The sequence below is a fragment of the Streptomyces odontotermitis genome, from assembly GCF_050510915.1.
GTDB lineage: Bacteria > Actinomycetota > Actinomycetes > Streptomycetales > Streptomycetaceae > Streptomyces.
Map to the genome: position 1 here is coordinate 1 of NZ_JBNJLS010000003.1, position 55,906 is coordinate 55,906.

Annotated in this window: 54 protein-coding genes and 3 pseudogenes (1 of these 57 cut by a window edge); 23 read left to right on the plus strand and 34 right to left on the minus strand. The window is 70.2% G+C overall.

Annotated elements, in window-relative coordinates; all coding sequences use genetic code 11:
• A pseudogene (locus ACQB60_RS10695) lies at positions 1–495 on the plus strand (hypothetical protein); the annotation flags it as partial.
• 61 nt (positions 496–556) lie between these two features.
• On the opposite strand, the gene ACQB60_RS10700 reads toward ACQB60_RS10695, so the two are convergent.
• The 11 genes from ACQB60_RS10700 to ACQB60_RS10750 form a co-directional block, all read right to left on the minus strand.
• On the minus strand, positions 557–1,228 hold the full coding sequence (locus ACQB60_RS10700; RefSeq protein WP_384850880.1) for a response regulator: 672 nt from the start codon (positions 1,226–1,228) through the stop codon (positions 557–559).
• Positions 1,225–2,520 carry a sensor histidine kinase gene (locus tag ACQB60_RS10705; RefSeq protein WP_496925672.1) on the minus strand — a complete coding sequence of 432 codons (1,296 nt, stop codon included), beginning with the start codon at positions 2,518–2,520 and terminating at the stop codon, positions 1,225–1,227. Before ACQB60_RS10705 ends, ACQB60_RS10700 begins: the two co-directional genes overlap by 4 nt.
• 52 nt (positions 2,521–2,572) lie before the next feature.
• Positions 2,573–3,379, minus strand: a complete 807-nt coding sequence (locus ACQB60_RS10710; RefSeq protein WP_496925673.1) for an ABC transporter permease — start codon at positions 3,377–3,379, stop codon at positions 2,573–2,575.
• Complete coding sequence (locus tag ACQB60_RS10715; RefSeq protein WP_496925674.1) at positions 3,376–4,317, minus strand: ATP-binding cassette domain-containing protein; 942 nt, start codon at positions 4,315–4,317, stop codon at positions 3,376–3,378. Before ACQB60_RS10715 ends, ACQB60_RS10710 begins: the two co-directional genes overlap by 4 nt.
• A gap of 214 nt (positions 4,318–4,531) precedes the next feature.
• Positions 4,532–6,166 (minus strand): P-loop NTPase family protein, encoded by a 1,635-nt coding sequence (locus ACQB60_RS10720; protein WP_496925675.1) that lies wholly within the window; start codon positions 6,164–6,166, stop codon positions 4,532–4,534.
• Between the two features lie 15 nt (positions 6,167–6,181).
• Positions 6,182–7,609 (minus strand): ATP-binding protein, encoded by a 1,428-nt coding sequence (locus tag ACQB60_RS10725; protein WP_496925676.1) that lies wholly within the window; start codon positions 7,607–7,609, stop codon positions 6,182–6,184.
• A gap of 13 nt (positions 7,610–7,622) precedes the next feature.
• Entirely contained in the window at positions 7,623–9,182 is a 1,560-nt protein-coding gene (locus ACQB60_RS10730; RefSeq protein ID WP_496925677.1) for an SCO6880 family protein, read from the minus strand.
• Complete coding sequence (locus ACQB60_RS10735) at positions 9,179–10,546, minus strand: hypothetical protein (RefSeq protein WP_496925678.1); 1,368 nt, start codon at positions 10,544–10,546, stop codon at positions 9,179–9,181. The genes ACQB60_RS10730 and ACQB60_RS10735 overlap by 4 nt, the downstream gene beginning before the upstream one ends.
• Entirely contained in the window at positions 10,536–11,369 is an 834-nt protein-coding gene (locus ACQB60_RS10740; protein ID WP_496925679.1) for a DUF8175 domain-containg protein, read from the minus strand. Before ACQB60_RS10740 ends, ACQB60_RS10735 begins: the two co-directional genes overlap by 11 nt.
• Before the next feature lie 156 nt (positions 11,370–11,525).
• Complete coding sequence (locus ACQB60_RS10745) at positions 11,526–11,834, minus strand: DUF8827 family protein (RefSeq protein WP_018527881.1); 309 nt, start codon at positions 11,832–11,834, stop codon at positions 11,526–11,528.
• A gap of 246 nt (positions 11,835–12,080) precedes the next feature.
• Complete coding sequence (locus ACQB60_RS10750; RefSeq protein WP_496925680.1) at positions 12,081–13,691, minus strand: hypothetical protein; 1,611 nt, start codon at positions 13,689–13,691, stop codon at positions 12,081–12,083.
• 369 nt (positions 13,692–14,060) lie between these two features.
• Between ACQB60_RS10750 and ACQB60_RS10755 the strand changes: the two genes are divergently transcribed.
• Positions 14,061–14,792 carry a TetR-like C-terminal domain-containing protein gene (locus tag ACQB60_RS10755; protein WP_496925681.1) on the plus strand — a complete coding sequence of 244 codons (732 nt, stop codon included), beginning with the start codon at positions 14,061–14,063 and terminating at the stop codon, positions 14,790–14,792.
• A gap of 7 nt (positions 14,793–14,799) precedes the next feature.
• Here ACQB60_RS10755 and ACQB60_RS10760 read toward each other — a convergent pair whose 3' ends face one another.
• The 3 genes and pseudogenes from ACQB60_RS10760 to ACQB60_RS10770 form a co-directional block, all read right to left on the minus strand.
• A complete protein-coding gene (locus ACQB60_RS10760) occupies positions 14,800–15,021 on the minus strand; it encodes a DUF397 domain-containing protein (RefSeq protein WP_496926157.1) in 222 nt (73 codons plus the stop codon).
• Positions 15,016–15,294, minus strand: a pseudogene (locus ACQB60_RS10765) (DUF397 domain-containing protein); the annotation flags it as partial. The pseudogene ACQB60_RS10765 and the gene ACQB60_RS10760, both read right to left, overlap by 6 nt.
• Positions 15,182–16,027 carry a helix-turn-helix domain-containing protein gene (locus tag ACQB60_RS10770; RefSeq protein WP_496925682.1) on the minus strand — a complete coding sequence of 282 codons (846 nt, stop codon included), beginning with the start codon at positions 16,025–16,027 and terminating at the stop codon, positions 15,182–15,184. The gene ACQB60_RS10770 and the pseudogene ACQB60_RS10765, both read right to left, overlap by 113 nt.
• 195 nt (positions 16,028–16,222) lie before the next feature.
• Between ACQB60_RS10770 and ACQB60_RS10775 the strand changes: the two genes are divergently transcribed.
• The 3 genes from ACQB60_RS10775 to ACQB60_RS10785 all read left to right on the plus strand — a co-directional run bounded on the left by ACQB60_RS10775 (position 16,223) and on the right by ACQB60_RS10785 (position 18,289).
• Entirely contained in the window at positions 16,223–16,678 is a 456-nt protein-coding gene (locus tag ACQB60_RS10775; RefSeq protein ID WP_496925683.1) for an ATP-binding protein, read from the plus strand.
• A gap of 40 nt (positions 16,679–16,718) precedes the next feature.
• Positions 16,719–17,099, plus strand: a complete 381-nt coding sequence (locus ACQB60_RS10780) for a Uma2 family endonuclease (protein WP_496926158.1) — start codon at positions 16,719–16,721, stop codon at positions 17,097–17,099.
• A gap of 74 nt (positions 17,100–17,173) precedes the next feature.
• Entirely contained in the window at positions 17,174–18,289 is a 1,116-nt protein-coding gene (locus ACQB60_RS10785) for a hypothetical protein (protein WP_496925684.1), read from the plus strand.
• Between the two features lie 161 nt (positions 18,290–18,450).
• On the opposite strand, the gene ACQB60_RS10790 is transcribed toward ACQB60_RS10785, so the two are convergent.
• Positions 18,451–19,059: a GNAT family N-acetyltransferase gene (locus tag ACQB60_RS10790; protein ID WP_496925685.1), complete on the minus strand. Its 609-nt coding sequence runs from the start codon at positions 19,057–19,059 to the stop codon at positions 18,451–18,453.
• A 279-nt stretch (positions 19,060–19,338) separates the two neighbouring features.
• Here ACQB60_RS10790 and ACQB60_RS10795 point away from each other — a divergent pair, with 279 nt between their 5' ends.
• The 3 genes from ACQB60_RS10795 to ACQB60_RS10805 all read left to right on the plus strand — a co-directional run bounded on the left by ACQB60_RS10795 (position 19,339) and on the right by ACQB60_RS10805 (position 24,524).
• Positions 19,339–22,470 carry an AfsR/SARP family transcriptional regulator gene (locus tag ACQB60_RS10795; protein ID WP_496925686.1) on the plus strand — a complete coding sequence of 1,044 codons (3,132 nt, stop codon included), beginning with the start codon at positions 19,339–19,341 and terminating at the stop codon, positions 22,468–22,470.
• Between the two features lie 57 nt (positions 22,471–22,527).
• Complete coding sequence (locus tag ACQB60_RS10800; RefSeq protein ID WP_496925687.1) at positions 22,528–23,544, plus strand: C40 family peptidase; 1,017 nt, start codon at positions 22,528–22,530, stop codon at positions 23,542–23,544.
• 266 nt (positions 23,545–23,810) lie between these two features.
• On the plus strand, positions 23,811–24,524 hold the full coding sequence (locus ACQB60_RS10805) for a phosphatase PAP2 family protein (protein WP_496925688.1): 714 nt from the start codon (positions 23,811–23,813) through the stop codon (positions 24,522–24,524).
• 14 nt (positions 24,525–24,538) lie between these two features.
• On the opposite strand, the gene ACQB60_RS10810 is transcribed toward ACQB60_RS10805, so the two are convergent.
• The 3 genes from ACQB60_RS10810 to ACQB60_RS10820 all read right to left on the minus strand — a co-directional run bounded on the left by ACQB60_RS10810 (position 24,539) and on the right by ACQB60_RS10820 (position 26,785).
• Entirely contained in the window at positions 24,539–24,745 is a 207-nt protein-coding gene (locus tag ACQB60_RS10810; protein WP_496925689.1) for a hypothetical protein, read from the minus strand.
• 206 nt (positions 24,746–24,951) lie between these two features.
• Complete coding sequence (locus tag ACQB60_RS10815) at positions 24,952–26,547, minus strand: FAD-binding oxidoreductase (RefSeq protein ID WP_496925690.1); 1,596 nt, start codon at positions 26,545–26,547, stop codon at positions 24,952–24,954.
• An 85-nt stretch (positions 26,548–26,632) separates the two neighbouring features.
• The gene (locus tag ACQB60_RS10820) at positions 26,633–26,785 is read right to left on the minus strand and encodes a hypothetical protein (RefSeq protein ID WP_496925691.1); all 153 of its coding nucleotides are present in this window, start codon (positions 26,783–26,785) and stop codon (positions 26,633–26,635) included.
• 160 nt (positions 26,786–26,945) lie between these two features.
• Here ACQB60_RS10820 and ACQB60_RS10825 point away from each other — a divergent pair, with 160 nt between their 5' ends.
• Both ACQB60_RS10825 and ACQB60_RS10830 read left to right on the plus strand, forming a co-directional pair.
• Positions 26,946–27,833 (plus strand): SCO4651 family lipoprotein, encoded by an 888-nt coding sequence (locus ACQB60_RS10825; RefSeq protein WP_496925692.1) that lies wholly within the window; start codon positions 26,946–26,948, stop codon positions 27,831–27,833.
• A gap of 170 nt (positions 27,834–28,003) precedes the next feature.
• Entirely contained in the window at positions 28,004–28,201 is a 198-nt protein-coding gene (locus ACQB60_RS10830) for a hypothetical protein (RefSeq protein WP_496925693.1), read from the plus strand.
• Between the two features lie 19 nt (positions 28,202–28,220).
• Here ACQB60_RS10830 and ACQB60_RS10835 read toward each other — a convergent pair whose 3' ends face one another.
• Positions 28,221–28,586, minus strand: coding sequence for a metal-sensitive transcriptional regulator (locus ACQB60_RS10835; RefSeq protein WP_496925694.1), 366 nt, complete (start codon positions 28,584–28,586; stop codon positions 28,221–28,223).
• Positions 28,587–28,783: 197 nt separating this feature from the next.
• On the opposite strand from ACQB60_RS10835, the gene ACQB60_RS10840 reads away from it, so the two are divergent.
• Together ACQB60_RS10840 and ACQB60_RS10845 are read left to right on the plus strand one after the other, a co-directional pair.
• Positions 28,784–29,404 carry a DUF47 domain-containing protein gene (locus ACQB60_RS10840; protein ID WP_384849125.1) on the plus strand — a complete coding sequence of 207 codons (621 nt, stop codon included), beginning with the start codon at positions 28,784–28,786 and terminating at the stop codon, positions 29,402–29,404.
• A 7-nt stretch (positions 29,405–29,411) separates the two neighbouring features.
• The gene (locus tag ACQB60_RS10845) at positions 29,412–30,410 is read left to right on the plus strand and encodes an inorganic phosphate transporter (protein WP_496925695.1); all 999 of its coding nucleotides are present in this window, start codon (positions 29,412–29,414) and stop codon (positions 30,408–30,410) included.
• 122 nt (positions 30,411–30,532) lie between these two features.
• Here ACQB60_RS10845 and pstB read toward each other — a convergent pair whose 3' ends face one another.
• The 5 genes and pseudogenes from pstB to ACQB60_RS10870 all read right to left on the minus strand — a co-directional run.
• A complete protein-coding gene (gene pstB, locus ACQB60_RS10850) occupies positions 30,533–31,309 on the minus strand; it encodes a phosphate ABC transporter ATP-binding protein PstB (RefSeq protein ID WP_496925696.1) in 777 nt (258 codons plus the stop codon).
• A gap of 43 nt (positions 31,310–31,352) precedes the next feature.
• Complete coding sequence (pstA, locus tag ACQB60_RS10855) at positions 31,353–32,444, minus strand: phosphate ABC transporter permease PstA (RefSeq protein ID WP_496925697.1); 1,092 nt, start codon at positions 32,442–32,444, stop codon at positions 31,353–31,355.
• Positions 32,441–33,448, minus strand: a complete 1,008-nt coding sequence (pstC, locus tag ACQB60_RS10860) for a phosphate ABC transporter permease subunit PstC (RefSeq protein WP_496925698.1) — start codon at positions 33,446–33,448, stop codon at positions 32,441–32,443. Before pstC ends, pstA begins: the two co-directional genes overlap by 4 nt.
• Before the next feature lie 110 nt (positions 33,449–33,558).
• Positions 33,559–34,689 carry a phosphate ABC transporter substrate-binding protein PstS gene (gene pstS, locus ACQB60_RS10865; protein WP_496925699.1) on the minus strand — a complete coding sequence of 377 codons (1,131 nt, stop codon included), beginning with the start codon at positions 34,687–34,689 and terminating at the stop codon, positions 33,559–33,561.
• Between the two features lie 259 nt (positions 34,690–34,948).
• A pseudogene (locus tag ACQB60_RS10870) lies at positions 34,949–35,266 on the minus strand (NUDIX hydrolase); the annotation flags it as partial.
• Between the two features lie 34 nt (positions 35,267–35,300).
• Here ACQB60_RS10870 and ACQB60_RS10875 point away from each other — a divergent pair.
• From ACQB60_RS10875 to ACQB60_RS10910, 8 genes are all read left to right on the plus strand, one after another.
• Positions 35,301–37,049, plus strand: a complete 1,749-nt coding sequence (locus ACQB60_RS10875; protein WP_496925700.1) for a recombinase family protein — start codon at positions 35,301–35,303, stop codon at positions 37,047–37,049.
• Between the two features lie 61 nt (positions 37,050–37,110).
• On the plus strand, positions 37,111–37,638 hold the full coding sequence (locus tag ACQB60_RS10880) for a UDP binding domain-containing protein (RefSeq protein WP_496925701.1): 528 nt from the start codon (positions 37,111–37,113) through the stop codon (positions 37,636–37,638).
• Between the two features lie 419 nt (positions 37,639–38,057).
• The gene (locus tag ACQB60_RS10885; protein ID WP_496925702.1) at positions 38,058–38,801 is read left to right on the plus strand and encodes an amidase domain-containing protein; all 744 of its coding nucleotides are present in this window, start codon (positions 38,058–38,060) and stop codon (positions 38,799–38,801) included.
• Between the two features lie 143 nt (positions 38,802–38,944).
• Complete coding sequence (locus ACQB60_RS10890) at positions 38,945–39,364, plus strand: hypothetical protein (protein ID WP_496925703.1); 420 nt, start codon at positions 38,945–38,947, stop codon at positions 39,362–39,364.
• 132 nt (positions 39,365–39,496) lie between these two features.
• A complete protein-coding gene (locus ACQB60_RS10895) occupies positions 39,497–40,000 on the plus strand; it encodes a hypothetical protein (RefSeq protein ID WP_496925704.1) in 504 nt (167 codons plus the stop codon).
• Positions 40,001–40,004: 4 nt separating this feature from the next.
• Positions 40,005–40,850, plus strand: a complete 846-nt coding sequence (locus tag ACQB60_RS10900; protein ID WP_496925705.1) for a permuted SH3 domain-containing protein — start codon at positions 40,005–40,007, stop codon at positions 40,848–40,850.
• Positions 40,847–41,524, plus strand: a complete 678-nt coding sequence (locus tag ACQB60_RS10905) for an ABC transporter ATP-binding protein (protein WP_496925706.1) — start codon at positions 40,847–40,849, stop codon at positions 41,522–41,524. Before ACQB60_RS10900 ends, ACQB60_RS10905 begins: the two co-directional genes overlap by 4 nt.
• Positions 41,521–42,720 carry an ABC transporter permease gene (locus tag ACQB60_RS10910; RefSeq protein WP_496925707.1) on the plus strand — a complete coding sequence of 400 codons (1,200 nt, stop codon included), beginning with the start codon at positions 41,521–41,523 and terminating at the stop codon, positions 42,718–42,720. The genes ACQB60_RS10905 and ACQB60_RS10910 overlap by 4 nt, the downstream gene beginning before the upstream one ends.
• A gap of 153 nt (positions 42,721–42,873) precedes the next feature.
• Here ACQB60_RS10910 and ACQB60_RS10915 read toward each other — a convergent pair whose 3' ends face one another.
• From ACQB60_RS10915 to ACQB60_RS10950, 8 genes are all read right to left on the minus strand, one after another.
• Positions 42,874–43,686, minus strand: a complete 813-nt coding sequence (locus tag ACQB60_RS10915) for an alpha/beta fold hydrolase (RefSeq protein WP_496925708.1) — start codon at positions 43,684–43,686, stop codon at positions 42,874–42,876.
• A gap of 294 nt (positions 43,687–43,980) precedes the next feature.
• Positions 43,981–44,406, minus strand: a complete 426-nt coding sequence (locus tag ACQB60_RS10920; RefSeq protein WP_496925709.1) for an NUDIX hydrolase — start codon at positions 44,404–44,406, stop codon at positions 43,981–43,983.
• Complete coding sequence (locus tag ACQB60_RS10925; RefSeq protein ID WP_496925710.1) at positions 44,399–44,587, minus strand: hypothetical protein; 189 nt, start codon at positions 44,585–44,587, stop codon at positions 44,399–44,401. Before ACQB60_RS10925 ends, ACQB60_RS10920 begins: the two co-directional genes overlap by 8 nt.
• Positions 44,584–45,816: a CHAD domain-containing protein gene (locus ACQB60_RS10930; protein WP_496925711.1), complete on the minus strand. Its 1,233-nt coding sequence runs from the start codon at positions 45,814–45,816 to the stop codon at positions 44,584–44,586. The genes ACQB60_RS10925 and ACQB60_RS10930 overlap by 4 nt, the downstream gene beginning before the upstream one ends.
• The gene (locus tag ACQB60_RS10935; protein ID WP_496925712.1) at positions 45,797–48,046 is read right to left on the minus strand and encodes an RNA degradosome polyphosphate kinase; all 2,250 of its coding nucleotides are present in this window, start codon (positions 48,044–48,046) and stop codon (positions 45,797–45,799) included. The genes ACQB60_RS10930 and ACQB60_RS10935 overlap by 20 nt, the downstream gene beginning before the upstream one ends.
• Before the next feature lie 246 nt (positions 48,047–48,292).
• On the minus strand, positions 48,293–49,261 hold the full coding sequence (locus ACQB60_RS10940) for an ABC-2 membrane transporter-related protein (RefSeq protein WP_496925713.1): 969 nt from the start codon (positions 49,259–49,261) through the stop codon (positions 48,293–48,295).
• Entirely contained in the window at positions 49,258–50,190 is a 933-nt protein-coding gene (locus ACQB60_RS10945; RefSeq protein ID WP_496925714.1) for an ABC transporter ATP-binding protein, read from the minus strand. Before ACQB60_RS10945 ends, ACQB60_RS10940 begins: the two co-directional genes overlap by 4 nt.
• 32 nt (positions 50,191–50,222) lie before the next feature.
• Positions 50,223–50,660 carry a GntR family transcriptional regulator gene (locus ACQB60_RS10950; RefSeq protein WP_496925715.1) on the minus strand — a complete coding sequence of 146 codons (438 nt, stop codon included), beginning with the start codon at positions 50,658–50,660 and terminating at the stop codon, positions 50,223–50,225.
• Between the two features lie 221 nt (positions 50,661–50,881).
• Between ACQB60_RS10950 and ACQB60_RS10955 the strand changes: the two genes are divergently transcribed.
• Positions 50,882–51,226 (plus strand): LppU/SCO3897 family protein, encoded by a 345-nt coding sequence (locus tag ACQB60_RS10955; RefSeq protein ID WP_496925716.1) that lies wholly within the window; start codon positions 50,882–50,884, stop codon positions 51,224–51,226.
• Positions 51,227–51,306: 80 nt separating this feature from the next.
• On the opposite strand, the gene mshD is transcribed toward ACQB60_RS10955, so the two are convergent.
• Positions 51,307–52,272, minus strand: a complete 966-nt coding sequence (mshD, locus tag ACQB60_RS10960) for a mycothiol synthase (RefSeq protein ID WP_496925717.1) — start codon at positions 52,270–52,272, stop codon at positions 51,307–51,309.
• Between the two features lie 234 nt (positions 52,273–52,506).
• Here mshD and ACQB60_RS10965 point away from each other — a divergent pair, with 234 nt between their 5' ends.
• Both ACQB60_RS10965 and ACQB60_RS10970 read left to right on the plus strand, forming a co-directional pair.
• Complete coding sequence (locus ACQB60_RS10965) at positions 52,507–54,351, plus strand: bifunctional metallophosphatase/5'-nucleotidase (protein ID WP_496925718.1); 1,845 nt, start codon at positions 52,507–52,509, stop codon at positions 54,349–54,351.
• A gap of 68 nt (positions 54,352–54,419) precedes the next feature.
• Positions 54,420–55,664 (plus strand): LmeA family phospholipid-binding protein, encoded by a 1,245-nt coding sequence (locus tag ACQB60_RS10970; protein WP_496925719.1) that lies wholly within the window; start codon positions 54,420–54,422, stop codon positions 55,662–55,664.
• Positions 55,665–55,719: 55 nt separating this feature from the next.
• On the opposite strand, the gene ACQB60_RS10975 is transcribed toward ACQB60_RS10970, so the two are convergent.
• Positions 55,720–55,906: the final stretch of a sensor histidine kinase gene (locus tag ACQB60_RS10975; protein ID WP_496925720.1), read on the minus strand. Its footprint extends 1,238 nt past the window's final position; only the last 187 of its 1,425 coding nucleotides appear in the window; its start codon lies beyond the right edge, outside the window; the stop codon is at positions 55,720–55,722.

Here is a 55,906-nt window from a genome sequence, read left to right on the forward strand (position 1 = left end):
GAGGCCGTTTATGGAATGGATCGGGCATCAGGGAGAATGATCCTTCTTTCACGATGTACCAGGAGATCCATGCATAAGCGTCATCCCTTGCTCGTTCTCGGACTCATGGCTGCCTTCACTCTCGGCACGTCGGCCTGCGGTCCTTCCGATGACAAGCCTTCGAGCGCCTCGGGGGAATCGGCGCGGACGTCTGCGTCCGACCGTGCCGCTCCGTCAGCCAGTGCCTCTGCCAGCGCAGCCAAAGGGCCTGGGCTCAAGGGGGCGCAGCCCGCGTTCTTCCTCAAGACCATTCGCGACAACTATCCGGATCTGGATCGCATCGGTGATGAGGAGCTCGTCGCCCATGGGGATGCGCTCTGCACTGTCCGGGGAGCAGCCATCGGGGACCAGTTCAAGAAGACAGTGCGGGAACTCGGCATCAGCAAGAAGCAGGCATCGCGCATCACCGGTGTCGCGCATGGGCTCTGCTATCCAGGCAACAACACCACGTCGTAGGTGATGTAGGTGATGTAGGCGATGTAGGCGGTCGGGGGCGACGGCGCGGTGGCCGGTGGTGTCAGGACGGCTTCACCAATTTCGTGTCGTACGCCAGGATCACCGCCTGTACCCGGTCCCGTGCCCCCGTCTTCGCCAGGATGCGGCCCACGTGCGTCTTCACCGTCGACTCCGCGAGATGGAGTCGCGCGGAGATCTCCGCGTTCGTCCAGCCCTGGCCGATGACCGTCAGGATCTCTCGTTCGCGGTCCGTCAGGGAGGCGATGCGGGGGTCGTGGACAGGGTTTCCGGGGGAGCCGGGGGCGTCGGGGAGCTGGTCCACGTAGGCGTCGAGGAGGCGGCGGGTCAGGCTGGGGGCCACCACCGCGTCGCCGGTGGCGACCGCGCGGATGCCGGAGAGGAGCTCCTCCGGCTGGGCGTCCTTGACGAGGAAGCCGGAAGCGCCGGCGCGCAGACCCGCGTACGCGTACTCGTCGAGGTCGAACGTCGTCAGGATCAGGACGCGGGTGCGGTCGCCCGCCGCGACGATGCGGCGCGTGGCCTCGATGCCGTCGAGGCCGGGCATGCGGATGTCCATGAGGGCGACGTCCGGGCGGAGCTCGGAGGTGAGGCGGACCGCCTCCGCGCCGTTGCCCGCCTCCCCGACGATCGTCATGTCGTCCTGGCTCTCCAGGAGCATCCGGAAGCCGAAGCGCTGCATGGGCTGGTCGTCGACGATGAGCACCGTGGTCACTGTGTTCCGCTGTCCTTTGCGAGAGGGGAGAAGGACGGGAGGTGGAGGTGGACTCGCCAGCCGCCCGTGGTGCCGGGGGCCGGGCCCGCCTCAAGTGTGCCGTCGTACAGGGCGGTTCGCTCGCGCATGCCCGTAAGACCGCGGCCCGGGGCCGAAGACGCCGAAGACGCCGAAGACGGTGTCCCGCCGGTGCCTGTGTCCGTGACCGTGGCCGTGACGCCGTCCGGGGTGGCGGAGATGTCGACCGTCGCTGTCGCCCCGGGGCCGCCGTGCTTGAGGGTGTTGGTGAGGGCCTCCTGCACCACGCGGTAGACCGTGAGCTGGCTGCCCGGGGGGAGGGCGTCGGGGTGGCCCTTGACCGTGCTGCGGACGGGGAGGCCCGCGGCCCGTACGCCGTCGAGGAGTTGGGCCAGGTCGGTGAGGGCCGGCTGCGGGGTGAGGTCGGCGGGGGCCGCGGCGGTCGCGGGGGTGTCGTCGCGGAGGACGTCGAGGAGGCGGCGGAGTTCGCCGAGGGCCTGGCGGCTGGTGGAGCCGATCGCTTCGAGGGCCTGGGCGGCGCGCTCGGGTGACTTCTTGGCCGCGTACGAGCCGCCGTCCGCGAGGCCCGTGATGACGGAGAGGTTGTGGCCGATGATGTCGTGCATCTCGCGGGCGATGCGGGCGCGTTCGGCGGCCGCGGAGAGCTGGGCCTGCTGGTCGCGCTCGACCTCCAGCTGGCGGGCCCGCTCGACCAGGGCCTGTGTGTAGTCCTGGCGGGAGCGGACGGCGATGCCCGCGAGGGCGACCAGGGCGAAGGACCAGATCTGCGGGACGATCAGCTGGTCCCAACTGCCCTTCGGATAGCGGACGATGCTGGCCGCCATCGGCAGCGTCGTCATCGCGGCCGCCCAGCCCAGGGTCTTCAGGGGCAGCCGCAGCGCGATGTTGAAGACGACGACGAACTGGATCAGGGCCGACTGCAGCCAGGCGCCCGTCCAGTTGCTGACCACGTTCGCCGCGGTCATCACCGCGAGGGCCACGAGCGGGTGGCGGCGGCGCCACAGCACCGGCACGGACAGGCCCACGCTCATCAGGAAGACCAGCCACCCCGCCACGTGGTCATTGGCCGCGGTGGTGCGCCAGCCGCCGGACGCGTCGGTGAGCGACGCGATCACGAAGACCACCGTCACCAGCACGTCCCAGGGCAGCGGGTGGCGCCTGTCGTAGGCGCGCACCCGCTGGGTGAGGCGCTGCAGGTACTGGGTGAGGGGGTGCGGCTCGGTGGCCGCCCCCTGCTCCCTTGTCTCGGTCACGGTCTCATCCTCGTACAGCGAGGACCCGGCCTCGTAGAGCAAGAGCTTTCTCTCAGACGTCGCGGCGCTTCAGGAGCAGCGCCGCCGCCGTGAGGATCGCCGCCGCCCAGACGGTGAGGGCGAGCAGGGCGGTGCCGGGGGCGACGGTGTTCTCCACCCGGGCCACGGAGCCGAGGGCGCTGGACGCCTGGGCGGGGAAGTACCGCAGGGACTTCTCCACGGCGTCGAAGGGCAGCATGCCCAGCACCCCGGGCAGGACAAGGACCGCGCCCACGAACGCGCCGATCGCGCCCGGCACCGAGCGCAGCATCGCGCCGAGGGACAGGGCGATGACGCTGAGCAGGGTGATGCCCGCGGCGCTGCTCGCGAGGGCGCCCAGGACGCCGGAGTCGCCGAGGGAGAGCGCCTTGTCGGTGTCGCCGAGCCAGATCTGGGCGACGAGGAACGTGACGACGTTCGTGACGAGGGCGAGGGTGAAGGCGATGGCGGTGAACATCGCGGCCTTCGACCACAGGACGGGGAGGCGGCGCGGGACCGCGGTCATGGTGGCGCGCACCAGGCCCGTCGAGTACTCGCCCGCCGTGACGAGGATGCCGAGGAAGGCGATGCAGACCTGGGAGAGCTGGGTGCCGAAGAGGGTGAAGACGACGGTGTCGATCTCGGCGTCGTCGCCGTCGTAGGTGGCGCCCATGATGATGCCGACACCGAGGACGAAGGCGCTCGCCAGGGCCAGGGTGATCCAGGTGGAGCGCAGGGACCACAGCTTGTGCCACTCGGAGCGCAGGACGCGGGCGTGCGTCACCTTGTAGGGGTGCGCGGTGGTGGGAGCGGTGGCGGTGGCGGTGACGGTGGCGTTCATGCGGGGACTCCCGTAGGGGTGGTGCCCCGAGGGGCGGTGGTGGCCTGGTACTCGACGGCGTCGTGGGTGAGGTCCATGAACGCCTGCTCCAACGACACGGTGTGCGGGGTGAGTTCGAAGAGGGGGAGGGCGTGGGCGGCGGCGGTGCGGCCGATGTGCTCGGCGTCCGTGCCGCGCACCTCGAGGACGCCGGGGCTGTCGCTGGTGATCTCGACGCCGGGGCCCGCGAGCAGCTCGCCGAGGAGGCCCGCCTCGGGGGTGACGACCTTGACGGAGCCGGTGCCGGACTGCCGTACGAACTCGTCGACCGTCGTGTCCGCGAGCAGCCGGCCGCGGCCGATGATGACGAGGTGGTCGGCGGTGAGGGCCATCTCGCTCATCAGATGGGAGGAGACGAGAACCGTACGGCCTTGTGCGGCAAGGGACTTGAGGAGGTTGCGGATCCACAGGACGCCCTCGGGGTCGAGGCCGTTGACCGGCTCGTCGAGGATGATCGTGGCCGGGTCGGCGAGGAGGGCGGCGGCGATGCCGAGGCGCTGGCCCATGCCGAGCGAGAAGCCCTTGACGCGCTTGGCGGCGACCTCGCGGATGCCCGCCAGGTCGAGGACGGCCTCGACGCGGGAGCGCGGGATGCCGTGGGTGTGGGCGAGGGCCATGAGGTGGTGGAAGGCCGAGCGGCCGGGGTGGACGGAGCGTGCCTCCAGGAGGGCGCCCACCTCCTGGAGGGGAGCGGGGTGGGCGGCGTAGGCGCGGCCGCCGATGGTGGCCCGGCCGCGGGTGGGGGCGTCGAGGCCGAGGAGCATGCGCATCGTCGTCGACTTGCCCGCGCCGTTGGGGCCGAGGAAGCCGGTGACGGCGCCGGGGCGGACCTCGAAGGAGAGGTCGTCGACGACGGTCTTGGCGCCGTAGCGTTTGGTGAGTCCGTGTGCCCGAATCATGGTGTCGATCGTGCCCGGCGTGCGGGCCGGGTCCGTCGGACCGGGGGTGGGACGTGGGCGGTGGGCGTAGTACCGGGGTACGACGGAGGGGGTGGCCCTTGTCAGGGTGCCCCCTGGGTCGTACGGGGTGCTCAGGGGCTGGGCCCTTACGGGCGCGGTGCCTGCCGGCACTCGGCCCTGCGGTGGCGTCGGTGGTGCCCAGGTGCCCAGGTGCCTAGGTTCCTACGGGGAGTTCGGCGTCCGGCCAGCGGGTGCGGCCCTGTTCCTGGGAGCGGAGCAGGGCCAGGGTCGCCAGGCCCCGGTCCGCTCCGCCGGTGAGCAGCTCCGGCAGCTGGGGCAGGGGGGCCACCGCCGCGACGTCGTCCAGGACGAGCGTCATTGGTGGGTCGAGCCGACCGGAGGATGACCGTTCGGCCATGCGCCGGCCGTGCTCGACCACGCTTGAGGTGAGCGCCGTCAGCAGGGGCATCGCACCGGGCCCCAGACGGGACTTGGGGTCCTCGATGGCCTCACCCACCACAAAAAGCGTGCCCCCTTCATTGATGAAGGAATCCAGGGCAAGCGCATCAGTTCGGTTTGGTGTGCATGCTTCACGGATGTTCACGGTGAAGAGCGCGGAGAAGGAGCGGGCGATCAACTCCTGTGCCATGTCGCGGCGTTCGGGATAGGCGGTGAGGGCCGCCTCCAGTTCGCCCGCGGCTCCGGAGGACGCCTTGGGGTGCGTACGGAGGATGCGTACGGCTTCTTGGACCTGGGTGCCCTGGGCCCAGCGGTGCACGTGCTTCATCGGCTTGCCGTCGACGGCGGCGGCGTGCAGGAAGCTGCGCAGGAGCGTTTCCGCCGTGTCGGCGAGCGCGGAGTCCAGCTTGGCGGTGGGCCGGGTCGGGGCGAGCAGGGCGGTGGCCCGCCGGGTCGCCGTGTCCTTGTCCTCGCAGCCCGCGGTGGGGCTCCAGTGGAGGCGGGCCGGGGTGTCGCAGAGGTGGGCGGGGTCGTAGAGCAGGACGGGGCCGAGCTTGGCCCGCGCGTCCTTGCTCTCCTCCCACAGGGTGGGGTCGGAGGTGACCACGAGGGTGGCGCCCTCGGAGTCCTGGATGGCTTGCACCGCGTGGGGGCGGCGGGTGTTCGGGTCACCCAGGACCAAGGGCGTACGGGGGGTGGGAACTGGCTTTGCCAGGGGGACCGTTGTGGGTGGGGCACTCTGCTCCTCGCCTCCGGCGCGGGCTGGTTCCTCCTCGCCTCCGGCGCGGGCTGGTTCCTCCTCGCCTCCGGCGCGGGCAGTTTCCTCCGCCCCTCCGGGGCGGTTCTCCCAACCGCCCACCCTTGCTTGCTCCTCCGGAGCACGCTGCTCCGCGCCTCCGGCGCGTGGGCTCACCTGCTCCTCCCGCCGCGCCCTCCGCACCGCCCTCCACCTCGTCACCGTCCCCATCACGAACACTGTCAGGACCAGCAGCACCATCACCTGGCCGATGAACAGGCCCCAGAACAAGCCGTATCCGGACAGCTCGGCCTTCGGGGTCTGTGGCCAGGCGCCGGGGATGTCGTGGGGGGCGCCGATCAGGGAGCGCATGGCCAGGGGGGTGTGCGCGAAGGTGACGTTCGTCGGCCAGGAGCCCTTGGCGAAGAGGCCCGCGAGGCCCGTCGCCGACCAGGTGAGCAGGGCCATGCCGAGGACGAAGCCGAGGAAGCCCACCAACAGGCCGTCGGGGATGCCCCGTTGGGGGGAGACGCGACGGCCGTCGCGCCGCTCCTCGTAGCGCTCCCCTTGCCCGTACTGGTTGCCTTGTCCGTACTGGTTGCCTTGTCCGTACCGGTTGCCTTGTCCGTACCGGTTGTCGCGGCCGTCACGCATCGGGCGTCCCACCTGTCACGCCACCGTCGACTCGGACGACGAGGGACCGTTCATCTGCCGCTCCATATAGGCCGCACGCTCCTCCGCCTCCAGTTCGGCCGCGCGCAGCGGGTCGTCGTCGGCGAGACCGGTGAGGTCGGAGGACGACTCCGTCATGGCGCGGTCGGTGAAGACCAGGGGGCGTTCCGTCTCGGTGATCAGGTGTTTCACTACCTGGACGTTGCCGTTCACGTCCCAGACGGCGATGCCGGGCGTGAGGGTCGGGATGATCTCGACCGCCCAGCGGGGCAGTCCGAGCACCCGGCCCGTCGCTCTCGCCTCGTCCGCCTTCTGGGCGTAGATCGTGCGGGTCGACGCCATTTTCAGGATCGCCGCCGCTTCCTTTGCCGCCGCTCCGTCCACCACGTCCGACAGGTGGTGGACCACCGCCACGAAGGAGAGGCCGAGCCGGCGGCCGAACTTCAGCAGGCGCTGGAACAGCTGGGCCACGAAGGGGGAGTTGATGATGTGCCATGCCTCCTCGACCAGGAAGATGCGCTTCTTCCGGTCGGGGCGGATCCAGGTGTGCTCCAGCCAGACGCCGACGATCGCCATCAGGATCGGCATGGCGATCGAGTTCCGGTCGATGTGGGAGAGGTCGAAGACGATCAGGGGCGCGTCGAGGTCGATGCCGACGGTGGTCGGGCCGTCGAACATGCCGCGCAGGTCGCCGTCGACCAGGCGGTCCAGGACGAGGGCCACGTCGAGGCCCCAGGCCCGTACGTCTTCTATGGCGACGTTCATCGCCTCGGCCGACTCCGGTTCGGGGTGGCGGAGTTGCTCGACGATGTCGGTGAGGACGGGCTGGCGCTCCACGATCGTCTCGTTGACGTAGGCGTGCGCGACCTTGAGGGCGAAGCCGGAGCGCTCGTCCAGGCCGTGGCCCATCGCGACCTCGATGATCGTGCGGAGCAGCGCCAGCTGGCCCGTCGTCGTGATCGCGGGGTCGAGGGGGTTGAGGCGGATGCCGTGGTCGAGCGCGGCCGTCGGGTCGAGGCGAATGGGAGTTATGCCCAGCTCCTGGGCGATGAGGTTCCACTCGCCGACGCCGTCCTCGCCCTGTGCGTCGAGGACCACGACCTGGCGGTCCTTGAACCTCAACTGGCGCAGTACGTACGTCTTTTCCAGGGCCGACTTGCCGTTGCCGGACTCGCCGAGCACCAGCCAGTGGGGTGCCGGGAGCTGCTGCCCGTACAGCTGGAAGGGGTCGTAGATGTAGCCCTTGCCGGAGTAGACCTCGCGGCCGATGATCACGCCGGAGTCGCCGAGGCCCGGTGCGGCCGTCGGCAGGTAGACGGCCTGGGCCTGGCCGGTGGACGTGCGGACGGGAAGTCGGGTCGTCTCGACCTTCCCGAACAGGAAGGAGGTGAAGGCATCGGTGAGGACGGACAGCGGATCCCGCATCTGAGCTCAGCCTCTACCTTCGGATGCCGGTGGCGAACGGGAGCGTGTTCACGAAGGCCCGGTGGTGCTCGCGGTCGCACCACTCCAGCTTCAGATACGACTTCCCGGCGGAGGCGCGGATGGTGCGCTTGTCGCGGGCGAGTGCCTCCGGGGAGCGGGAGGAGACGGTGATGTAGCCGACGAGGTTCACCCCGGCCGCGCCGCTCGCGAGGTCCTCGCCGCGCTGGTCGAGGCGGGTGTGCGAGGCGACGTCGCGGGGGTCGACGGTGCGGTTCATCTTCGCGGCGCGGGACGCCTCCGCCTCGTCGTTGGTCTTCTCGGTGAGCATCCGCTCGATGGCGACCTCGGTGGGTTCGAGGTCCATGGTGACGGCGACGGTGCGGATGACGTCCGGGGTGTGGACGAGGAGCGGGGCGAGGAAGTTGACCCCGACCGGTGTCATCGGCCACTCCTTCACCCAGGCCGTGGCGTGGCACCAGGGGTCGCGCGTGGAGGACTCGCGGGTCTTGGCCTGGAGGTAGGTGGGCTCCATCGCGTCGAGCTCGGCGGGCCAGGCATTACGTTTCGTCATCGCCTGGATGTGGTCGATGGGGTGGTCCGGGTCGTACATGGAGTGCACGAGGGAGGCGAGGCGTCCCTGCCCGAGGGGCTGGCGCACGCGGATGTCGGCCTCCTGCAACCGCGAGCAGATGTCGGTGAGTTCACGCGCCATGACGATGGCGAGCCCCGCGTCCCGGTCCAGCTTCCTGCCCCCGTGGGGACGGGCCGCGCGGGCCATCGCGTGGGCCTCGGCGGCCAGGTCGCGGGAGTAGTGCATGCAGGCCACGAGGTAGGCGCGGTGCTGCTCGCTGCTCGTCGACACCATGGACTGGAGCTGGTCGTAGGACTCCTGGAGCCAGGGCAGGGCACGGTCGTCGCCGCGTACGGTGACGTCCTTGGCGTGTGCGTCCGGGTCGGCGGGCAGGGTGCGCGCGAGCATCTGGAGGCGCGTCACGAAGCCGTCGCCGTTGGCGACGTGCTTCAGGAGCGTCCCGAAGCGGTCGACGAGGGCTTCCTGGTCCTCGGAGTCCCGCAGCCCGACGCCCGGCCCCTCGATCTCGATGGCGGCGGTGACGGTGCGCCGGTCCGCGTGGAGGAGGACGGCGATCTCGTCGGGACCGAAGGGCGCCGCGAGCCAGCTGATGCGGCCGATTCCGGGGGGCGGTCCGACCTCGATCTCCCGCCCGTCGAACCGGACACCGGCCTCGGGGGCGGCGGACCGGTAGGCGGTCCCGCGCCGCAGGCTCCGCTTGTAACTGCGGTTGATCTCGAACCACTTGTAGAACGTCCGGTGCTTGTACGGGACGTACACCGCCGCGATCGCGAGCATGGGGAAGCCCATGAGCAGCACGATGCGCAGGGACAGGACGGGGACGAGGAGTCCGCACATCATGCCGAGGAAGGCCCCGCCGATGATGAGTGCGATCTCGCCGGTCTCGCGGTTGCGGCCGACGATCGCGTTCGGCCGTGCTCGGCCGATGAGATATGTGCGGCGGGGCGTGACCGGTGGGGACACGTGGGACTGGGTCGTCAACGCCCTTCACCTCCCGTGCGGTTGGTTCTGCTGTTGCCGGTGGGACGGGTGCTGCGGTTGCCCGCGTGCGGGGTGTTGGTCGCGCTGCGGGGCTGGGGTGCGGCGGAGGGGACAGATCCGCCGCCGTTCGAGGAGCCTCCGGAGGGGCGGCTGCTGTGGGCGGCGACGCCGCCGGTGGCGGGGTTGGCGGGCTTGCTGAGGTTGAAGCCGCCCCCGCCCCCGCCTCCGCCGTCGCCGCCGCGGCCGCTGTGGGCCTTGATGCCCTGGGACACGAGGGAGGCCGGGGAGCTGATGACGGCGGCGGCGCGGTTCTCGGCGCCGCGCGAGAGGCGGTTGTTGCGCACGCTGGCCATCTCGTCGCCGAAGCCCGGCACGAACCGGTAGATCATGGCGCTGGCGAAGATGGCCAGGACGATGATGGCGAGGCCCGAGACGACGGCGGACAGCGAGTCGGCCTTGCCGTCCGGGCCGTCGGAGAGGGCGCCCGCGAGGCCGAGGACGATGACGATGACGGGCTTCACGAGGATGACCGCGATCATGATCCCGGCCCATCGGCGCACGTGCCCCCAGAGGTTCTTGTCGACCATCCCCGAGTACACGACGGTGCCGAGCAGCGCGCCCACGTAGAGGAGGGCGGCGCGGATGAAGAGTTCGAGGCCGAGGATGCCGGCGGCGAGGATCGAGACGAGGGAGACGACGATCAGCATGATCGGCCCGCCCCCGATGTCGTTCCCCTTGTTGAGCGCCTCGGAGAACGTCCCGAAGAACTGGTCGGTCTGGTCGCCGGTGGACTTCGTGAGCACTTCGGTGACGCCGTCGGTCGCCGAGACGAGGGTGTACAGGACGAGGGGCGTGAACGCGGAGGCGAGCACGGTCAGCCAGAGGAACCCGACGGCCTCGGAGAGCGCGGTGGTGAGCGGGACGCCGCGGACGGCGCGCTTGGCGACGGCGAGCAGCCACAGGAGGAGGGTCAGGATCGTGGAGGCCGCGAAGACGACGGCGTACTGCTGCAGGAACTTGGGGTTGGTGAAGTCGACGTTCGCCGTGTCCTTCACGGCGGAGGACAGCTTGTCGACGGTCCAGGAGGCGGCGTTGGCGCAGCCCTTGGCGAGGGAGGAGAGGGGGTCGATGGTGGAGTTGTCGAGGGGGCCATCGGTGGGGTACTTGCCAGTATTTCCCCCGCTACCGCCGCTGTTGCCCCCTTCGCAGTACTTCTTGGCGGGGCCCGTCATGAGGTCGCACGGATCGTCTGACGGCTTTGGATCCGGTGCGGCGAAAGCACGCGAAGCCAGCACTACGGCAGTCGTTTGAACAGCGGCGACTACACCCGTCAGCCTGAGCACGAACCGTGGGTTACCTGGCATACGTGAACCCTCCGTACTCTTCCACTGCCTTGCTGATGTCATCGGAGGCTGATGCAGGCTCATCTCCCGGGACCGGCGTTGGACCGGTCTTCTGCGCGGCTGACTCGATCTTCCAGTCACCGTTGGTCCAGCGCAGCTCGAACGTCCAGGTCTGCCACGTCGAACTGACGGGGTTCGTCGACCGCTGTCCGGACATGCCGAGAAGAGCCATGTACCAGACCGAGACCTTGGCGTTGTCCTTGCTATGGCTCTGCACCTTGGTACCCACCGGGATGGTGCGCGATACGAAGGTGTTGCCCTGCGGAGCCTCGCCGTTGGCGTCAAGGCCGAGCTTCTTGAGGAACTTGGAGGAGTACAGGTCGTTCATGGGGCCACGCAACCTGCTCGCGGCGGTGGGGGTGTAGATGGAGCCGACGATGCCGTGCCGACTCTCTGCCTTGAACATTCCGGTCCCGCCGAGCGCAACGGCGTAGTTCGACGCCGCACTCTGCGCCCCCTGCTCATCATGCGCAAACCCCGAAGGAATCCCCGAGCTCTTCCCCCCCACCGGCTTCGTCCCGCTCGCCGCCGTCGGGGCCGAGCCCGGCTTCTTGCCCTCTGCGTCACCGCCTCCGGATGACCCTCCGTCATCCCCTTGGTTGGCGAAGGCGATTGCCGCGATGAGGAGGACCACCACGCCCACCACCGTGACCAGGCTGCGGGACGACGAGCGGCGCGGGGGTCTGCGTGGGGTGCCGTAGACGTCGGAGTCGCCCTCGGGGAGGCGGGTGCGGGTCTCGCCCGAGCCGCCGTAACCGCCGCCCTGATCCTCGCCGAGACTCATGCCGCGTACGCCCCCTCAATCTCTCGTCGAACCGCCGTGTACGCCACGTTCGACGGTAGCCATGCTGATTCCCGCGTGGGCGGGGTGTGGTGACTCGGCATCAGGGACATCCGGGACATCGGGGAGTTGCAACCTCGGAGGGGGACGGGGAGGGGGCTAGACGGCCATCCCGTACACGATCGTGAAGAGCGTGCCGAGCGAGCCGATGATGAAGACTCCTGTCAGGCCCGCGATGATCAGGCCCTTGCCCTGCTCCGCGCTGAACGTGTCGCGCAGCGCCGTCGCGCCGATGCGCTGCTTCGCGGCGCCCCAGATCGCGATTCCGAGGCAGAGGAGAATGGCCACGGCCATCACCACCTCGATCATCACGCGTGCCTCGTTGCCCAGGCTCCCGAAGGGGCCCCAGTCCGGCGCGATTCCACCGATGATGGTGGTGATGTCGCCCTTCTCGGCTGCCAAAAGCATGTGTAACTCACCGCCCCTAGTGGGTAGTTCCGTGCCCTCTGCGTCACTCTGCGCACCTTGTCTACCGCAGAGCAGAGGTCAGCTCATTCTCGCTGACAATTGCCCTTGTGCAGCGCGACTTGACGTCATTCGTTGGCTGACTTCGGGCGCGAGGCGCAGGACGGTATACGAAGGAACGTATGGTCACTCTGTGTATCACGCGTGATGACGCCGGGCAATGAGCGTCCGGCGTGGTGACCGTGCAGGTCACAGCGGTGAGGCGGGGACGTCGGTCACGACGTAGGTGCAGTCGGTGTAGCGGTAGCCGGGTTCGACCTCGGTGCCGTCGGCGTGGTCGGCGATCGCGCCGAAGGGGCCCGCGCCGCGTTTGTGGAGGAAGTGGTAGTCGCCCGGGGGCAGGTGGAGGGTGGTGGTGGGGTAGGTGTGGCCGGTTCCCGCCCTGCATGCCTTGTGGCTGCCCTCGGCGCTGCTGGCGTAGGTGTGGCAGCCGGTGCAGGCGGGGAGCCGGAGGCGGCCGGTGACGGGGCCGGTGTAGAGGATCTCGACCGGGCTCGGGCCGTCGTTCTTGATGGTGAAGTCGACGCGGGGGCCGCCCGGGGGGTGTGCCGGCGGGAGCCTGCGGCCCGCCTGGGGGCGCTTGGCGGCGATCTCGGCGGCGATGGCGATGTCCTGGGCGCGGGCGGCCCTCCGGTCGTGGGGGTGTGCGGCCGTGAAGGAGCGGAGCGTCCGGGTGGCCCGCTCGAACCTGCCGTCCTTGAACTCGTCGATCCCGCAGGCGTAGTGGCCCTCGCGCGCCGCGTCGGCGGCGGTGCGGGCGAGGCGGCGCGCGGTGCGGGTGGGCAGGCCGCGGGCGGTGGCGCGCAGGGCGCGGAGCTCGTCGGTGGCGCGGCAGGGCTCGGCGCCGTCGAGGGCGGCGGTGCGGCGGGCGATGGCGGTACGGAGGGTGGGCTCGACCCGCGCGGCCTGGCTGGAGTGCGGGAAGGTGCGCATGAGTTGGCCGAGGTAGTTGTCGCTGGTGCCGTTCTCGTTGGTGCCGGTGCCCAGGGCGTCGGTCCCGCACGCGTAGAGGGAGGTGGCGAGGCGCTCGTCGGGCCAGCGGGCGAGGGCGCGCAGGCGGTGCCGGTCCATGGTGCGGGGGAGGGGGAGCGTGCGCAGGTGCTTCAGGGGCTCGATGGCGTCGCAGTACCGCTTCTCGGCGTACGGGGCGGCGACGGCCCTGTAGTACGCGGCGAGGCGGTCGGGGACGCGGTGGGCGGCGCGGGAGCCGGGGTGCCGGTCGGCGAGGTCGAGGTAAAGGGCCAGCGCCTGGCCGTACTTGCTCGCTTCCGGGCCGTCGAAGGGCCGCCCCTCGGCGGAGGCGAGGAGCCGGTCGGCCCGGTCGAGCCGGTCGAGAAGCATCCGCTCGACGGCCTCGTCCTGCGCGGCCCGGTAGGCGAGGGCGGCGCCGGTGGGGACGGCCAGCAGGGCGAGGCCGAGGGGGAGGGACAGGGCGAGGGGCAGGGCGAGGGGCAGGGCGAGAGGGCGGCTGTGCCCCGCCGGGCGGGGCGTGTGTGTCGCCCTGCGTGCGGCGTCGGCTGCCGCGAGGGCGAGGAAGACGAGGTAGCCGATGAGGACGCCGCCGGGGACGCCGTTCACGTCGACGGGCAGCGCGAGCAGGAGGAGCGTGCCGGTCGCGGCCCAGCAGAGGGCGGCGAGGGGCCGGCAGCGCAGGAGGACGTAGCCGAGGCCGAGGCCGGAGAGGTTGAGGAGGGCGGCGGTGAGGGGGGTGAGGACGCGGGTGAGGGGGTGGGGGCGGGGAGTCGTCGCCGGTGCCGTGGGTTCGGCGGGTCCTGTCGGTGGTCCGTCCGCTGCCCTCATCGGCGCCCCCGGCCGTACGACGGTGGGGCGTCGGCGTGTGCATCGCAGAGCGCCCGATTCCCTTACCATCCGGGACGGTTGGGCAGGGCGTCAATCACCAGAAGGCGGGCCCTTCGGACACTTCAGTCCGGGGTGTTCGCGGGGGACACACGCGTGGGAGGAGTCCCAGCCGTGGACCGCGGGCGTACCCCCGTACGACCCCCGTGCCTCGCGGTCCACGCGCCTTGGAGCTTAATGCGCTCGCGCGCGCATTAAGGTGCTCACACGCTACCGAGACGGGTGCGCGAGGCGCAAACGCATACCCGCGGTAGCGGCGGTCGGCGGCGTGAAGATCCGGTGCACATTGATCGCGGACTAGATTGGGCGCCGATGACTGAGCGACCGGAGCAGCAGCCGGGACGGCCGGAGCAGCGCCAGGAACTGACGGGGCAGCGCCAGGAACGGCAGGGGCCGCAGCCGGAGCAGCCGGGCGAGCCCGGGCGCCCTCCGCACGGCGCCGCCCGGCCGGGCGGGCGCACCGCCCGCACCCGCGCGGCCGTGCTCGCGGCGGCGCTCGGCGAACTCGACGAGGGCGGGTTCGGCGCCCTGACCTTCGACCGGCTCGCCGCCCGCTCCGGCGTCCACGTGTCCACGCTGCGGCGCCGCTGGCGCACCGTCGAGATGGTCATGGTCGACCTGCTGCTCCAGCACGCGAGCGGAACCATCCCGACGCCGGACACCGGCGGCCTCCACGACGACCTGTACCAACTCGCCCGCAACATCGCGGACTTCCACGCCGTGCCGCGCAACCGGAGACTCATCGAGGGGATCGTGGTGGCGGCCGCGCACGACCCGGGGGCGGCCGAGGTCGTACGGAATCTGTTCGTCGCGCGCATCAAGCAGGTCAGCGCGATCGTGGTGCGGGCGGCCGAGCGGGGCGAGGTGCCCGCCGACACGGACCCCGACGAGGTCATCGAGGCGATGGGCGCCCCCTTCTACTACCGGATCCTGATCCTGCGCGGCCCCATCGACGACCGGCTGGTCCAGCTGAGCGCGGAGGCGGCGTACCGGGCGGCGGTGGCGGGGGTGTTCGGCGGGGCGGCGCCCGGGGAGTGCGGGTGAGGGTGGGTCAGCCCTCCACGAAGTGGTCGAACTCCCCCGCCCGTACGCCCAGTACGAAGGCGTCCCACTTCTTGCGGGTCGTGGTGACGAGGTTCTCGGGGGCGCTGGTCTCGCGGAGGTGGACCGGGTCGTCGTCGCCCGTGCCCTCGCTCTTGCCGAAGGTGATCTCGATCCGGGGGCCGGGGCCGGTGTCCCCTTCGGAGGTGGACTCCTTGAGCGTGCGGAGCAGGGTGCCGAAGGTGGTGGGGGTGGTGTGGAGTATCGCCTTGGTGGGGTCGGCGCTTTCGGTCAGTTGGACCGTTTGGGAGGTGGGGGCGGCTACGTGCACGCAGGAGCTTCCCTCGGAGCAGTACGACGACTTCTGCCAGCTGGAGGTCATGGGTGTCCCTTCACAGGTCCTGGATGAGGGCATGGATGAGGTCTCGGGTCTTGCCGGGGGTGAGAGCCACGGTGTCCAGACGCTCGAAGAGCGTGCGGTACTTGTGCAGCTGGGCTTCGGCATCGAGGAACGCCAAGCCGTGTGACTGGTCGAGGTACACGGTGTCCAGTGGGGGTACGGGGCCGTGCACGTAGTAGATCGACTGTCCGGAGCCGGGGTAGGCGCCTGCGTCGAACGTGATCGCGCGGAGAGTGATGTTGTCACGCTGGCTCATGTCGAGCAGGTGCTGGAGTTGCTGCCGGGTCACGCCGGAACCGCCGACCCTCATGCGCAGGGCGGCCTCGTGCACGATGGCTTCGTAAGGTACGGGGCTGTCCCGGTACAGCACCGCCTGCCGCTTGATGCGGAAGGAGAGGCGGTGCTCGATGTCGGGCGGTGAGAGCTCCGTGACCGCCTGGCGGAAGATCTCGCGGGCGTAGTCATGGAGCTGGAGCAGCCCTGGGATTCGGGCCGTGACGCTGTCGCGCAACGACTGGGCGTGATGCTCCAGTTCGGCCAGGTCCAGCAGCGCGCTGGGCAGGAGGTCGCGGTATTCCTCCCACCAGCCGCGTGTGCGGTCGGCTGTCATCTCGCTCAGTGCCTCGACGAGGGCCTTGTCGTCACAGTCGTAGTGGCAGGCCATGAGGCGTACGCGTTCAGGGCTGACGCCCACGCGCCCTGCCTCCGTGTTGCTGATCTGGTTCTGCTTCACGCCCAAGAGTTGACCGGCCTGAGTGGCGGTGAGCCCCGCGCGCTCGCGCAGTTTGCGCAGCTCGGCGCCGAACCGGAGTTGACGACCCGTTGGGTTGCTTCGCACGGGCTGCCCCGCCTCCTTGGTGCTGGTGGTCACCCACACGAGTGGCAGTTAACTGAGTCCCTCAGATTCGGTTAACGCGTTAACGGGGTCCCGCTACCTTATAGCTCGGGCCTCCGCCTGGAAGAACCCCGCTCGACGGAGCGGCATCGTCACCGGGCACCACCGTGCAACTCCCCGCCACGAACGGAGACTTCCATGCCTCACACCGTATCCCCGCCCTGGGCCTACACCCTCCAACTCCCCCACGATCCCCGCGCCCCCGGCATCGCCCGCGCCACCCTCCGCGCCGTCCTCTCCACTTACGGCCTCGCCGAACTCGCCCCCACCGCCGAGCTGTTGGCCGCCGAGATGCTGACCAACGCCCACACGCACACCGAGGGCCCGTACGCGCTCCGCCTGCGGGCGACGGCCGCCGAGCCGCATCGGGTCCGCGTCGCCGTGTGGGACTCCGACCCGAAGATCCCCCCTGGCTTCAGCGGCTCCCCCACCCCCGTACAGCCAGGAGCGGACATGGCCGAGGACGGGCGCGGTCTGCACCTCGTGCGGGCCTGCGCAGACGCCTGGGGCGCGTACTCCCTCGGCGGGGCCGCCCCGGCCGGTGGCGGAAAGCTGATGTGGGCGGAGTGTGGCCCCTCAGAAGATCGAAGATGAGATGGGCCTGCGCGTGCAGGTGGTGGGAGGAAAGCTCGTGATGTCCCCCGACTCCGCGTGGCCAGCACGCGGGCGTGATCTATCAGCTCGAAGAGCTCATCAGGCCCCAGCTGCCCTCCGAACTCGTGGCTCCCGAGACGGTGTCCGTCGCTGGTTGCTGGATCCGCGGGACATCGAGCTTGCCGTCGAGGTCATTACCCCGTCCGAGAAGTCCAGAGCGATCGCCGACAAGAACGACTGGTACGCCCTCGCCGGTGTCGCCACCCTCCTCGTCATCGACCCGAGGCACGGGACGTGGGCGCTGCACACCCGGCCCGAGGGGGGCTCCTACCAGGACGTGCTGCCGGGCAAGTTCGTACGGGGACCCGGCGCGCCGGTCGGGGTGAGCCGCCGCTCCGGCGGTGCCGGCGGCCTGAACTGACGGGAAGAACTCTTGCGGCGGGCTCCGTCACCCACGAGGCTTGATCTTTCCGGGGGCGGGGAGGCGGTCGAACCGTGGAGAACATCGAGAACGAGGGCGCCGCACGCCGCGCCGCCGAGCTCCAACAGGCCCGTACCCCAGGAGAGTTCGTGGCGCTGCTGCGGCGCGTCAAGGAGGCTTCAGGACTCACGTACCGCGAGCTGGAGCTGCGCGCCGCCGAGCGCGGGGATCTCCTCGCGCGGTCCACCCTGGCGGGCGCCCTCTCGCGGGACGCGCTCCCGAAGCCGGAGCTGCTGGTGGCGCTGGTGCGGGTGTGCGAGGGAGAGGAGAGGGTGGGGGAGTGGCTGGCGGCGAGGGAGCGGATCGCGACGTCGCCGGCTCCCGCTCAAGCTCCGGCCCCTGCTTCAACTCCGGCCCCGGGGTCAGCCCCGGCTTCGGCCTCGGGCTCGGACTCAGCCGCCGCTCACGCCCCCGGCTCCGGGCTCTCCTCCGCCACCCCTCGCCGTGGCCGTCGCCACCGCCCGAAGACCCTCGCCCTCATCGGCGGCTCCGTCGTCGCCGTGGCCCTGATAGCCGTGGCCACCGCCGCCGCCCTGAACGGCTCCGGTGACGGGTCGTCCGGCGGACCGGGCGATGACTCCGAGCGGTCCGCCGCCGAACACCCGGCGGCGCGCGAGCAGGCCGTGCCGACGGGCGAGGTGCGCGTGCGGCCCGCCCGCGCGCCGGGGCTCTGTCTGACCGACGGGACGGCCAGGAGGGAAGGAGGGAAGGCGGCGTACGGCATGCCGGTCGCCGTCTTCCGCCCGTGTGCGGGCGCGGTGCCGCCCACGACATCCCTTGTACCGGTCGGGGGCGCGGGTGGTGACGGGGGCTACTGGGTGCAGTGGGTCCACCCCGACAAGGACAAGGGCAAGGGCTGTCTGAAGGCGTACGAGCCCGACGCGAAGTACGCGGCGCGAGGGCTGCTCGAACCCACGAACCACTGCGAGGGCGCCACCCGCTTCGACGTGGAGCCGCGGGGGAAGGGGCGGTTCGCGCTGCGGTTCGGGGACGGGCGGTGCGTGGGGGTGCGGGTCGAGGGCGAGGGCGCGGCGCCCGTCGCGGGGGCCGAGGCCGTGGTGCAGCGCTGCGGCACCGGCAAGGAGCAGCTCTTTGTGATCAGCGAGGTCTCGTCGGCCGTACGCGGCTGAGACCGTCGCCACCGGCCGTCCCGTCGTACTCACCCGGCGAGGGTCCCCCCGTACCCCTCGCCGGGTACGGGAAAGACGTTGCCGGTGCCGTGGCCTGGGGGCAATCCGTAGGGGCTGTCCCGGACAGTCCGGGACAGCCCCTACGGATAGCCCGCTCTCCCTCAGCCGAGGTCCCGCACGAAGCAGACCCGGTCGAGGCCCGGCCCGTCGTAATCCTTGTGCACCGGCAGCCCGTCGACCTCCCGGTCGCCCGGTTCGAGGGTGAAGCCCAGCGCCCGGTGGAAGGCGAGGGAACCCGTATTGGTGGGGGACGTGACCGAGCGGACGCGGGTGCGGCCGGCGTCGGCGGCCTGCCGGAAGAACGTCTCGTACAACGCGCGGGCCACGCCCTGGCCGCGCAGAGCCGGGTCCACGCCCACGAAGTGGATGTACGCCTCGTCCGGGGCGTCCGCCTCGGAGGGGTGGAAGCCGACCAGGAACGCCCGGACCGTCCGGCCCGCCCGTCCCGAGGGGTGGTCCGGGGCGCCCGGGGAGTCCGGGTCCTCCACCACGAGGCTCGTGCGCGAGAAGAACTGCAGGAACAACTTGGGCAGGAGCAGGGAGAGTTCGCGCATCTGGGCCGGGGTGCGGTCCGTCCACCACGTCTGGACCGCCGCGACGATCGCGGGGTGGTCCTCCGGGCGGGCGGGGCGCGGGACGTATGGGGTGGAGGGGGAAGCCGAAGCCGAAGCCGAAGCCGAAGCCGAAGTCGAAGTCGAAGCCGAAGTCATGGGAGCAGTCCTCGCCGAACTCGCGCGCGCGTAAACCAGCGCGTTCAGCAGACGTTTATGGCGCTCCGCCATGCTGGATGCCAGAAGGAAGGAAAGGGGCGGAGCGACGTGACACGGGCCACGGGGGACGGTGTCACACGAGACGGCGCCACGGGGGACCCGCGCGATTCGGGGGAATCGGGGGAAACGGGGGAACGCGGGGCGACAGGTGCCGGGCTCGACGCTCCGCTCCGGTTCCGGATTCTGGGGCCGCCGCGCGCGACCCGTGACGGTACGGGGGTGCCGCTCGGGTCGCCGCAGCAACAGGCGCTGCTCGGCGTCCTGTTGCTGCACGGCGGCCGGGCCGTCGGGGCCGCTCGGCTCATCGACGCACTCTGGGGAGAAGCGCCGCCCGCGCGGGCTCGGGGGACCCTGCGCACCTATGCCTCGCGGCTGCGCGGCGCCCTCGAACCGGGGCGTACCGCGCGGTCCGCGGGGACCGTGCTCGTGTCCGTGGGGGACGGATACGCGCTCAAGGCCGCGCCCGGCGCCGTCGACGCGCTCGCCTTCGAGCGGTGCGTGCGGGAAGGGGAGGCGCTCGGGCTCGCGGGGGACGAGGCGGGCGCCCACGCACTGCTCGGGGAGGGGCTCGGCCTGTGGGGCGGCGGGGGCGCCCTCGCCGGGGTGCCGGGGCCCTACGCGGAGCGGCAGCGGGAGCGGCTCGGCGAACTGCGGCTGCACACCCAGGAGTTGCTGCACCAGTACGGGATGGCTCTCGGGCGGCATGCCGAGTCCGTGCGCGAGCTGACCGTGCTCAGCGCCGCCCATCCGCTGCGCGAGCGGCTCCGGGCCCTGCTGATGCTCGGCCTGTACCGGTGCGGGCGCCAGGGCGAGGCCCTCGCCGTGTACGCAGACGCCCGCCGCACCCTCGTGGCCGAGCTCGGCGTCGACCCCTCTCCCGAACTCGCCGGTCTGCACGCCCGCATCCTCGCGGGCGACCCCTCGCTGGCCGTGGCGCACGCTCCGGATGCCGGTCGCGCCCCCCTCACCCCCTTCGCCACCCTCGCTCCCGGGCTGGTGTCCAGGACCCCCGGCGTGCGCATCCGGCCCCGTCAACTCCCGTCCGACATCGCCGACTTCACCGGCCGCGACGGCAGCGGCGGCCATCTGCGCGAGCAGCTGCTGCGTGCAAGCGCGAGTGCAAGCGCGAGCGACGGCGACGGCCACGGCGGAGACCGCGAAGACGGCGGCGGAGCCGACGGCCTCGTCTGCGTCGTCCTCACCGGAGCCGGCGGCATCGGCAAGTCCGCGCTCGCCGTGCACACCGCGCACTCGCTGCGCGACCACTTCCCCGACGGCCAGCTCTTCGTCGACCTGCGGGGGTTCTCGTACGCCGCCTCCGACGGCGGAATCCCGGGCGAGCCCGCCGACCCGGGCGCCGTGCTCGGGGCCTTCCTGGAGGCGCTCGGCGTCACCAAGGACTTCGTGCCGGAGGGGGTGGAGCAACGGGCCGCGCTCTACCGGACGTTGCTCGCCGGGCGGCGCGTCCTCGTCGTGCTCGACAACGCGCGGGACGCCGAACAGGTCCTTCCGCTGCTCCCGGGCGGTGCGGGGTGCGCCGCCCTCGTCACCACGCGGAATCGGGCCCTCGTGCTGTTCGGGGCCGTCCCCGTCGACCTGGACGTGCTGACGGAGGACGAGGCGCTCGGGCTGCTCGCGGCCACCGCGGGGCGCGGGCGGGTCGAGCGGGAGGGGGAGGCCGCGCGGGCGCTCGTCGCGGCGTGCGGACGGCTGCCGCTTGCCGTACGGGTGGTGGGGGCGCGGCTCGCGGGGCGGCCCGCGTGGACCCTCGCCGCGATGCGGGACCGGCTCACGGGCGGGCGGCCGCTCCTCGCCGAGCTGCGCGCCGGGGACCTGGACGTGACGGCCGCCTTCCGGGTGGGGTACGAGGCGCTCACCGAGGAACAGGCGCGCGCCTTCCGGCTCCTCGCGCTGCCCGCGCTCACCGAGTTCGACTCGGACGTGGCCGCGGCGCTGCTCGGGACGGAGGTCGTGCGGGCGGAGGGCGTCGCCGAGGCGCTGGTGGACCTGGGTCTCCTCGAGACGCCGGGGGCGGGGCGGTACCGGTTCCACGACCTGCTGCTCGCCTACGCCAGGGCGCGCTGCGCCGAGCGCGAGTCGCGGGCCGAACGCCGCTGCGCCATGCGGCGGTTGCTCGACCACGTCCTGGCCAGCGCGCTCGCCGCCAAGCGGCTGCAGGAGCCGATGGGCGCGGCGGCCGGGGACCCGTACATCCTGCGGCCCGTCCACTACCGGCGGGCGCGGGACTTCCGCTCGCTGGAGGAGGCGCGCGCGTGGATCGCGGGCCGTGGGGAGCTGCTCGCTGCCGTCGCCGCGGCGGGGGTGCGGAAGCTGCCGGGGGCGCTGCGTACCGCCGTGGACCTGCTCTTCGTCTGGGTCAACTTGGTGGAGGACGTGGCCCAACGCCGGTCGTACGCGGGGCTGTTCGAGGAGGCGGCGCGGTGCGCGGCGGCCGCCGGGGACGCGGCGGCCGAGGCGCGGGCGCGCTGGCTGCGGGCCTATGTGCACGTCGACGACGGCGAGCACGCGCTCGCCAAGGAGCAGCGCGCCCTCGGCCTGCGCCGCGCCGAAGAGGCCGACGACACCTATCTGCGGGTGTTCCTCGCCGAGCACCTGGCCGCCGACTACGAGCGGGAGGGGGACACCGGGCGGGCCCTCGCGCACTACGAGGTCTGCCGCGCGCTGCTGCGGTCCGTGGGCGACACCGGCCATCTGCCGTGGCTGCTGGCCCGCATGGCGCCCTCCCTCGTGCTCGCCGGGCACGCCGAGCGGGCGCTGGCCGTCGCCGGGCGCGCCGTCGAGGCCGCGCAGGCGGGGCAGGACCCGACGTGTGTGGCGTTCACGGCGTACCAGCTGGGCACCGCGCTGCTGCTCGCCGGGCGGCCGGACGCCGCGAGCGGCAGGTTCCGCGAGGCCATCGGGCACCACCGGGCGCTCGGCCAGCACAAGCTGGAGGGGCGCTGTCTGGTGCGGCTCGCGCAGTGCGCGGTGGCCGAGGGGCGGCCCGAGGAGGCCCTCGCGCTCCTCGACGAGGCGCGGCCGCCCCGCGAACTCGTCGCCGACGTCACCTTCGAACCGGTCGCCGCGTCCGTCGCCGCCCGCGCCCGCCTCGCCGTCGACGGCCCCTGCGCCTCCGCCCTCGCCCAACTCCGGCAGATCGCCCCGCGGTTGTCGGGCACCGACGTCTACGAACCCGGCGCCGCCCGCACCGCCCTGCACACCCCGTGCGTCCCGCCCCCGCCCCCGCCCGGCACCTTTCCCCTCGTGGCCCCGCTCCCCGGACCCTTCACCGACCCGCTCACGCACCTCCGCGCGCACCCTCCGAAGCGACAGCCCCCGCCCTTACACTGAGCGGCGTCCGGCTTGGCATGAGCCGGTGGACTCCCGGCGCGTGTGGGGTGGTTGACGGTGCGTAAGGCGTGGCTGCTCACGGCCGTCTGCTTCAGCGGCGCGCTCAGCTTCATCGGGCTGCTCGTCATCGGGACGTTCATGGCCGCCGGGAGCCTCGCGGGCGGCGGGGGAGCGGGCGCCGCCGTCGGCCTCGCCAAGGGCGCCGTGCCCGCCACGTACCAGCCGATAGTGCAGAAGTGGGGCAACCTCTGCAAGGCGATCAACCCCGCGCTGCTCGCCGCGCAGCTGTACCAGGAGAGCGGCTTCAACCCGAACGCGAAGAGCCCCGCGAAGGCGCAGGGCATAGCACAGTTCATCCCCGGCACCTGGGCCACGCACGGCGTCGACGGCGACGGCGACGGGGACCGCGACGTCTGGGACCCCAAGGACGCCATCCCGTCCGCCGCCTCGTACGACTGCAAGCTGGCGGGCTATGTGAAGAAGGCCCCCGGCGACGCCACCAAGAACATGCTGGCCGCGTACAACGCGGGCGCGTACGCGGTGATCAAGTACGGCGGTGTGCCCCCGTACCGCGAGACGCAGAACTACGTGAAGACCATCACGACCCTGGCGAAGAGCTTCGCGCGCCCGGTCGGCCGGGTGCAGCCCTCGCGGCAGGCGGCGGGCGCCATCTACTACGCGCAGAAGAAGCTCGGCACCGAGTACCTGTGGGGCGGCAACGGCACCCCGGACCAGGGCGGCCGCTTCGACTGCTCGGGCCTGACGCTCGCGGCCTACCGCAGCGTGGGCATCTCCCTGCCGCGCGTCGCCAACGACCAGTACAACGCGGGGCCGCACCCGAAGCGGGACGAGCTGCTCCCGGGCGACCTGGTCTTCTTCTCGGACGACCTCACCAATTCCCGCGCCATCCGGCACGTCGGGATCTACGTCGGCGGCGGCTACATGATCGACGCCCCGCGGACCGGAGCAGTGATCCGCTTCGACCCCGTCGACACCCCCGACTATTTTGGCGCGACTCGCGTCACCAAGGACGGCGCGCAGGCCGGAACGAGGCCGAGTACACGCCCGGCGTAGGCCCGCGCACGGCGACGCCCGGGGGCGCTCGGGGGCGTGATGTGGCTTGAACTCAGCGTTATTTCACCCCCCTGAACTGCGGCGATGAGTATCGCTTCGATAACGTCTGCGTGATCATTCGGTGGAGTGTGGAACGTAGAGACGGGGACGGCACGTTCCCTTGACCGGAGCGGAAATCCGGGACCGGGACACCAACCAACGGGGGTTGATGGACGGGCGCACAGAAGGGTGCGCCCATGGGCGAGGAGACAAGGGGCCGCAGCACCATGGCTGGACTCGACACCACTGGGTCGAACCCCGATGTCAGCCTGCTCTACGACATCAACGGCCTGGCCGAGGACTCCCCGAACTGGCTCAACCGGATCATGGAGTACGTCGGTGAGTACGGGCTGCTGCTCACCCTCGTCCTCGTCGTGGTGTGGTGCTGGTGGGGCGCCCGCAAGCGCGGCACGCTCGACGACGCCGCCTCGTCCGTGGCCGCCGTCGTCTGGGCGCCGCTCGCCGCGGCCCTCGCGGTCGTGGTGAACATCCCGATCCGCGGATTCGTGGAGCGGCCGCGTCCCTTCAAGGACCACCGGGGCCTGGAGGTCCTGGTGGACGGCAAGACGGACTACTCCTTCGTGAGCGACCACGCGACGCTCGCCATGGCCATCGGCGCCGGACTCTTCGTCGCCAACCGGAAGTGGGGGCTCCTCGGCATCGCGCTCGCGGCCGCGGAGGGCTTCTGCCGGGTCTTCATGGGCGTCCACTACCCGACGGACGTGGTCGGCGGCTTCGCCCTCGGCACGGCCGTCGCGCTGCTGCTCTCGCCGCTGGCGCAGGCCGTGCTCACGCCGGTGCTGCGGGCCGTGGGGCGGTCCGGGCGGGCGGGACGGCTCGTGTGGGCGGGGAGCGGGGCCGGCGGGGCCGGGGGCGGGGCGGTGGCGATCGCCGAGCCTCGCGCGGAGGCTGCGCCGGACGAGCGGGACCTGGCTGCGTAGCCCTGCCGGGCTGGTCAGCGGCGGCGTCTGAGGAGGTACCAGCCGGTGCCGCCCGCGGTGGCCGCGAGGGCCGCGGAGGCGGCGGCCAGGGGGCCTGCGTTGGGGTGGTCGGCTGTGGCTTGGGTGGTGGTGGCCGCGCTTGCCGTGGGGGCCAGCGCGAGGAAGGCGGCTGTGGCCGCCGTGACGGTGGCTATTCGGGCTCTGCTCTTGGGCTGGGTCATCTCCCCAGGGCAACCCCGTGGCTGGGTGCGGGCCAGTCGGGGGCGGCCGTCCGGGTTCCCTTTTCCCCAACCCCGCCCCTTCCCGAAACCGCTCCCGCGGCCCCGGGGCGCCCTTCCTGGGGCTTCGCCCCTTGTCCCCTGTCGGCCTGAACGGCCTCATCCTCAAATGCCGGACGGGCTGGAGGGCGCTCCCTCGGGGGCCGGTCTCAGAGCGCCTGGGGGAACGTGAAGAAGCGGGTCGGGTCGTACTTCTTCTTCACCTTGGTCAGGCGGGTGGCGGCCTGGCCGTAGTACGCCGAGCGCCAGTTGCTCAGTGTGGGGTCCGCGTAGTTCTGGTACGCGGCGCCCGAGGCGTACCGGGACATCGCACCGTGTGTGGTTTTCAGCCACGCCTGGGCCGCCCGGCCCGAGGTGCCCGCGCGCCACGACGCGATGTACTGGGCCAGCATCCGCGAGCGGCGGTGGACGAAGGCCGTGGCCGTGGGGTCGACGCGGTTGATCGCGCCGCCGAGGGCGGTGAGGGCGATGCTGCCCGCGCTGCCCGAGCCGCCGGTCATGTTCTCCACGTGGGTGAGCATCGCGCGGATGCCCGCCGACGAGAGGGACTTGTCGAAGAAGTCCGAACTTGCCGCGTACGTCTCGCGGTTGAGGGCGCCCCGGGGGCTGCGGCCCGGGGTCGCGCCCGGGAGGTGGCACTGGGCGTCCGAGGAGAAGGACGAGCAGCCCGCGTACACCTCCATCGACTCCTCGTACGAGCGGCGCTTCAGGGAGACGCTGCGCGCCGGGGAGCCTGCCTTGTCGGCCAGGCGGTCCACCGCGTTCTGGAGGCCGCCGTACGTGCCGAGGGAGAAGCAGGCCACCGAGATGGTGGGGGTGCCGCCCGGCGAGTTCGCGAGGTGGAGGGACGACCAGATCTCGTCGGGCTGGCTCGGGCCCCACTCCTGCCACGCCTTGAAGACCGCGGCCGCCTTCGACCAGGGCCACGTCATGTAGGCGGAGACGCCCTGGGGGGCCGGGTGGGTCTTGAAGGTGAGCTCCGTGACCACGCCGAAGTTGCCGTTGCCCGCGCCGCGCAGGGCCCAGAAGAGGTCGCTGTGCTCGGACTTGGAGGCGGTGAGCTGCTTGCCGTCGGCGGTGATGAGGGTGGCCGAGGTGAGGCTGTCGCAGGTCAGGCCGTAGGCGCGGGAGACCACGCCGTGGCCGCCGCCGAGGGTGAGACCGGAGACGCCGACGGTCGGGCAGGAGCCCGCGGGGATCGTGACGCCCTTCGCGGCGAGGGCGCGGTAGACGTCGATCAGCTTGGAACCCGCGCCGACCGTGGCCGAACTACCGCTCGCACGCGTCTTGTTGAGCTTCGACACGTCGAGGACGAGGCGGCCGTTGCCGGAGGACCAGCCCCCGTACGAGTGGCCGCCGTTGCGTATGGACACCGGGGTGCGGTGGGCGCGGGCGTACGCGAGGGTGGTGCGGATGTCGTCGGCGTTCGCGACGTAGGCGACGGCGGTGGGCTTCAGGTCGTCGAAGCGCGTGTTGTAGAGCTGGCGGGCCGCGGCCCACTGCGCCTGGCCGGGGCGGACCAGGGAGCCGTCCAGATCCTTGGCGAGCGCCGAGAGGTTCGCGGCGGCGGAGGCGGCCGCGCTCGTCGTGCGGACGGGGGCGCCGGTGCCGCTGCCGGGGCGGGTGCCGGAGGCGGTACGGGTGCCCGTGCCCGAACCGCCGTCTCCCGAAGAGCTGGTGCAGCCCGTGGCCACGGCCGCCGCCAGTGTGGCTGCCGTGGTGCTGATGAACGTACGCCGTTCCATGACGCCTCCTGTCGTGCTTCCCGGAGTACGAGACGGCGTGTGCGTCCATCGGGTTCCGGAATGCGGGACAGGGGCTGGTGCCGCCTCAGCCCGAGGAGTGTTCCTCGGCGTCCGAGCGGGCCTTGCTGCGGGCTCTGCGGGCCGGGCCGCGCCAGCCGCAGCTGCAGTGGGCCGTGCAGAAGCGGCCCTTCTCGACCGTGGTGGTGCGGTGGGTCTCGGTCTGCTGCTGCTCGGCCACGGGCCCACCGTACCCACGGCGGGTGAACGGCCGGAGAAGAGCCCGTGGACGCACCCGTGCGCGTGACGCGTCAACGTACCGGTCGTTATGCGGAACGACAGGGGGACGCGGTTCACCGAAGCGACATTCCGGCGCGGGAAGGCTTGGGGGTCGGCAGGCGATGGGGCAGCAGCACGGGAGCGGGAGAGGTGCGGCGGCCGCGGTCGTGGCCGCCGGTCTGGTGGGACTCGTGGGCGTCGCCACCACCGGATGTTCGAGCAGTGGCGCGGCCGCCGACGACCAGGGTCCGGGTGGCGACCCGGCCGCGGCGGTGCGGGCGGCCGCCGGATCGCTGGTGCGGGCGGGCAGCTCGCAGGCGCGCACGTCGATGGAGATGGACAGCGGGGGCACGCGCGTGACGGTGCGGGGCTCCGGCGCGTACGACTACGAGCGGCGGCTCGGCCGGTTCCAGGTGGTGCTGCCGAAGGACCCGGCGGGCGTCGAGGAGCACCGGCCCGTCACCGAGCTGATGGCCGACGGCGCCCTCTACATGAAGAACCGCGGCGCGGGTGTGCCCGACGACAAGTGGGTGCGCGTGGAGACGGCGACGCTCTCCGACGGCAACCTCGTGTCGGGCGGCGCCATGGACCCGCTCGCCGCCGCCCAACTCCTGCGCGGCGCGCGGCAGGTGACGTACGTGGGCCAGGAGCGGCTCGCGGGCACGGAGGTCCGGCACTACCGCGGCACCCTCGACCTCACGGCCGCGGCGCGGTCCGCGTCGGGGGCGCACCGGAAGGTGTTCGAGGCCGCGGCGAAAGGGTTCAGCACGGCCGTGGTGCCGTTCGAGGCGTACCTCGACGAGCAGGGGCGGCTGCGCAAGGTGCGGCAGAAGTTCAGCTTCGCCAACACCGAGGAGAAGGGGGAGAAGGGGGACAAGAAGGCCCAGGGGGCGGCCCGGAGCGGGCCCCGCGTGACCTCGACCATCCTGCTGTACGGGTTCGGGGCTCCCGTCGACGTACGGCTTCCCGGGGACGGCGACATCTACTCGGGGAAGATCGCCGACCGGTAGCACCTGTCACCTAGGGCGTACAGAAAGAAGGGCGCGAAGCGCGGCCTTGGAGGGGCGGCGGTGGGAGACGGGTGGGCGGAAATGGTCCGTCCGTGCCATGCGCGGTGCGTAGGGCGATCCCTACTCTAGGAAGTCGGCACGGGCGGAACAGTGACAGCGGTCAGGAAGAGGTGGTGAACGTGGCTCCGGTGCGTGGTGGTACGGCCGTTCAGGACCACGTCGCCCTCGCCGAGATCGAGCTCTGCGGCGAACTGATCATCGCGGCTTCCGCGGCGTGTGGTGAGCGGCTGAGCGCCGACCGGATCGACGAGGTGCTGAAGGTCTCCGACGGGGACGACTGGGGCGTGCCCGCGCAGCGGTCCGAGTAGCGCTCTCCTCACACCCCGCTCATGTACGCATCATGCGCGCGATCGCCTTGGTCGCCTCTTCGACCTTCGCGTCGATCTCGTCGCCGCCCTTGACCGCCGCGTCGGCCACGCAGTGGCGCAGGTGCTCCTCCAGGAGCTGGAGGGCGAAGGACTGGAGGGCCTTGGTGCTCGCCGAGACCTGCGTGAGTATGTCGATGCAGTAGACGTCCTCCTCGACCATGCGCTGGAGGCCGCGGATCTGGCCCTCGATGCGGCGCAGGCGCTTGAGGTGCTCGCCCTTCTGCTTGTGGTAGCCGTGCACCCCGCGGTCGTGGTCGGTGAGCGCCGCCGCCTCGGGCGCCTCGGTGGTGGGCGTCGCCGCGTCGGCGGCCTCGGTCGTCGTCATCGCGTCCTCCGCATCGTTCCCCGTACTGCCCCATATACCCCTGGTGGGTATATGGTACCGGATTTCCCGGGCCCGCACCGGGCCCTGTGCTCATCACTGTGCCTGATGGGCGACACTGGGTCCCGGCCGGTTAGCCGTGGCCGGATGATGCGCCTAGCATCAGCCTGACCGAAACCAAAGCACCCCGAGGACCCCACGTGCGCTTTCGTCTGACCCCCAGGGAGACGAGCTTCTACGACATGTTCGCCGCATCCGCGGACAACATCGTCACGGGCTCGAAGCTCCTGATGGAACTGCTCGGGGCCGACGCCTCGGCCCGAGCCGAGATCGCAGAGCGTATGCGGGCCGCGGAGCACGCGGGAGACGACGCCACGCATGCGATCTTCCACCAGCTGAACTCCTCGTTCATCACGCCCTTCGACCGCGAGGACATCTACAACCTCGCGTCGTCCCTCGACGACATCATGGACTTCATGGAGGAGGCCGTCGACCTGGTCGTCCTCTACCAGGTCGAGGAGCTCCCCAAGGGCGTCGAGCAGCAGATCGAGGTCCTGGCCCGGGCGGCCGAGCTGACCGCCGAGGCCATGCCGAACCTGCGGACGATGGCCAACCTCACCGAGTACTGGATCGAGGTGAATCGTTTGGAGAACCAGGCCGATCAGATTCACCGCAAGCTCCTTGCCACGCTCTTCAACGGCAAGTACGACGCCATCGAGGTGCTCAAGCTGAAGCAGATCGTGGATGTGCTGGAGGAGGCCGCCGACGCCTTCGAGCACGTGGCCAACACCGTGGAGACCATCGCGGTCAAGGAGTCCTGACCCCTCCATGGACACCTTTGCTCTGGTCGTGACCATCGGCGTCGCGCTGGGATTCACGTACACGAATGGCTTCCACGACTCCGCGAACGCCATCGCCACCTCCGTCTCCACCCGTGCGCTGACGCCCCGTGCGGCGCTCGCCATGGCCGCGGTGATGAACCTCGCCGGTGCCTTCCTCGGCAGCGGGATCGCCAAGACCGTCAGCGAGGGGCTCATCGAGACCCCCCACGGCAACAAGGGGATGTGGATCCTCTTCGCCGGCCTCGTCGGGGCGATCGTGTGGAACCTCGTCACCTGGTACTTCGGGCTGCCCTCGTCGTCCTCGCACGCGCTGTTCGGCGGGCTCGTGGGCGCCGCGCTCGCGGGTGGGATCGGGGTGATCTGGTCGGGTGTGGTCGACAAGATCGTGATCCCGATGTTCCTGTCGCCGCTCGTCGGACTCGTCGTCGGCTACCTGGTCATGTGCGCGATCCTGTGGATGTTCCGCAAGGCCAACCCGCACAAGGCCAAGCGCGGCTTCCGGATCGCCCAGACCGTGTCGGCGGCCGGCATGGCGCTCGGCCACGGTCTGCAGGACGCGCAGAAGACGATGGGCATCGTGGTGATGGCCCTCGTCATCGCCGACGTCGAGAACCCCGGCGACCCGATCCCGGTCTGGGTCAAGCTGTCCTGCGCGCTGATGCTGTCGCTCGGCACGTACGCGGGCGGCTGGCGCATCATGCGGACGCTCGGCCGGAAGATCATCGAGCTCGATCCGCCGCAGGGCTTCGCCGCCGAGACGACGGGCGCGGGCATCATGTTCACCACCGCGTTCATGTTCCACGCGCCGATCTCGACGACCCACGTCATCACCTCCGCGATCATGGGTGTGGGCGCCACGAAGCGGGTCAACGCGGTGCGGTGGGGCGTCGCCAAGAACATCATTCTCGGCTGGTTCATCACGATGCCCGCCGCCGCGCTCGTCGCCGCCGCGAGCTTCTGGGTCGTGAACCTGGCCTTCTTGTAGCCGGTTCCCCCGCAGCACGTACGACGGAAGGGCCCGCCCCCGGGAGCCAGGGGCGGGCCCTTCTTGTTTCCCTCGCGGTGGCACCGCCATGCAGCACCGCAAGGAGTCGGGGAGGGCTTCGCTCAGCCGAAGCGGCCGGAGATGTAGTCCTCGGTGGCCTGGACCGACGGGTTGGAGAAGATGCGCTCCGTCTCGTCGATCTCGATGAGCTTGCCGGGCTGGCCGACCGCGGCCAGGTTGAAGAAGGCCGTGCGGTCCGAGACGCGGGCGGCCTGCTGCATGTTGTGCGTCACGATGACGATCGTGAAGCGTTCCTTGAGCTCGCCGATCAGGTCCTCGATGGCGAGGGTCGAGATCGGGTCGAGGGCCGAGCAGGGCTCGTCCATGAGCAGGACGTCCGGCTCCACCGCGATGGCGCGGGCGATGCACAGCCGCTGCTGCTGGCCGCCGGAGAGGCCCGAGCCGGGCTTGTTGAGGCGGTCCTTGACCTCGTTCCAGAGGTTCGCGCCCTTGAGGGACTTCTCGACGATGTCGTTCAGCTCGGACTTCTTGTACTTGCCGTTGAGCTTCAGGCCCGCCGCCACGTTGTCGAAGATCGACATCGTGGGGAAGGGGTTGGGGCGCTGGAAGACCATGCCGACCGTGCGGCGCACCGCGACCGGGTCGATGCCCTGCCCGTAGAGGTCCTCGTCGTCCAGGAGCACCTTGCCCTCGACGCGGCCGCCGGGGGTGACCTCGTGCATGCGGTTCAGGGTGCGCAGGAAGGTGGACTTGCCGCAGCCGGAGGGGCCGATGAAGGCGGTCACGGAGCGCGGCTCGACCGTCATCGAGATGTCTTCGATTGCCTTGTGGGAGCTGTAGTAGGCGGTGAGTCCGCTTACGTCGATTCGCTTGGCCATGATGGTTACTTCACTTCCAGAGAACTGTCGCTGTATGGCCGCGTCAGCGACCGGTCTTCGGCGCCTTCCAGCGGGCGATGCCGCGGGCCGCCAGGTTGAGGATCATGATGAAGGCGATGAGGACGAGGGACGCCGCCCAGGCCCGGTCGTACGCCGCTTCGGAGCCGCCGCTGTTCTGGTACTGCTGGTAGATGTAGAGCGGCAGCGACTGCTGCGGACCGTTGAACGGGTCCGTGTTGATCAGCGACGAGCCCCACACCAGCATCAGGACCGGAGCGGTCTCACCGGCGATGCGGGCCACCGCCAGCATGACGCCGGTGGTGATGCCGCCGATCGACGTCGGCAGGACGACCTTCAGGATGGTGCGCCACTTCGGGACGCCGAGGGCGAGCGACGCCTCGCGCAGCTCGTTCGGGACGAGCTTCAGCATCTCCTCGGTGGAGCGGACCACGACCGGGATCATCAGGATCGACAGGGCCATCGAGCCCGCGAAGCCGAAGGGCTGGAGCTTCAGGATCAGCATGATGCTGAGGATGAACAGGCCCGCGACGATCGACGGGACGCCCGTCATGACGTCGACGAAGAAGGTGACCGCCTTGGCGAGCTTCCCGCGGCCGTACTCGACGAGGTAGATCGCGGTCAGCAGACCGATCGGGACGGAGATCAGGGTGGCGAGGCCGACCTGCTCCAGGGTGCCGATGATCGCGTGGTAGATGCCGCCGCCCGGCTCCGCGTCGGTGACGACGCCCATGGAGTGGGTGAGGAAGTAGACGTCGAGGACCTTCACGCCGCGCTTGACCGTCTCGTAGATCAGCGAGGCCAGCGGGATCACGGCGAGGACGAACGCGACCCAGACGATGCTGGTCGCGACCCGGTCCTTGGCCTGGCGGCGCCCCTCGACCTTGGCGGCGATGGCGTACGTGCCGACGACGAACAGGAGCGCGGCGATCAGGCCCCACTGGATGCGGCTGTGCAGTCCGCCGCCGAGGCCGATGGCGCAGCCCGCGGCGACCGAGCCGAGGGCGATCGCCCACGGGGACCAGCGGGGCAGCCGGGCGCCGCGGAGCGAGGTGGCCGGGGCCTTCGGGGCGGGCGCGGGCGGCGGCGTGGCGGTGTTGCTGGTGTGCTGGCTCATGCGTTGGCCCCCGAGTACTCCTTGCGGCGGGCGATGATCAGGCGGGCCGCGCCGTTGACGAGCAGCGTGATGACGAAGAGGACGAGGCCGGAGGCGATGAGCGCGTCCCGCCCGTCCACGCTGGCCTCGCTGTACTTGGCGGCGATGTTCTGCGCGAAGGTGCCGCCGCCCGCGTTGAGCAGGCTCAGGTGGATGTCGAAGTCCGCGGAGAGGACCGTCGCGACGGCCATCGTCTCGCCGAGCGCGCGGCCGAGGCCCAGCATCGACGCGGAGATCACGCCGGAGCGGCCGAAGGGCAGCACCGACATGCGGATGACCTCCCAGCGCGTGGCGCCGAGGGCGAGCGCGGCCTCCTGGTGCATCAGGGGCGCCTGCCGGAAGACCTCACGGCTGACGTTGGTGATGATCGGCAGGATCATGATCGCGAGCAGGATGCCGGCGGCGAGCAGCGAGCGCGCCGGGCCCTCGTCCCAGGAGAAGACCCCGGTCCAGCCGAAGTAGTCGTTGAGCCAGCCGAAGAGCCCGTTGAGGTGCGGCACCAGGAAGAGGACGCCCCACAGGCCGTACACGATGGACGGCACGGCGGCGAGCAGGTCGACCACGTAGGCGATGGGGCCCGCGAGCTTCTTCGGGGCGTAGTGCGTGAGGAAGAGCGCGATGCCGACGGCGACGGGGACCGCGATCGCCATGGCGATGACCGAGGAGACGATCGTGCCGAAGGCGAGGACCGCGATGCCGAAGACCGGCGGGGTCGCGGTGGCGTTCCACTCGAAGGTGGTGAGGAAGTTGCCCTCGTTCTTGCTGAGCACGAGCGAGGCGCGGTAGGTCAGGAAGACCGCGATCGCGGCCATGATCAGCAGCAGGAGGATGCCGGAGCCGCGCGAGAGCCCGAGGAAGATCCGGTCGCCGGGGCGGGTGGCGCCGCGGGCGGCGCGCTGGGTCTCGGTCGGGGTGGGGCGGTCGGCAGGGGTGGGTGGTGCTGTGGTCTGCGTAGATATGTCCATGGGGGTTCTCCGGTCTGCGGAGCAGTGATCCCGCTGCGGTGGCGGGTGCTCCTGGCGGCGGTGCACCGGACGGCGCGGACCACCCGGATTCGGGTGGCCCGCGCGCTGGGTCAGCTCAGGCTCGCGACGGTGTCGCGGACCTTGGCGTTGATCTCGGCCGGGATCGGGGCGTAGCCCAGGTCCGCGAGGGAGTCCTGGCCGTCCTGGCTGGCGATGTAGGTGAGGAAGGACTTGGTGGCCTTCAGGGTGTCGGCCTTGTTGCCCTTGTCACAGGCGATCTCGTAGGTGACGAGGGTGATCGGGTAGGCGCCCTCGGCCTTGGTGCCGTAGTTCAGCTCCAGGGAGAGGTCCTTGCCCTTGCCGACGAGCTTGGCCTCGGAGATCGCCTTGGTGGCGTTCTCGGTGGTGGCCTTGACCGGCTTGGCGGCGCCCGTGTCCAGGTCGACGGTCTTGACGCCGTCCTTGGCGTACGAGAGCTCCATGTAGGAGATGGCGCCCGCGGTCTGCTTCACGTTCTGTGCGAGGCCGGAGGAGCCCTGCGCGGACTGGCCGCCCTTGGCCTGCCACGCCTTGCCGCCGGAGTACTTCCAGTCGGCGGGGGCGGCGGCCTTCAGGTACTTGGTGAAGTTGTCCGTGGTGCCCGACTCGTCGGAGCGGTGGAACGCCTGGATCTTGGTGGAGGGCAGCTTCGCCTTCGGGTTCAGCTTCTTGACGGCCTCGTCGTCCCAGGTCTTGATCTTGCCGTCGAAGATCTTGGCGAGGGTCGAGGCGTCCAGGACGAGGTTGTCGACGCCCGGGACGTTGTACGCGACGGCGATCGGGCCGCCGACCATCGGCAGGTCGATGCCCTGGCCGCCCTTGCAGACCTTCTTGGAGGCGGCGACCTCTTCGGGCTTCAGGGCGGAGTCGGAGCCCGCGAAGGCGACCTGGCCCTGGTTGAAGGCGGTGATGCCGGCGCCGGAGCCCTCCGGCTTGTAGTTGATCTGCACGCCCTTGCACTCGGCCGTGTACGCCTTGACCCACGCCTGGATGGCGTTGGCCTGGGCGGACGAGCCGTTGGCCAGGAGCTGGCCCTTGGCGTCGTCGCACTTGATGTTGCCGGCCTTGGCCGAGGCGCCGCCGCTGCCGCCAGTGCCGCTGCTGGTGTCGTCGGAGCCGCACGCCGTGAGGGCCAGGGCGCCGGAGACGGCGATGGCGCCGAGGGAGAGGGCGCGGAGCCGGTTCTTGCGCTGAAGCTTCACTTCGGGAGTTCCTTCCGGGAGCCGCCGGCTTGGGGGTGCGGCGTGCAGGTTGATGCCTTGATGCCTTGCGTGAAGACCTCTCCGACGCCTTGCGTGAAGACCTCTTCGGTGTCTTGTAAGGCCGAAATTAGGCATGCGAAATGAAGCAGCCGATGGGCATGAGTGAACGGCGGGTGAACCTACGCGGACGTCGTGGTGAGGTCACGGAACGCTTACGGCCGGGGCACGGAGCAGTTTCGGGAGCCTGGTGACGCGGGGGTCACAGGAGGTGCAGGGCGTCCAGGAGCGCATCGACGAGCTGCTTGTCGCGGTCCTGGGTGAGGCGGTGGCGGGCCGCGGTGGGGGAGAGCCACAGAAGGCGGTCGACCTCGTCGTTCGCGGTGAAGCGGCCGCCGGTCGCCTCGGCCGCCCAGTAGTGGACCCGCTTGGGGCGGCCGCTCGCCACATAGCGGACCGTGGGCAGCGGGGCGCCGGGCGCGCAGGTGTGCCCGGTCTCCTCCTCGACCTCGCGCAGCGCCCCGTGGAGCGGGGACTCGCCGCGCTTCAACTTGCCCTTGGGGTGCGACCATTCACCGTATCATCGCTGACCGCAGGGCATTTAGGGTCGATGCGTGATCGACACACGGAACCCCGCGCGGCCATCCAAGACGTTCTCCCGCACCTACGTTGCCCCCGCCCTCCAGGCGCACCTGGACGAGGGCGGCACCGTTGAGGACTGGCTCAACGGGCGGGTCCCTCTGATCTCTTACGCGCGTATCTCCGCCGATCGCTTGAAGGGCGACGGAATCGGTGTTGGGCGTCAGCACAAGAACAACGCCAGGAGTGCCGAGCGGCATGGCTGTGTGGTCGTCCTGCACTACGAGGACAACAACATCACTGCTGCCAAGCGCGAGGTAAAGCGTCCTGCGTTCATTCAGATGTGCCGGGACATCACGCATGGGAAGGAAGAGGAGACCGGTGTGCCGGTCAGGGGCTGTGTGGCCGTCGAGCGGGAGCGGGTCTACCGCCTGCCTCGTGACTTCATAGCTTTCCAGGATGCGCTTGTCATGGTCAGTGATGATGCCGGCGATGGGGTTTTCATCGAGGACAAGAGTCTTCTGGATCTCGTCAACGACGACGGAACGATCATCGCGGGTCTGGTCACTTCAGGGACCGGGGAGGCTGAGGTAAGGAAGATCCGCAAGCGCACTGTGCGGAATGCCGCCGACAGGGCAGAGGAAGGCAAGACCTACGGCGGACCCCGCCGGTTCGGTTGGTTGGGGGCGTGCAAGGACCCCTACCGGCTTGGGAACAAGCACAAGAACGCAGATGAATGGCCCCACTTGATCGACATGATCAAAGCGCGCTACGCCGGTAGGTCATGGCGTGCCATCACGGGGGAGATCAATAAGAGGGAGGTTCGGACGGCGCGCGGTGGTCGGTGGACGGAGCAGGGGGTCAAGGCACTTGTCACCAACCCCGCGTGGTGGGGTGGCCGTGTCCTCAACGGTGAGGTCGTGACGGATCGTAAGACCGGTGAGCCGGTGATCGGCGACTGGGATCATGCCACCGAGGAGACCGATGGCGTTGGGTACGAGACGTGGAAGAGCATCATGACCGGCGTCAAAGCGAACCGATTGCATCGGGGGATGAGGCGCGATGCGGAAGTGCCGCACCCTGAAGACGAGTTGCGCACGCGGGGGTACCTGTTCTCCGGGACGCTTCGATGCGGTCGCATCAATGACTTCGAAGAGGTCTGCTACTCGAAGCTGTCGGGGAACAAGGCTTCAGGTAAGAACGCGAAGTACGGGGACTACTACCGTTGTGGAGACGCCAATTGCAAGGGTGTCGGTCGTCGGGTCGACCCGGTCGACCGGTACCTCGAGGAACTCCTGTTGGCGTACCTGGACAAGCACTTCACGGGCACCAAGGTGGAGACGATTCCGTGGCGCGGCAAGGACAAGATCGCCGGTCTGCGGAAGCAGCGTCGGGACATCAAGGACTCGGTTGCCTCGGGGCAGGCTGACTGGAGTGACGTGCACGACCTGATTACGCGTCTCAACCGCAACATCCAAGCTCTGGAGCAGGAAGAGAAGGACCACCTCGTAGCCGAGCGGAAGAGGAACCTGCTTCGAGGGTGGAGCCGAGAGAAGTGGGGGCAGATGGAGCTGGAGGAGAAGCGAGAGGTGATCGCGCAGGTCTTCACGTCGGTCGTCGTCATGCCAGTTCCCAAGGGGGTCAGTGACAAGGCTCCGTTCGATCCCACTTTGTTGAAGGTGTCGTGGCGTAAGGAGAAGAAGGCTGCTCAGATCGTGGACGGGCAGGCGGCTATGACTCTGGATCAAGGCCAAACAGATGAGATAGTGCGAGCTTCTGCCTAGGGCCCGGGGCGGGGGCTGAAGCCAGTTCTTGATTCACCCAATCCTCTATGGACATCGTCGCTTGACCTTGCCAGGTTACTGGCGCGGCTTCATCACCCGCGCCGCCCAACTCGGCGCCGACCAGGCCACGGGCCGCTTCCGTCAGGTCGACTCGATCAACACCCGCAGCCGTGAGCGCATGGTCGGCCTCGCCCGCGAACAGCTGGACGGCAACCTCGGCGGCAAACGGATCACCATCTGGGGTGCCGCCTTCAAGCCCGAGACCGACGACATCCGCGACTCACCGGCCCTCGCCGTCGCCCAACGCCTCCACGAGCTCGGCGCCACGGTCACCGTCACCGACCCCCAAGCCCTCGACAACGCCCGCAAACTCCACCCCGAACTCGACTACACCGACGACCCGATCGCCGCCGTCCAGGACGCCGACCTCCTCCTGCACCTGACCGAATGGCCGCAGTACTCCCACATCGACCCGCACCGCCTCGCCGCCCGCCCCGCGACCCCGCGCGTCATCGACGGCCGCGGCACCCTCAACGCCGACTCCTGGCGGGACGCCGGATGGAGCTACCGAGCCCTCGGCCGCCCCTGAACCCCGGACCACCATCGCAGGCCCGGACCGGGAACTCACCTGGTCACGGGCCTGCTGCCGTCCTCGAGGTATGGGCAGCGGGACCGAGGAGACCAGGCAGCCGACATCGGCCTGAGGGGCCGGGAACGTGAGGCTGCACGGGGGGTGCGTTAGCTGATCGTTATCTACAGTGCTGTAGAAGTTACGCTATGGCCATAGCGGTGTAATTCGGGCAATGTTGGAGGTTATTTCTGCGTTAACCAGACATATCCCCCACCCCTTCTTCGCCTTGATCGGCTCGAAAGCATCTGTCTATCGTCTCGGCGTCGCCCTCGTCCGGGCGTATGGGGATGAAGCCTGATGTGTCACCACCAATGGGGATTGGCGTGACTCGCTTACAGGGCTTCATGAAGAAGGTTTCTTACAGGGGGGCTTGTCGCGTGCGCGCCACACTTCTTTCCAGGCCAGTCGCTGCACTGGGTTTGACCTCCGTGCTCCTCTTGGGAGGGAGCGCCATACCGGCGTCGGCCGCCACCGTGGAACGGCCGACGGCCCCTGCCTCCGCCGTGCAGACCGGTGTCGAGGAGAACTGGAGGCAGTCCGCCCTCGCCTACGCCGACGCGCACTGGGACTGGACTGCCTGGAATGACAGCACTCCCGTGGCCGATGGGGATTTTCAACCCAAGTTCCAGTGCGCGGAGTTCGTTGCCAGGGCGCTCGCCGCCGGCGGGCTCGTTCCGGGCCTTGCCCCGGACGATCCGCAGGACGCGTATTACCACTACCGTGCGCCCAACGGGAAGGAGTACAACCTCCTTCTCATCTCCGATGTACGCGGGTATCTCAGCATCCACGACTTCCTCATGGACTTCGGGCTGGGGAAGGACCTCGGAGACGTTCCCGAGCAGGCACAGCCCGGCGACCTCGTCGTCACCCACGCCCCCGGGTACACCAACAAGCTGCACACCGGGATGGTGGCCCAGGCCGCACTCGACGGCGAGGAACCGCTCGTCATCGCGCACAACAAGGCTCGCTACCGGCACGGTTACCACCACTTCGGGGTGGCTGGCCCGGCGAGTGTCATACGTATCGAGCCCAGGGTCGCCACCCGCATGAAGGCGGTACAGCAACCTGCCGCCAATCCACTGCTCACCCGCACCCACGCGGATCCGAGCGCCGCGCTGTAGCCCCACCACAGATGTCCGTACGCGCTCCACGCGTTACGGGAGCGAGCGTGCACGTGCCGCTCACAGAAGAAAGAGAACCCCGTGGCGGTCGCACGCCACGGGGTGACGGAACTCGATTTCCCACCTCTGACAAAGGACAGTCAATGAGCGCCAAGCGCATCATAACCAAGGCATCACTCGTCGCAGCGGGAGCTGCCACCCTGGTCGGGGTCGCCGTTTCCCCCGCGGCAGCGGGGTCCAAGTGGCACGCGATCTCCGGTGTCGTGTACTCCGGTGGCGCGTGGTACCAGTCGAACAACGAGCGGACCGTCACCAACAACAGCAAGCAAAACATCGACGCGAAGTTCACCGAGCTGCCCAAGGGCGGCCTCTCGTTCAAGCTGGTCGGCAAGAGCAACAACACGCTCGGGTCGGTCAAGCACTGGGGCAAGACCGAGACCGACCAGAAGCAGCGTCTGTGGAGCAAGGCCAAGAACAAGTCCAAGTTCTACACCATGTTCAAGTCGCAGAACGGGTGCAGGGGCTGCTCTCCGTACGAGTTCAAGGGCAGCCTGTGGCACTGATGCCGTCGGCATCGGGCAGCTCGGCAGCTGACGAGTAACAGCACCTGAATCACCTCCGGTGTGCGGCAGACCTTGTGGTGTCTGCCGCACACCGGTGGCCCTGCCATGTCTGGGCCGGATCAAGAGAGCAGCATGAGAACAACGCGACTTCTGGCAGCCACATCGACGGTGCTGCTCCTGTCTTTGGGCAGTGCCGCGTGCGGCGGATCGTCCGACGGGGACACTCCAAAGGACGCGCTGACGGCGAAGCAGACCATCGCCGAGTACCGTCACGAGACCTCCAAACTCACGCTGGCTCCGGGCTGGAAGTGGGCGCCGGGGTCCACGTTCTTCAAGGAGAAGTCGGAGGAGGACGGGGCCCCGATCGTGTACGAGCGCGGCTCCGGAGTGAGCCGTGCCGGGGGGTACTGGTACTGCTCATGGATCTCCCGTGTCGTGTCCTCGGACCTCACCGAAGAGCAGCGTTCCGCGGCTCTGAAGAAGGCGCTGGGAGTTCGGAAGACGGGCTACTTCAAGCAGGCCCACCCCTCAACCAAGTCGTCGATCAACGATGCCTTGGACAAGGCGGAACTCGGCGACGTCTCTGAAGTTCAGCAAGACTTCGACCTCAACTGCCCCTCCAAGTCGGCAGGTTGATGCGGTGACGATCCAGCGCACCGCCTCCCGGCGCGCCGCCGTGGGCGTACTCGTTGCCCTGCTAGCCGGCACGAGCGCGGCTTGCTCCACCGCGGACAGCACAGGGGCACGGGCACACCAACAGTCCGGGAGCGAGGAGTCCGCCACTGCCACCCGGGGGCTGATCACCAAGGTGGTCACCGTCGACGCCACCGTGCGTGCCCGGGCCACTGCCGAACTCACCTCTCCTGACGCCGGGACCGTGACCGCGGTCAGCGCACAGGGTGTCCGCCTCCGCCCGGACGGCGAGGGAGCGGAGCGCACGGTGGAGGTGCCCTCCGGGGCGCGGCTCGACCGGCATCTGGTCGCTGTCGGCGACCGTGTTCCGGCCAACTACCCGCTCGCCTCCGTCAAAGTGAAGAGCTTCGCCCTGGTGGCGCCCCTCGACAAGGCTTCGCTGTACCGGCTCTACACCTCGCCGCTCTCCGCCAAGGGGCAGATCACCAAGGGCCCCGGCCCCTTCGACTGCCCGCTCGCCAACCGCGTACCCACCTCAGCAGCCACCGGCGACGGCGAGGCCGAGGCCGTCTGTCTCGTTCCCTCAGACCTCAAGGTGTACGCAGGGATGCCCGCCGTCATGGCACTTCGGACGAAGACCGTGAAGGACGCTGTGCTGCTGCCCGTCGAAGCCGTTGCCGGGACCGCCGAGAAGGGCCGGGTGACCGTGCTCGGCAAGGACGGCAAGACACAAGAGCGGCCGGTCAAACTCGGTGTCAGCGACGGGACCCGGGTACAGGTGGTATCCGGCGTACGGGAAGGCGAACGCGTACGCGTTCCAGGACCCGACCTCGTCAGCGGAGCTGCAGGGTGAGTCTCATCGAGCTGACGGACGTGGGAAAGACCGTCACCCCGCGCCGTGGCACGCCGATGCCGGTACTGCGCGACGTGAACCTGAAGATCGACACGGGAGAACGCGTCGCCGTACTCGGCAGGTCGGGTTCCGGGAAGAGCACCCTCCTGTCGCTGCTCGGCCTGCTAGACACCCCGTCCTCGGGCACCTACCGGCTCGATGGACAGGACGTGCACGCCTTGCCGCCCCGCCGCCTCGACCAACTACGCGGCCACGCCTTCGGCTTCGTCTTCCAGCGGTTCTGCCTCATGGATCACCTCACCGCGCAGGAGAACGTCGAGGCCGCCGCACTGCACCGGGGCGAAGCCCGACGCAAGCGCAGCAGGCGAGCCCGCAAAGCCCTGGAAAGGGTCGGCCTGGCCGACCGCGTCACGCATCGGCCAGGCCAGCTGTCCGGCGGAGAACAGCAGCGCGTCGCTCTGGCCCGGGCCCTTGCCGGTGAGCCCTCCGTGCTCCTGGCCGACGAGCCCACCGGTGCGCTCGACGAAGACACCGGGGCCATGGTGATGAAGCAACTGCACGACCTCGTAAGCGAGCGGAACCTCACACTGATCGTCGTCACGCACGATCCCGTCATCGCGGCCGACTTCAGCAGGACGATCGTGCTCGACCACGGGCAGGTGACAGCCACATGAAGCGCGTGACCTTCCGCTCCTCCCTGCTCATCGCCTGGCAAGGCGTACGCCGCCGGCCCCTGCGCAACGCACTGACCGCCCTGAGCCTCCTGGTCGGCGTCGTGAGCATCGTGCTGATCCAAGGCGCCGGTGACACCATGCGCGAGGCCATCGTGCGCGACGCGCTGCTCTCCCACGGACCCAAGCCAACCCTGCTCGTCTCCCTCGACAAGACACACGACCCCCGTCAGACCGCCGCATGGTGGAAGCACCAACTGACCACCACAACACGGGAATCCGACGGCACCGCCTCGGTCATGGTGCAGCTGTCGGACGCCGAGGTGTACAGCGGCGGAAGCAGGGCTGGAAGCATGGACGTCATCGCCACTGACGCCGATATGCGTTCTATCCGACCTTTCCCCGTACTGCACGGCCGATGGTTCGAAGAGCCGTCACTCACCCCTCAGTTCGTCGTCAACAAGGCAGCCTGGGAACACGGCGAGTGGTCCTCCGGCCCGTCGGGAACGGTGGAGCTGGGGACAGAGGGCTCGTACGAGCGGACGCGCATGCGCCTCGTCGGCGTCGTCGACGACGCGAGCAGCGAGCCGCAGGCGTACGTCAACCTGGCCGACAACGGCACCGCCTGGCGCTCCGCACTCTTCGACGGCCATCCGTCGATGATCGTGCTGCACTCCCCCACCCTGGACGAGACCGGCCTGCGGTCCCGCGTCACCGATCTGGCCACACGCGCCGAACGCACCGGTGAGATACGGGAGATCAACCGGATCGACCAGATCGACACGTTCACCGAGCAGCTGCAGACCAACCGGAAGCTCTTCCTCGGCATCGCCGCCCTGAGTCTTGTGGTGGGAAGCCTGGGAATCCTCAACGTCGGCCTTGCCACGTTGCGCGAGCGCGCCGACGAGCTGTCCTTGCGCCGTTCCTTCGGAGCGAGCCGGACCCAGGTGCTCACAATCATGATCCTCGAGTCCCAGATCGTCGCGCTGGCCGCAGCAGCCATGGCAGTGGGGCTCGCGGCAGCAGGAGTTCCCGCCGTGCTGTCCCGGATCGGCTCGGAACACACCCTGAACACGGCCGGCGTCCCGGTCACCGCCGCGCTCCTGGGCGTCGCGGCATCATCCACAGCCGCCTTCCTCGGCGCGCTGGCACCCGCCCTGCGTACAGCCCGGGTGCCGATCGCCTCGATCATGCGCTGAGAGAGCAGCACGGCAGAAGGAAGGGCGGGCCGAGCATCCAGCGGGGCCGGGTCCGCAACGTGGACCGTCCCCGTACCACCGCCTCAGACTTCGGGTTCTCCCGCTGCGTTTCCCTGGAGTTGCTCCCGCGGCCCGAGATCAACACTCTCTGTGTCAGGGCAGATGTGCCAGCAGCAGTTCGGTGAGAGGCCCAGGGGTGCGCAGGGGCAGGTAGTGGTCGGCGTTCGGGATCACCTGCCCGCGGGCGGTAGGAATGTCGGTGACGAGCCGTTTCGCGATCACGCCGATCTCGGGGTGATCGCGGTCGCCGTGGATGACCAGCGTCGGCGCGGTGATTTCGCCGAGACGTGCCTCCGCGTTGCGGCTCAGCGAAGGCATGGAGAGTTCCTCGCTCACGATGCGCCGGTGCGCGTTCTCGGACACCATCGCTTCGATCAGCTCTCCTCCAGGTGCGGTGCGGCCCATGGGCGCCCAGATCGACAGCTCAAGCCGGGCCAACGCCACCGCGTCCCGCTCGCGACGAGCCGCGGCATACGCCAGCGAATCAGAATCGTCCGGCCAGATGTGTCCACCGACAGAGGCGCCGACCAAGCCCAACGCCTCGACCCGACCGGGATGCGCCAGGGCGAATTCCACAGCGGTCTCCCCGCCCATACTCAGGCCGACCAACGCAGCCCGGCGGAGGCCGAAGTAGTCGAGCACAGCCCGCAGATCTTCAACATCGCTGAACGACTGCTCCGGGGCCGCGGAGCGACCCAGCCCGCGGGCATCGAATCGGATCACCTGATGGTGCCGGGCCAGCTCCGGAGCGACGGCATCCCACAGGCGAGAGTCCATGCCGGCACCGTGCAACAGCACCACCGGGCTGCCAGAGCCGCTGCGCTCCGCCCACAGCCAGCCGACCCCATGAGCAGGAACGCGGACTTCGCCCGAGGGCATGGCAGTTGGGCCGGTGCTTGACTTCATGCCGCGATCATCCCAGAGCCCGCCGCAGACGCGGCTACGCCAATCGCCCTGAGGCATGCACCCCGCGACGACACAGACGAAGCGAGACCCGCACCAGGCCCCTGCCCGCCTCACACGGGTCCCCCTCCGCCAAGCCCTACGCAGCCTCAGCGGGCTGCACGCCATCGAAGAGAGCGGACAGAATCCCCCGCTGCTCCGAACTCGGCTCAGGCGCCGACTCCAGTTCCGCAGCGATCCAACCGTCCACACTGACCTTGGCGGGGCCGTCCCAACGGCACTCTGCCTGCCCTGCCATCACCACACCTCCCCAGCCGCATGAAGAGTCCCCAGCAGAGCGTCGAGCAGCTCCTTGTCCCGCTGCTGAGTCAGCCTGTCCCGAGCAGCCATGGGGGAGAGCCACACAAGCCGGGACACCTCCCTGTTCGGCACGAACACGCCGCCCGTAGCCTCCGCCGCCCAATAGCGGACCTCCTTGGGGCGACCCTCGACCCGATAACGGACGGTGGGCAGTTCCGGGCCCAGCTCGCACGTCATCCCCGTCTCTTCCAGGACCTCGCGCAGCGCGCCTGCGCGAGCGTCCTCGCCGCGCTTCAGCTTGCCTTTCGGGTGGGACCAGTCTGCCCACTTCGGTCGATACACCAGGGCAAGCTCGATGCCGTCGCCGGAGGACGAGCGGCGCCAGAGAAGGCAGCCCGCCGCGAGGATCAGTGAGTCAGTCATGGCGAAGCTCCTCGCTAAAACCGTCCCTGACCTGCAGTTTCCTTGATCGTTGTTTGTGGTCATACAGGTCGTCGTACTTCGGCCGGTGCACCAGGCAGATCTCAAGCTCTCCGTCGACGGGCGAACGGCGCCACAGGACGCAGCCCGCCGCTTCGATCACTTCGTCCGGGGCGCGCCTCATCGCGTGCTCACCGCCTCCCTCATCCAGGCCCGCTGGAACGCGTAGCGGGCCGCCTCCACCTCGTGCCGCTGATCGGCGTGCAGCACTCCCAGGGCGTACGCGGTCGCCGGGGCGATGCGCGGGGTGCGGGCGGCGGCGGCCGCGGCCGAAGCGGCGTCCGCGGCCTCCCGGTGGCGGTTCAGGGCGTGCCCCGCCTCCTCCAGGCGGAGGTCGGGGGACACGTCCGGGCCGAGCAGCACCTCTTGGGCGTAGCGGTGCAGGCGCAGCAGTGAGCGGACCTTCAGCCAGGGGGTGTCCTGGGCCTCGGGCGCGGTGTGGGCGGCGAGGCCGTGGACCAGGGCCTCCGCGTTGTACGGGTGTCCCGCCTGGCCCAGCGGGAGGGCGGCGACGGCCTCGGTGAGCTGGGCCTCGGCCTGCCCGGCGAGGGGCTTCAGCTCTTCCGGTCCGTTGCTCAGCGGGACCTCGCTCGCCAGCACCGCGACGTTGTCCGCGACGGCGTGGAAGCGGGAGGAGCCGAAGGCTTGGAGGGCGGTGGAGTGGGCCCGGGTCCGGGCGAGGGTGAGCTGGCGTTCCAGCAGGGCCGCGGCCTTGGCTGCGCCTACCGTCAGGCCGGTCGCCGGGGTGTCGGCGGCCGCCTTCCTGGACAGCGGGGCCGCACCGGGAGCGGGCACCCGCGACGCCCCCGACAAGCGGTGCAGCGCCTCCAGCAGGCGTGCGAGCCGCGTCCCGTACGCGTGTTCCTGCGCCAACGTCCCCGACAGCCACGCCAGTTCGGGGCGGAGCGACGCCGACCAGTCGGGGTCGAGCAGCGGGCGGAAGGTGTGCAGGGTGGCGCCGATGCGGCGGGCCGCGCGGCGCAGGGAGCGGGCCGCCGCCAGGGACTCCTCGGCGCCCTGCGCGTCCGTCGTGGACTCGCGGTGCAGCCGCAGTGAGCGGAGGAACTCCGTGGCCTGTCCCTGGAGGTAGACCGACAGGGCCTCGGCCGCCGCGAGATCGGCCGCCGGGCAGGCGGCACCGGAGCGGCTCGGGTCGGGGCCGACCGGGCCGGAGCCGACCGGGCCGGAGCCGACCGGGCTGGAGCTGCCCGGACCGGGGCCGACCGGACCGGGGCCGACCGGGCCGGAGCCGACCGGACCGTTGGCCCCGTTGGCCCCGTTCGCCCCGGCAGCCCCGGTCATCCCGGTCGTCCCGGTCGTCCCAGGGGTCTCGTCAAGGTGTTGCTGTGCCACGCCGGCGCCTCCGGGCGTCTATGAGCATCTCCTGTACGTTCCGCAGGGGCTGGCCTTCGGGGTCCGTGGAGTGCCGGGTCCAGTTGCCGTCGGCCCCCAGGTGCCAGGAGGCGGTGGTGTCCGACATGCCGGTCTCCAGGAGCCGGTTGAGGGCCGCCCGGTGGGCCGGGTCGGTGACCCGGACCAGTGCCTCGATCCTGCGGTCGAGGTTGCGGTGCATCATGTCGGCGCTGCCGATCCACACCTCCGGTTCGCCGCCGTTGCCGAAGGCGAAGACGCGCGAGTGCTCCAGGAACCGGCCGAGCACCGACCGCACCCGGATGTTCTCCGAGAGCCCCTCGACCCCGGGCCGCACCGCGCAGATCCCGCGCACCCACACGTCCACCTCGACCCCGGCCTGCGAGGCCCGGTAGAGGGAGTCCACGACGGCCTCGTCCACCATCGAGTTGACCTTGATGCGGACGTAGGCGGGGCGGCCCGCGCGGTGGTGCTGTATCTCCTTCTGGATGCGCGAGACGAGGCCGTCGCGCAGGGACTTGGGGGCGACGAGCAGTCGCCGGTAGGTCTCACGCCGTGAGTAGCCGGAGAGCCGGTTGAAGAGGTCGGAGAGGTCCGCGCCGACCTCGGCGTTGGCGGTGAGCAGCCCCAGGTCCTCGTACAGCCGGGCCGTCTTGGGGTGGTAGTTGCCGGTGCCGACGTGCGAGTAGCGGACCAGCTTCTCGCCCTCCTGGCGGACCACGAGCGACAGCTTGCAGTGCGTCTTCAGGCCGACGAGCCCGTAGACGACGTGGCAGCCCGCCTCCTCCAGCTTCCGCGCCCACTTGATGTTGGCCTGCTCGTCGAAGCGGGCCTTGATCTCGACGAGGACGAGGACCTGCTTGCCCGACTCGGCGGCGTCGATCAGGGCGTCCACTATCGGGGAGTCGCCCGAGGTCCGGTACAGGGTCTGCTTGATGGCGAGGACGTCCGGGTCGCCCGCCGCCTGCTCCAGGAACGCCTGGACGGAGGTGGAGAAGGAGTCGTACGGGTGGTGCAGGAGGACGTCCCGCTCCTTCAGCGCCGCGAAGATGTCGGGCGCGGACGCCGACTCCACCTCGGCCAGGTCGCGGTGGGTGCCCGCGATGAACTTGGGGTACTTCAGCTCGGGCCGGTCCAGCGAGGCGATGCTGAAGAGGCCCGTGAGGTCGAGCGGGCCCGGCAGCGGATAGACCTCGGCCTCGCTGATCTTCAGCTCGCGGACGAGGAGTTCGAGGATGTTGGGGTCGATGGACTCCTCGACCTCCAGGCGCACCGGCGGCCCGAAGCGGCGCCGCATGAGCTCCTTCTCCAGGGCCTGGAGGAGGTTCTCGGCGTCGTCCTCCTCCACCTCCAGGTCCTCGTTCCGGGTGAGCCGGAACATGTGGTGCTCCTCGATCTCCATGCCGGGGAAGAGCTCGCCGAGGTGCGCGGGCGCGGCGATGACGTCCTCGATGGGCACGTACCGCTGCGGCGACGCCTCCAGGAAGCGGGAGAGCAGCGGCGGCACCTTCACACGGGCGAAGTGACGGTGCCCGGAGACCGGGTTGCGCACGACGACCGCGAGGTTGAGCGAGAGCCCCGAGATGTACGGGAAGGGGTGCGCCGGGTCGACGGCCAGCGGTGTGAGCACGGGGAAGATCTGCTGCCGGAAGAGCGTGAAGAGCCGGGACTGCTCCTTCTCGGTCAGCTCGTTCCAGCGGACCAGGTGGATGCCCTCGTCGGCGAGGCCGGGGGCGACGTCCTCCTGGTAGCAGGCGGCGTGCCGGGCCATGAGCTCACGGGACCGGTTCCAGATGAGTTCCAGGACCTCGCGGGGCTGGAGGCCGGAGGCGGACCGGGTGGCGACGCCGGTCGCGATGCGCCGCTTCAGACCGGCCACCCGGACCATGAAGAACTCGTCCAGGTTCGACGCGAAGATCGCCAGGAAGTTCGCCCGCTCCAGGAGGGGCGTGGTGGGGTCCTCGGCGAGCTCCAGCACCCGCTCGTTGAAGGCGAGCCAGCTGCGCTCCCGGTCCAGGAACCGCCCCTGCGGAAGCTCGGCACCGTCGTGCCCCAGCTGACCGTCCTCGTCATACGCGTCCAGGTCGCCGTCGAGCTCGGGATCCAGGTCCGAGACGGTGGCCGCCACCGTGTGCGGCCGGTGCGCCGCGATGGAACCCACCGAGGGCTGGACGTGCTGTACCTGGCTGCTCTGCGCGTTCGGCTGGCTCATGACCCCATTCTTCCGCGCGGGCACGCCGGTGAGCGCGTCGGAGAGCGCGGGAGTGAGGACGAGCGGGAGGCGGAGCCTCCCGTTCTGCGGCGGTACCGGAGGAAGGCCCTCGGCGGGGTCGGGCGCTGCGGGCTGCATTGAGTGAGCGTCGCAAGCCTGTCTGAATCGTCGGTTACGGCGACATGACGTGCGGGACATCTGGGGGCGACTCCCGGACGTCTACACGCCCGGGAGCCGCCGTCCAGGTCAGGCGGTACGGCGCCGCAGCACCCGGAAGGCCGCGTATGCCGCGAGGGCGGCGAGGGCCAGGACGATGCCGGTCTCCATGAACTGGATGTACCAGAAGTGGGAGCGGGGGTGGTAGTCCGCGTATGCCCGTACGGGGGCGTTGTCTGCGGGGCAGTGGAAGCCGGGCTGGGGCTTGGGCAGGCACTCTTCGGGCTGGAAGCGCTGGCCGGCGGCGTTCTCCACCCCTGACTCCGTGATGAACACGTCCCTGACGGGAGGGGCGATACTCAGGGTCGAGGGTTCCTTGGAGGTTTCCTTCACGGTGAATGTCTGAACCGGCAGCAGGCTCCAGCGCACGCTGCTGAGACCGAAGAGCACCGCGCCGGTGACCGCGCCGCTCAGGGCCATGGCGGGCACGACCCGGCGCACCATCAGCCCGGCCAGCGCGCCGACGGCCACCGCGAGCAGGCCGTACGCGACGAGGGCGGGCCCCGTCGCCTCGTACACTCCCCGGTCCGACCACTGCAGCACCTCGTTGTACGGGTCCTTGAAGGAGCTGAGCCGGAAGGCCCCCATGAAGGCGAGGGTCACGGCCGACGTCAGCAGGGCGGCCACGCCCAGCTTCGCGGTGAGCCAGAGCGTGGGCGATACCGACTGGGACCAGGCGAGGAGATGAGTGCGGGACTCCAGCTCGCGGCCGATCACGGGTCCGGCCACGAAGGCGCCGAGCAGGAGCGGCAGGAACAGCAGCACCTTGGAGTCGACGAGGGATGTGTTGGAGAACCACTGGTAGGCGCTGTCATAGCCCGAGCAGGCAACCGAGCCGTCGCTTTCGCAGTCCTGTCCGCCGCCGACGGAGTTCACCCAGCTCCGCAGTCCGCCGAGCAGCACGGCTGACGCGGCGGCGAGGGCGAGTCCGGTCCACAGGGCCGTTCGGTGCAGGCGCAGGGCGATCCAGGCGGAGCCGCGCAGGGCGAGGAGGTTCATGCCGTCACCACCCCGTTCTCACGCGGGAGTGCCGAGCTCGGGGTGAGCAGGGCGGGGGCCTCGGGGCACCGCAGATAGGTGAGCACCAGCTCCTCCAGGGAGGGCTCGATGATCTCCCAACGCCCCTGGTTCGGGGGTTTGTTGAGGTCTCCCGGCGGGCCGTCGGGTCGGATCAGCGCGCTCAGCCCCCGCCCCGTCGCCCGCGACTCGACGACGGTGTGCCGCGCCAGGTCGGCGAGCGGGCCCGGCCCGGTCACCAGGGCGTGCGCGTTGACCAGGTCGTCGATGCCGCCGCCGAGCAGGATCCGGCCGCCGGAGACGAGGAGCAAGTAGTCGCAGGAGTCCGCGAGTTCGCCGAGGATGTGCGAGGACATCACGACGGTCGTGCCGTGCCGCGCGGCCTCCGCCAGCAGCGCGCCCATGAGCCGGCGCCGGGCGAGCGGGTCCAGGTCGGCCATCGGCTCGTCCAGGAGCAGGAGTTCGGCCTTCTTGCCGAGCGCGAGGGCGAGGGCCACGAGGGTCCGGTGGCCGCCGGAGAGGGCGCGGACCCGGGTGTCCGGGTCGAGGTCGCCGCCCCGGATCACGCCCTCGGCGACGCTCATGTCCCAGTTGTCCGGGTTGAGTTCGGCGCCGAGACGGAGGGTCTCCGCGATGGTGAGCTGAGGGTAGAGCGGCTTGTCCTGGGCGACGTACGCGATGTGGCGGCGGGCGTGCGCCGGGGTGGTGCCGAGGGTGCTGAGGGTTCCCTCGGTGGGGCGGAGCCGACCGGACACGAGGCCCAACAGGGTGGACTTTCCCGACCCGTTGGGGCCGACGAGAGCGCAGATGCGGCCCAGCGGTAACCGGAAGGAACAGTCCTCCAGGGCGTTGGTGCGGCGGCGTCCGTACCTCTTGCTGAGGCCGGCCGCCTCGATGGCGGTGTGGCTCATGCGTGGTCCCCCTTTGGATCCCCCGATGTGAACTACTCGTCCCGCTTGCTGACGTGCTCGTTGCCGAACTGCTCCGTGCCGGAAGGGTCGTTGCCGAACTGCTCGTCCAGGACCGCCGCGAACAGCGCGGCCACGTCGTCCTTCTCCAGGCCCGCCGCCCGCGCCCGCTGGGCCCAGGCGGCGAGTTCCCCCCGCAGCGGCGAGTCCGCCGGTGCGCTGCCCAGCGTCCGGCGCACGAAGGTGCCGAGCCCGCGGCGGGCCTCGACCAGGCCGTCCCGCTCCAGCTCCCGGTACGCCTTCAGGACCGTGTTGGGGTTGATGGCCGTGGCCTCGACCACCTCGCGGGCCGTGGGCAGCCGGTCGCCCGGCGTCAACAGGCCCAGGCGCAGGGCCTGTTGGGTCTGCTGGACGATCTGGAGGTAGGTGGCGACGCCGCTGCGCCGGTCGATGCGGAACTCGATGTCGGGCACGGCCTTACACCACCCTTTCACTAATTGAGTAGTGAAAGGGTGGTGGGATGCGGCCGCGGCTGTCAAGGGGGGTGGTCGAAAGCCGAGTTGAGGGTCTTGTAGCCTCGGCCGCTCAGCATTGACGTGAACACGCGTCAGGCATGTGTTCGTGACATGTGACTTCGTGACATGTGACATGGGGCGACATGTGCCGGAACGCGCGAGATATCGGGGGATTTACCTTGTCCAGTTCCTTCAGCCGCCAGTCGCCCCTCATGAAGGTGGTCGTCCTCGTCATCGCGGCGGCCGTCGCGGGTGTGTGGTGGTACAACAGCCGCGGCAACACCACCGAGGCGGCCAAGAAAGACCCGAGCAACGTCGTGACGGCCGAGGTCGGCGACTGCCTTCAGAACAAGGGGTCGGACGGCGACCCGGACATGCAGAAGGCCGACTGCGACGGCAAGACGGCGGAGTTCAAGGTCGCGAGCAAGTTCGAGGCCGAGTGCAAGCCGGGCCAGTCGCACTACGAGGTGACGCGGCGCGGGCGGACGCAGTACGAGATGTGTCTGACGCCGATCGAGAAGTAGCGCCGGTCGAGAAGCGGCACATGACAACAGAGGGCGCGGAGTTCACCGGAACTCCGCGCCCTCAGCCGTACCGCCGCGCCCTACGACTCCGTCCGGTACATCAGGTCCGTCTCGTGCGTGACGAAGCCGAGGCGCTCGTACACGCTCACCGCCGCCTTGTTGTCCGCGTCCACGTACAGCATCGCCGTCGGCAGCCCCGCCTGTGCCAGGTGCCGCAGGCCGATCGTGGTCAGCGCCTTGCCCAGGCCGCCGCCCTGCGCGCCGGGCCTGACCCCGACCACGTACACCTCGCCGAGGCCCTCGTCGGCGTGCACCTTGGTCCAGTGGAAGCCCGCGATCTCGCCACCGTCCTCCCCGCCGTCCTCCCGTACGGCGAGGAAGAACCCGGCCGGGTCGAACCAGCTCTCCGCCTTGCGGTCGTCGAGGTCGCGCTGGGTGAGGGAGCCCTGTTCGGGGTGGTGGGCGAAGGCTTCCGCGTTCACCGCGAGCCAGGCCGCGTCGTCCTCGCCGGGGACGAACGTGCGGATGGTGATGCCCTCGGGCAGGACCGGGTCCGGCAGGTCGAGGTCGGTCAACGGGCGCCGCATCTGGCGCAGTTCACGGAACAGGCTGAGGCCAAGGACCTGGGCCAGGTGCCGGGCCGCCGAGTGCCCGCCGTGCGCCCACACCCGCAGCCGCCGCCCGGACTCGGCGAGCAGCGCGGTGCCCAGGGCCCGCCCGTGCCCGTGCCCCCGGTGCGCGGGGTGCACCACGAGCTCGGCGGCGGGCGCCTCGATCGGGTCGGTGTCCTCCAGCTGCGCGTAGCCGAGCAGCTCGTCGCCGACGTGCAGCAGCAGATGGCGTACTCCCTCCCTGGCGCCCCCGCGCAGCTGCAGCCGCCCCTGCTCGGAGACCGCCTGCTGGCCGTCGCTCCGGGCGGCGTCCGCGAGCAGCTTCAGGACGGCCTCGGACTGGTCCGGAGCGAGGGCGGCGAGGGTGTCGATGCGGCGCAGGATCGCGGGGGGCTTGTCCGGGGAGGCGGCGGCTGCCGTGGCGTCGTCAGTCATGGGACCGAGGGTACGGCGGAGTGGTCGGCGCCCGGGGAAACCGTGGAGGCTCCGCGGGCGCACTCGGGGGCGGCAGCCTGATGGCAACCGCCCCGTAACCCCGAACCCCCTGTCGCGCTACGCGCGTTGAATCTAGGCTGCGCACGCAGTCCCGTATGCCAGTCCCGTATGCCAGCCCCGTACGCCAGTCCCGTATGGCAGTCATGCCAGCCCACACAGACCCCAGGGGGACATGTGTCAGCCACACCACCGCCGCACCGCCGCAGACTCCGCCCCCGCACCTCGCGCCTGCTGGCCGCCGCGGCCGGGCTCGCCACGGTCGGGGCGCTGGCCGCGGCGCTGCCCGCGAACGCCGACGGCGCCCAGCGCCAGGGTGCCGCCGCGGCGAAGAAGCCCAGCCGCACCGTCGACCTCCAGCTGCTCTCCTTCAACGACTTCCACGGCAACCTCCAGCCCCCGGCCGGCTCCTCGGGCCAGGTCACGGAGAAGCAGCCGGACGGGACGCAGAAGAAGATCGACGCGGGCGGCGTGGAGTACCTCGCGTCGTCCCTGCGCAAGGCCCGCGAGGGCAAGAAGTACAGCGTCACCGCCGCCGCGGGCGACCTCATCGGCGCCAGCCCGCTGCTCTCCGGTCTCTTCCACGACGAGCCCACCGTCGAGGCCATGAACAAGCTGGGCCTGGACGTCACCAGCGTCGGCAACCACGAGTTCGACGAGGGTGCCAAGGAGCTGGCCCGGATCCAGAACGGCGGCTGCCACCCCAAGGACGGCTGTTTCGAGAAGGACAAGAACGGCAAGCCCAAGAAGTTCAAGGGCGCCGACTACCCGTATCTCGCGGCCAACGTCACCTCCGAGAAGACCGGCAAGCCCATCCTCAAGCCCTACACGGTGTGGAAGCACAAGGGCGTGAAGGTCGGCTTCATCGGCGTCACCCTGGAGGGCACGCCCGACATCGTCTCCGCCGACGGCGTCAAGGGCCTGAAGTTCCACGACGAGATCGAGACGGTCAACAAGTACGCAAAGATCCTCGACAAGCAGGGCGTGAAGTCGATCGTCACGCTGATCCACGAGGGCGGCTCCCCGGCCTCGCAGGACTACAACTACGACTGTGACTCCCCGGGCAGCGGCGACGGCATCTCCGGCCCCATCACCGCCATCGCCAAGGGCATCTCGCCGAAGGTCGACGCCCTGGTCACGGGCCACACCCACCAGGCGTACGTCTGCACCATCCCGGACCCCTCGGGCAAGCCCCGCATGGTGACCTCGGCCTCCTCCTACGGGAAGCTCTACACGGACACCACGCTCACGTACGACCGCAGGACCAAGGACATCGTCCGCACCAGCGTGAAGTCCGCGAACCACGTCGTCAGCCGCGAGCAGGCCAAGGCGCCCGACATGACCTCGCTCATCCAGCGCTGGGACAAGCTCGCAGCGCCGGTCGCCAACAAGCCGGTCGGCTACATCTCGGCGGACATCCCGGGGCGCGGCGCCGGTACGCCGGAGGAGCCGCTCGGCGACCTGATCGCGGACGCGCAGCTCGCCCACGCCAAGTCCCTCGACCCCGAGGCCGACCTGGCCCTGATGAACCCGGGCGGGATCCGCTCCGACCTGGTCCACAAGGCGAGCGGCAGCGAGGGCGACGGGGTGGTGACGTACGGGGAAGCCTTCACCGTGCAGCCGTTCAGCAACACCGTGAACCTCGTCGACCTCACCGGGGCGCAGCTCGTCACCGCGCTCAAGCAGCAGGTGAGCGGGGCGAACGAGGCATCCCCGAAGATCCTGCAGATCTCGGACGGGCTGACCTACACGCTCGACATGACCAAGTCCGGCGCGGACCGCGTGGTCACGGACTCGATCAAGCTGGGCGGCAAGGCGATCGATCCGGCGGCCACGTACCGTGTGGCGATGAACTCGTTCCTCGCGGGCGGCGGCGACGGCTTCGCGGAGCTCGGCAAGGGCACGAAGCCGCTGGTCGGTGCCGACGACCTGAAGGCGCTGGGCGACTACCTGACCGCCAACTCCTCGGCGGACAAGCCGATCGCGCCGCCGAAGGCGGACCGGATCACAATTGTCAGGTAGTGGCCGAAACCCTCTCTTACCGGGAGTAGGGCTTGGGGTGGGGTGTGAACGTGTGGTGAGATCGGCCGATGCGTTCCCCCCACCGCATAACCACGAAATCGCTTGATGATGTTCACGAAGTCAATCTCGAAGACACCTTCATAGCGGAACGGCCCTCCAACCCGTACGACGAGTTGGCCGCGCTCGCCCCCAACCCGCTGGACGAGTTCCTGCACGAGGAGCCGGAGAACACCGAGGACGCTCCCTGGGAGCCTCCGAACCACCGCCGCGGCAGCCGCCGCCGCAACCGCTTCGCGGGGCTCCCGCTCGCCGCGAAGGCCCTCGTCGCGGTCCTGGTCGCCGCCGCCTTCCTGGTCCTCGGCGACCGCTGGGCGCAGCTGTACGCCGAGCACAAGGCGGCCGAGAAGCTCAAGGACTCGCTGCACCTGAGCGCCGCGCCCGAGGTCGACATCGAGGGCTTCCCGTTCCTCACCCAGGTCTTCGACCAGCGCTTCGACAAGGTCTCGGTGACGGTCCCCGACGTCGCCGCCGACCGTGTCTCGCTCGCCAAGGTCTCCGCGACCGCCACCGACGTCCGCGTCAACGGCGACGGGCCGACCTCCCTCAAGGGCGCCGTCATCGGCGCGATGCGCGGCGAGGTACTGCTCTCCTTCGAGGACCTCAACCGCGAACTGGGCGCCTCCCAGGTCACGTTCACCGGCCACGGCCGCGACCAGGTCCTCGCCCGCGGCACCCTGCCCGTCGCCGGGCACGACCTGAAGGTGCGCGCCGACGCCCGCATCCAGCGCAACGGCGACCGCGGCATCTCCACCGACATCGGCCGCATGAGCCTCACCGTCGGCGACCTCGCCACCTACCGTCCCGGCACCCGCGAGTCCGAGGGCCTGCACCTCAGCAAGGACTCGGCGAACAGCCTGCTCAAGGAGACGAACAAGGCGAAGAAGCTGCTGTCCGTGCCGGCCGTGGTCAAGCGGCTCGGCCTGTCGGACTCGGTCGTCGAGGGCGCCCTGAACAGCGACGACAAGCTCAACGACCTCGTCGGCTCACCGAAGTTCGTGCACGACGTGATGAAGCTCAACCTCATCGACGTCGCGATGGCCCACCCCTGGCTCCTGGAGAAGCTGGGCCTCGACCCGGCCCTCCTCAAGGGCCTCTCCCAGCTCACCCGCCCCGAGCTCGCCGACCGCCTCACGCTCGCCTTCCAGCTCCCGAAGCTGCCCGGACCGGGCAACGTCGACCTGGAGGACGTGCGCGTGGAGAAGGACGGGATCCGGGTGAACCTGACGGGTTCGGGAATCGGTTTCGGCCACTGAGTGAGACGGTCTTACGGGGCCGGTCTCGCGGGGCCGGTGCCTGAGGCGCCCCCGCTCACGGTGCGTCGGGGGGCGGGGTCGCCGCCCCCGGCAGCCGGACCGTCGCCACCGTCCCGCCGCCGTCCGCCGCGGCCAGCGTCACCTCGCCGCCCGCCTGCCGCACCGTGCGCGCCACGATCGACAGGCCGAGCCCGGAGCCCGGCAGGCTGCGCGCGGACGGCGAGCGCCAGAACCGGTCGAAG

Excerpts from the sequence above, each read along its gene's own strand:
- ACQB60_RS10710 (WP_496925673.1), bottom strand. The coding sequence starts at position 3,379 with ATGAACGCCACCGTCACCGCCACCGCCACCGCTCCCACCACCGCGCAC.
- ACQB60_RS10715 (WP_496925674.1), bottom strand. The coding sequence starts at position 4,317 with ATGATTCGGGCACACGGACTCACCAAACGCTACGGCGCCAAGACCGTC.
- ACQB60_RS10720 (WP_496925675.1), bottom strand. The coding sequence starts at position 6,166 with ATGCGTGACGGCCGCGACAACCGGTACGGACAAGGCAACCGGTACGGA.
- ACQB60_RS10725 (WP_496925676.1), bottom strand. The coding sequence starts at position 7,609 with ATGCGGGATCCGCTGTCCGTCCTCACCGATGCCTTCACCTCCTTCCTG.
- ACQB60_RS10735 (WP_496925678.1), bottom strand. The coding sequence starts at position 10,546 with ATGCCAGGTAACCCACGGTTCGTGCTCAGGCTGACGGGTGTAGTCGCC.
- ACQB60_RS10740 (WP_496925679.1), bottom strand. The coding sequence starts at position 11,369 with ATGAGTCTCGGCGAGGATCAGGGCGGCGGTTACGGCGGCTCGGGCGAG.
- ACQB60_RS10745 (WP_018527881.1), bottom strand. The coding sequence starts at position 11,834 with ATGCTTTTGGCAGCCGAGAAGGGCGACATCACCACCATCATCGGTGGA.
- ACQB60_RS10750 (WP_496925680.1), bottom strand. The coding sequence starts at position 13,691 with ATGAGGGCAGCGGACGGACCACCGACAGGACCCGCCGAACCCACGGCA.
- ACQB60_RS10755 (WP_496925681.1), top strand. The coding sequence starts at position 14,061 with ATGACTGAGCGACCGGAGCAGCAGCCGGGACGGCCGGAGCAGCGCCAG.
- ACQB60_RS10775 (WP_496925683.1), top strand. The coding sequence starts at position 16,223 with ATGCCTCACACCGTATCCCCGCCCTGGGCCTACACCCTCCAACTCCCC.
- ACQB60_RS10780 (WP_496926158.1), top strand. The coding sequence starts at position 16,719 with ATGTCCCCCGACTCCGCGTGGCCAGCACGCGGGCGTGATCTATCAGCT.
- ACQB60_RS10790 (WP_496925685.1), bottom strand. The coding sequence starts at position 19,059 with ATGACTTCGGCTTCGACTTCGACTTCGGCTTCGGCTTCGGCTTCGGCT.
- ACQB60_RS10805 (WP_496925688.1), top strand. The coding sequence starts at position 23,811 with ATGGCTGGACTCGACACCACTGGGTCGAACCCCGATGTCAGCCTGCTC.
- ACQB60_RS10810 (WP_496925689.1), bottom strand. The coding sequence starts at position 24,745 with ATGACCCAGCCCAAGAGCAGAGCCCGAATAGCCACCGTCACGGCGGCC.
- ACQB60_RS10815 (WP_496925690.1), bottom strand. The coding sequence starts at position 26,547 with ATGGAACGGCGTACGTTCATCAGCACCACGGCAGCCACACTGGCGGCG.
- ACQB60_RS10825 (WP_496925692.1), top strand. The coding sequence starts at position 26,946 with ATGGGGCAGCAGCACGGGAGCGGGAGAGGTGCGGCGGCCGCGGTCGTG.
- ACQB60_RS10835 (WP_496925694.1), bottom strand. The coding sequence starts at position 28,586 with ATGACGACGACCGAGGCCGCCGACGCGGCGACGCCCACCACCGAGGCG.
- ACQB60_RS10845 (WP_496925695.1), top strand. The coding sequence starts at position 29,412 with ATGGACACCTTTGCTCTGGTCGTGACCATCGGCGTCGCGCTGGGATTC.
- pstB (WP_496925696.1), bottom strand. The coding sequence starts at position 31,309 with ATGGCCAAGCGAATCGACGTAAGCGGACTCACCGCCTACTACAGCTCC.
- pstA (WP_496925697.1), bottom strand. The coding sequence starts at position 32,444 with ATGAGCCAGCACACCAGCAACACCGCCACGCCGCCGCCCGCGCCCGCC.
- pstC (WP_496925698.1), bottom strand. The coding sequence starts at position 33,448 with ATGGACATATCTACGCAGACCACAGCACCACCCACCCCTGCCGACCGC.
- ACQB60_RS10890 (WP_496925703.1), top strand. The coding sequence starts at position 38,945 with ATGAGCGCCAAGCGCATCATAACCAAGGCATCACTCGTCGCAGCGGGA.
- ACQB60_RS10895 (WP_496925704.1), top strand. The coding sequence starts at position 39,497 with ATGAGAACAACGCGACTTCTGGCAGCCACATCGACGGTGCTGCTCCTG.
- ACQB60_RS10910 (WP_496925707.1), top strand. The coding sequence starts at position 41,521 with ATGAAGCGCGTGACCTTCCGCTCCTCCCTGCTCATCGCCTGGCAAGGC.
- ACQB60_RS10915 (WP_496925708.1), bottom strand. The coding sequence starts at position 43,686 with ATGAAGTCAAGCACCGGCCCAACTGCCATGCCCTCGGGCGAAGTCCGC.
- ACQB60_RS10920 (WP_496925709.1), bottom strand. The coding sequence starts at position 44,406 with ATGACTGACTCACTGATCCTCGCGGCGGGCTGCCTTCTCTGGCGCCGC.
- ACQB60_RS10925 (WP_496925710.1), bottom strand. The coding sequence starts at position 44,587 with ATGAGGCGCGCCCCGGACGAAGTGATCGAAGCGGCGGGCTGCGTCCTG.
- ACQB60_RS10935 (WP_496925712.1), bottom strand. The coding sequence starts at position 48,046 with ATGAGCCAGCCGAACGCGCAGAGCAGCCAGGTACAGCACGTCCAGCCC.
- ACQB60_RS10940 (WP_496925713.1), bottom strand. The coding sequence starts at position 49,261 with ATGAACCTCCTCGCCCTGCGCGGCTCCGCCTGGATCGCCCTGCGCCTG.
- ACQB60_RS10945 (WP_496925714.1), bottom strand. The coding sequence starts at position 50,190 with ATGAGCCACACCGCCATCGAGGCGGCCGGCCTCAGCAAGAGGTACGGA.
- mshD (WP_496925717.1), bottom strand. The coding sequence starts at position 52,272 with ATGACTGACGACGCCACGGCAGCCGCCGCCTCCCCGGACAAGCCCCCC.
- ACQB60_RS10970 (WP_496925719.1), top strand. The coding sequence starts at position 54,420 with ATGCGTTCCCCCCACCGCATAACCACGAAATCGCTTGATGATGTTCAC.